General features: G+C 68.3%; 47 protein-coding genes (1 of these 47 running past the window's edge). 22 read left to right on the forward strand and 25 right to left on the reverse strand.

Annotated features, from left to right (window positions below):
- Positions 1–871, forward strand: partial view of a fused (3R)-hydroxyacyl-ACP dehydratase subunits HadA/HadB gene (locus AU194_RS11835; protein ID WP_059089434.1) — the 3' portion only. The gene continues 161 nt to the left of window position 1, outside the view; only the last 871 of its 1,032 coding nucleotides appear in the window; its start codon lies off the left edge, out of view; its stop codon occupies positions 869–871.
- 4 nt (positions 872–875) lie between these two features.
- Positions 876–1,772, forward strand: a complete 897-nt coding sequence (locus tag AU194_RS11840) for an ATP-grasp fold amidoligase family protein (protein WP_082698608.1) — start codon at positions 876–878, stop codon at positions 1,770–1,772.
- 4 nt (positions 1,773–1,776) lie between these two features.
- On the opposite strand, the gene AU194_RS11845 is transcribed toward AU194_RS11840, so the two are convergent.
- Both AU194_RS11845 and AU194_RS11850 read right to left on the reverse strand, forming a co-directional pair.
- A complete protein-coding gene (locus AU194_RS11845) occupies positions 1,777–2,910 on the reverse strand; it encodes a cellulase family glycosylhydrolase (protein WP_059089435.1) in 1,134 nt (377 codons plus the stop codon).
- Between the two features lie 87 nt (positions 2,911–2,997).
- Entirely contained in the window at positions 2,998–3,705 is a 708-nt protein-coding gene (locus AU194_RS11850; RefSeq protein WP_059089436.1) for a FadR/GntR family transcriptional regulator, read from the reverse strand.
- 123 nt (positions 3,706–3,828) lie between these two features.
- On the opposite strand from AU194_RS11850, the gene AU194_RS11855 reads away from it, so the two are divergent.
- A complete protein-coding gene (locus AU194_RS11855; RefSeq protein WP_059089437.1) occupies positions 3,829–4,371 on the forward strand; it encodes a gluconokinase in 543 nt (180 codons plus the stop codon).
- Positions 4,358–5,788: a GntP family permease gene (locus AU194_RS11860; protein WP_059089438.1), complete on the forward strand. Its 1,431-nt coding sequence runs from the start codon at positions 4,358–4,360 to the stop codon at positions 5,786–5,788. The genes AU194_RS11855 and AU194_RS11860 overlap by 14 nt, the downstream gene beginning before the upstream one ends.
- 45 nt (positions 5,789–5,833) lie before the next feature.
- Here AU194_RS11860 and AU194_RS11865 read toward each other — a convergent pair whose 3' ends face one another.
- From AU194_RS11865 to AU194_RS11885, 5 genes are read right to left on the reverse strand one after another with little or no spacing between them, the layout of a single operon-like run.
- Positions 5,834–7,198 carry a TRAP transporter large permease gene (locus AU194_RS11865; protein ID WP_059089439.1) on the reverse strand — a complete coding sequence of 455 codons (1,365 nt, stop codon included), beginning with the start codon at positions 7,196–7,198 and terminating at the stop codon, positions 5,834–5,836.
- On the reverse strand, positions 7,195–7,740 hold the full coding sequence (locus tag AU194_RS11870; protein ID WP_059089440.1) for a TRAP transporter small permease subunit: 546 nt from the start codon (positions 7,738–7,740) through the stop codon (positions 7,195–7,197). Before AU194_RS11870 ends, AU194_RS11865 begins: the two co-directional genes overlap by 4 nt.
- Entirely contained in the window at positions 7,737–8,834 is a 1,098-nt protein-coding gene (locus tag AU194_RS11875; protein WP_059089441.1) for a C4-dicarboxylate TRAP transporter substrate-binding protein, read from the reverse strand. The genes AU194_RS11870 and AU194_RS11875 overlap by 4 nt, the downstream gene beginning before the upstream one ends.
- A 1-nt stretch (position 8,835) precedes the next feature.
- Complete coding sequence (locus AU194_RS11880; protein ID WP_059089442.1) at positions 8,836–9,633, reverse strand: carbon-nitrogen hydrolase family protein; 798 nt, start codon at positions 9,631–9,633, stop codon at positions 8,836–8,838.
- On the reverse strand, positions 9,630–10,397 hold the full coding sequence (locus AU194_RS11885) for an HpcH/HpaI aldolase/citrate lyase family protein (protein ID WP_082698610.1): 768 nt from the start codon (positions 10,395–10,397) through the stop codon (positions 9,630–9,632). The genes AU194_RS11880 and AU194_RS11885 overlap by 4 nt, the downstream gene beginning before the upstream one ends.
- Before the next feature lie 82 nt (positions 10,398–10,479).
- Here AU194_RS11885 and AU194_RS11890 point away from each other — a divergent pair, with 82 nt between their 5' ends.
- The gene (locus AU194_RS11890) at positions 10,480–11,199 is read left to right on the forward strand and encodes a GntR family transcriptional regulator (protein WP_059089443.1); all 720 of its coding nucleotides are present in this window, start codon (positions 10,480–10,482) and stop codon (positions 11,197–11,199) included.
- Here AU194_RS11890 and AU194_RS11895 read toward each other — a convergent pair.
- The gene (locus AU194_RS11895) at positions 11,149–11,733 is read right to left on the reverse strand and encodes a DUF308 domain-containing protein (protein WP_059089444.1); all 585 of its coding nucleotides are present in this window, start codon (positions 11,731–11,733) and stop codon (positions 11,149–11,151) included. The genes AU194_RS11890 and AU194_RS11895 overlap by 51 nt on opposite strands.
- Before the next feature lie 59 nt (positions 11,734–11,792).
- On the opposite strand from AU194_RS11895, the gene AU194_RS11900 reads away from it, so the two are divergent.
- A complete protein-coding gene (locus tag AU194_RS11900; RefSeq protein ID WP_059089445.1) occupies positions 11,793–12,353 on the forward strand; it encodes a TetR/AcrR family transcriptional regulator in 561 nt (186 codons plus the stop codon).
- A gap of 6 nt (positions 12,354–12,359) precedes the next feature.
- Here AU194_RS11900 and AU194_RS11905 read toward each other — a convergent pair whose 3' ends face one another.
- Positions 12,360–12,962 carry a TetR/AcrR family transcriptional regulator gene (locus tag AU194_RS11905; protein ID WP_082698609.1) on the reverse strand — a complete coding sequence of 201 codons (603 nt, stop codon included), beginning with the start codon at positions 12,960–12,962 and terminating at the stop codon, positions 12,360–12,362.
- Between the two features lie 116 nt (positions 12,963–13,078).
- Here AU194_RS11905 and AU194_RS11910 point away from each other — a divergent pair, with 116 nt between their 5' ends.
- The gene (locus AU194_RS11910) at positions 13,079–13,927 is read left to right on the forward strand and encodes an oxidoreductase (protein WP_059089446.1); all 849 of its coding nucleotides are present in this window, start codon (positions 13,079–13,081) and stop codon (positions 13,925–13,927) included.
- 239 nt (positions 13,928–14,166) lie between these two features.
- Positions 14,167–14,817, forward strand: coding sequence for a cutinase family protein (locus AU194_RS11915; RefSeq protein ID WP_059089488.1), 651 nt, complete (start codon positions 14,167–14,169; stop codon positions 14,815–14,817).
- On the opposite strand, the gene AU194_RS11920 is transcribed toward AU194_RS11915, so the two are convergent.
- The 6 genes from AU194_RS11920 to AU194_RS11945 all read right to left on the reverse strand — a co-directional run bounded on the left by AU194_RS11920 (position 14,807) and on the right by AU194_RS11945 (position 20,508).
- A complete protein-coding gene (locus tag AU194_RS11920; protein WP_059089447.1) occupies positions 14,807–15,244 on the reverse strand; it encodes a hypothetical protein in 438 nt (145 codons plus the stop codon). The genes AU194_RS11915 and AU194_RS11920 overlap by 11 nt on opposite strands.
- Before the next feature lie 38 nt (positions 15,245–15,282).
- Positions 15,283–16,308, reverse strand: coding sequence for a D-2-hydroxyacid dehydrogenase (locus AU194_RS11925; RefSeq protein ID WP_059089448.1), 1,026 nt, complete (start codon positions 16,306–16,308; stop codon positions 15,283–15,285).
- Positions 16,309–16,341: 33 nt separating this feature from the next.
- The gene (locus tag AU194_RS11930) at positions 16,342–16,959 is read right to left on the reverse strand and encodes a YigZ family protein (protein WP_059089449.1); all 618 of its coding nucleotides are present in this window, start codon (positions 16,957–16,959) and stop codon (positions 16,342–16,344) included.
- A 47-nt stretch (positions 16,960–17,006) separates the two neighbouring features.
- A complete protein-coding gene (locus AU194_RS11935) occupies positions 17,007–17,942 on the reverse strand; it encodes a lysophospholipid acyltransferase family protein (protein WP_059089450.1) in 936 nt (311 codons plus the stop codon).
- Between the two features lie 68 nt (positions 17,943–18,010).
- Positions 18,011–19,792: a hypothetical protein gene (locus tag AU194_RS11940; RefSeq protein ID WP_059089451.1), complete on the reverse strand. Its 1,782-nt coding sequence runs from the start codon at positions 19,790–19,792 to the stop codon at positions 18,011–18,013.
- Between the two features lie 92 nt (positions 19,793–19,884).
- Entirely contained in the window at positions 19,885–20,508 is a 624-nt protein-coding gene (locus AU194_RS11945) for a flavin reductase family protein (protein ID WP_059089452.1), read from the reverse strand.
- Between the two features lie 119 nt (positions 20,509–20,627).
- Here AU194_RS11945 and AU194_RS11950 point away from each other — a divergent pair, with 119 nt between their 5' ends.
- Positions 20,628–21,761 (forward strand): AI-2E family transporter, encoded by a 1,134-nt coding sequence (locus AU194_RS11950; RefSeq protein WP_059089489.1) that lies wholly within the window; start codon positions 20,628–20,630, stop codon positions 21,759–21,761.
- 35 nt (positions 21,762–21,796) lie between these two features.
- On the opposite strand, the gene AU194_RS11955 is transcribed toward AU194_RS11950, so the two are convergent.
- Genes AU194_RS11955 through AU194_RS11970 form a run of 4 tightly spaced genes read right to left on the reverse strand, consistent with a single transcriptional unit; the run spans position 21,797 to position 24,281 of the window.
- Positions 21,797–22,225 (reverse strand): PPOX class F420-dependent oxidoreductase, encoded by a 429-nt coding sequence (locus AU194_RS11955; RefSeq protein WP_059089453.1) that lies wholly within the window; start codon positions 22,223–22,225, stop codon positions 21,797–21,799.
- Positions 22,226–22,232: 7 nt separating this feature from the next.
- A complete protein-coding gene (locus tag AU194_RS11960) occupies positions 22,233–23,423 on the reverse strand; it encodes a lycopene cyclase family protein (RefSeq protein WP_231743312.1) in 1,191 nt (396 codons plus the stop codon).
- Positions 23,424–23,463: 40 nt separating this feature from the next.
- The gene (locus tag AU194_RS11965) at positions 23,464–23,952 is read right to left on the reverse strand and encodes an SRPBCC domain-containing protein (RefSeq protein WP_059089490.1); all 489 of its coding nucleotides are present in this window, start codon (positions 23,950–23,952) and stop codon (positions 23,464–23,466) included.
- A gap of 2 nt (positions 23,953–23,954) precedes the next feature.
- Positions 23,955–24,281 carry a helix-turn-helix transcriptional regulator gene (locus tag AU194_RS11970; protein WP_059089491.1) on the reverse strand — a complete coding sequence of 109 codons (327 nt, stop codon included), beginning with the start codon at positions 24,279–24,281 and terminating at the stop codon, positions 23,955–23,957.
- 144 nt (positions 24,282–24,425) lie between these two features.
- Here AU194_RS11970 and AU194_RS11975 point away from each other — a divergent pair, with 144 nt between their 5' ends.
- The 7 genes from AU194_RS11975 to surE all read left to right on the forward strand — a co-directional run bounded on the left by AU194_RS11975 (position 24,426) and on the right by surE (position 35,005).
- Positions 24,426–26,459, forward strand: coding sequence for a toprim domain-containing protein (locus AU194_RS11975; protein WP_059089455.1), 2,034 nt, complete (start codon positions 24,426–24,428; stop codon positions 26,457–26,459).
- Positions 26,460–26,468: 9 nt separating this feature from the next.
- Entirely contained in the window at positions 26,469–28,607 is a 2,139-nt protein-coding gene (locus tag AU194_RS11980; RefSeq protein ID WP_059089456.1) for a DNA gyrase subunit A, read from the forward strand.
- Between the two features lie 152 nt (positions 28,608–28,759).
- On the forward strand, positions 28,760–29,479 hold the full coding sequence (locus AU194_RS11985; RefSeq protein ID WP_082698612.1) for a DUF1906 domain-containing protein: 720 nt from the start codon (positions 28,760–28,762) through the stop codon (positions 29,477–29,479).
- A 559-nt stretch (positions 29,480–30,038) separates the two neighbouring features.
- Positions 30,039–32,489: a hypothetical protein gene (locus AU194_RS11990; protein ID WP_157576045.1), complete on the forward strand. Its 2,451-nt coding sequence runs from the start codon at positions 30,039–30,041 to the stop codon at positions 32,487–32,489.
- 373 nt (positions 32,490–32,862) lie between these two features.
- Positions 32,863–33,174 carry a type II CAAX prenyl endopeptidase Rce1 family protein gene (locus AU194_RS11995; protein WP_059089459.1) on the forward strand — a complete coding sequence of 104 codons (312 nt, stop codon included), beginning with the start codon at positions 32,863–32,865 and terminating at the stop codon, positions 33,172–33,174.
- Between the two features lie 45 nt (positions 33,175–33,219).
- Positions 33,220–34,191, forward strand: coding sequence for a PfkB family carbohydrate kinase (locus AU194_RS12000; protein ID WP_059089460.1), 972 nt, complete (start codon positions 33,220–33,222; stop codon positions 34,189–34,191).
- A gap of 28 nt (positions 34,192–34,219) precedes the next feature.
- The gene (surE, locus tag AU194_RS12005) at positions 34,220–35,005 is read left to right on the forward strand and encodes a 5'/3'-nucleotidase SurE (protein ID WP_059089461.1); all 786 of its coding nucleotides are present in this window, start codon (positions 34,220–34,222) and stop codon (positions 35,003–35,005) included.
- Here surE and AU194_RS12010 read toward each other — a convergent pair whose 3' ends face one another.
- A complete protein-coding gene (locus tag AU194_RS12010) occupies positions 35,006–36,394 on the reverse strand; it encodes an oxygenase MpaB family protein (protein WP_059089462.1) in 1,389 nt (462 codons plus the stop codon).
- 135 nt (positions 36,395–36,529) lie between these two features.
- Between AU194_RS12010 and AU194_RS12015 the strand changes: the two genes are divergently transcribed.
- Positions 36,530–37,801, forward strand: coding sequence for a glutaminase (locus AU194_RS12015; protein WP_059089463.1), 1,272 nt, complete (start codon positions 36,530–36,532; stop codon positions 37,799–37,801).
- A 4-nt stretch (positions 37,802–37,805) separates the two neighbouring features.
- Here the strand turns inward: AU194_RS12015 and lerI are convergent, their stop codons facing one another.
- From lerI to AU194_RS12035, 4 genes are all read right to left on the reverse strand, one after another.
- Complete coding sequence (gene lerI, locus AU194_RS12020) at positions 37,806–38,597, reverse strand: L-erythrulose 1-phosphate isomerase (protein ID WP_059089464.1); 792 nt, start codon at positions 38,595–38,597, stop codon at positions 37,806–37,808.
- Positions 38,590–39,048, reverse strand: coding sequence for a D-erythrulose 4-phosphate isomerase DerI2 (derI2, locus tag AU194_RS12025; protein WP_059089465.1), 459 nt, complete (start codon positions 39,046–39,048; stop codon positions 38,590–38,592). The genes lerI and derI2 overlap by 8 nt, the downstream gene beginning before the upstream one ends.
- A gap of 24 nt (positions 39,049–39,072) precedes the next feature.
- Positions 39,073–40,788, reverse strand: coding sequence for an L-erythrulose 1-kinase (gene lerK, locus AU194_RS12030; protein WP_059089466.1), 1,716 nt, complete (start codon positions 40,786–40,788; stop codon positions 39,073–39,075).
- Positions 40,789–40,875: 87 nt separating this feature from the next.
- Positions 40,876–41,580 (reverse strand): GntR family transcriptional regulator, encoded by a 705-nt coding sequence (locus tag AU194_RS12035; protein WP_059089467.1) that lies wholly within the window; start codon positions 41,578–41,580, stop codon positions 40,876–40,878.
- Positions 41,581–41,732: 152 nt separating this feature from the next.
- Here AU194_RS12035 and AU194_RS12040 point away from each other — a divergent pair, with 152 nt between their 5' ends.
- The 3 genes from AU194_RS12040 to AU194_RS12050 all read left to right on the forward strand — a co-directional run bounded on the left by AU194_RS12040 (position 41,733) and on the right by AU194_RS12050 (position 45,102).
- Positions 41,733–42,653, forward strand: coding sequence for a sugar phosphate isomerase/epimerase (locus AU194_RS12040; protein ID WP_059089468.1), 921 nt, complete (start codon positions 41,733–41,735; stop codon positions 42,651–42,653).
- A gap of 20 nt (positions 42,654–42,673) precedes the next feature.
- Positions 42,674–43,636, forward strand: a complete 963-nt coding sequence (locus AU194_RS12045) for a 3-hydroxyacyl-CoA dehydrogenase family protein (RefSeq protein ID WP_059089469.1) — start codon at positions 42,674–42,676, stop codon at positions 43,634–43,636.
- A gap of 65 nt (positions 43,637–43,701) precedes the next feature.
- Entirely contained in the window at positions 43,702–45,102 is a 1,401-nt protein-coding gene (locus tag AU194_RS12050) for a GntP family permease (RefSeq protein WP_059089470.1), read from the forward strand.
- Here the strand turns inward: AU194_RS12050 and AU194_RS12055 are convergent.
- Positions 45,056–45,679: a TetR/AcrR family transcriptional regulator gene (locus AU194_RS12055; RefSeq protein ID WP_059089471.1), complete on the reverse strand. Its 624-nt coding sequence runs from the start codon at positions 45,677–45,679 to the stop codon at positions 45,056–45,058. The genes AU194_RS12050 and AU194_RS12055 overlap by 47 nt on opposite strands.
- A gap of 85 nt (positions 45,680–45,764) precedes the next feature.
- On the opposite strand from AU194_RS12055, the gene AU194_RS12060 reads away from it, so the two are divergent.
- Positions 45,765–46,973, forward strand: a complete 1,209-nt coding sequence (locus AU194_RS12060; protein WP_059089472.1) for an FAD-dependent monooxygenase — start codon at positions 45,765–45,767, stop codon at positions 46,971–46,973.
- A partial coding sequence (locus AU194_RS12065; RefSeq protein ID WP_059089473.1) for an MFS transporter occupies positions 46,970–48,259 on the forward strand: 1,290 nt, incomplete at its 3' end. The genes AU194_RS12060 and AU194_RS12065, both read left to right, overlap by 4 nt.

Raw genomic sequence — 48,259 nt, forward strand, 5'->3', positions numbered from 1 at the left:
CGGCTACTCCGGGCTGGTGGCGCCGCTGACGTTCACCTCCGCACCCGGTATGCAGTGCAACCGCCGGATGTTCGAGGAGATCGTCGTCGGCTACGACACCTACCTGCAGACCGAGGAGGTCTTCGAACAGCACCGCCCGATCGTCGACGGCGACGAACTGGTCATCGACGTCGAGCTGACGTCAGTGCGCAGGATCGCCGGCCGGGACATGATCACCGTCACCAACACGTTCACCGACACCCAGGGCGAGCGGGTGCACACCCTGCACACCACGGTCGTGGGCGTCACCGCCGACGACATCGACGCCGGGGTCAAGGCCGCCGTGCAGAACGCGATGATGCACGACGTCGACTTCTCCGGGGTCGGCAGCCTCGACGGCCACTACGAGAAGGAAGTACGCCCCGAGGGGGAGATCCGCATCGCCCAGGGCGGGGTGACCCGCACCCCGGGCACACCGTCGTTCGACGACGTGAAGGTCGGCGACGAGCTCCCGGTGCGACACACCCGCCTGTCGCGCGGCGACCTGGTGAACTACGCCGGTGTCGCCGGTGACGCCAACCCGATCCACTGGGACGAGGACATCGCCAAGCTGGCCGGGCTGCCCGACGTGATCGCCCACGGCATGCTCACCATGGGCCTCGGCGCCGGGTTCGTGTCGTCCTGGACCGGCGACCCCGGTGCGGTCACCCGCTACGCGGTGCGGTTGTCGGCCCCGGCGATCGTGTCCGCGAAGGAGGGCGCCGACATCGAGTTCAGCGGCAGGATCAAGTCGCTGGACCCGGAGACGCGCTCGGGGATCGTCGTCGTCGCGGCGAAGTCGGAGGGCAAGAAGATCTTCGGCCTGGCGACGATGCACGTCCGCTTCAGCTGACCGGGTGCAACCTTCCGAGGTCCGATGGCGCGAGCGCAGCCGCATCGTGCGCGCGGTCCGGCTCTGGCGGACCCGCGATCCGCGGACGTTCCGCGACAAGGTGCGGTACAAGATGCTGCGCGACCACCGGGCGCTGGTGGTGACGTTCGCCGACAAGGCCGCGGTCCGCGACTACGTCGCGACAACGGTTGGCGGACACATTCTCCCGCATGTTTTCGCGATCCTCGACGACCCCGCCGACCTGCTCGCGGTAGACCTGCCGGACGCCTACGTCGTCAAGCCGACCCACGGCAGCGGGGCCGCGATCGTGGTCTCCGACCGGGCGCCGCGCGAGGCCCGGCTGCCGACCACGCCGGGTGACTGGACCTACCGACACGTCCGGCCGGAGTGCGCACCCCGCGAGGAGATCGTCCGCATCGCCCGCGGCTGGGTCGCGCAGCTGTACGGCCAGGGTCCGAACCGCGAATGGGTGTACGGGCAGATGCCGCGCCGCGTCATCGTCGAGGAACTCCTGACCGGCGACGACGGCGCGATCCCGGACGACTACAAACTGTTCGTCTTCCACGGCAAGTGTGCCTACATCCAGGTCGACACCGGCCGCTTCGACAGGCGCACGCGGGACTTCTTCCGCCCGAACTGGGAACACGTACCGCTGCGCGGCGGGCTGCCGTGGGCGGACCCCGTGCCGCCACCACCCGCGCGGCTGGGCGAGATGATCGAGCTGGCCGAGAAGCTGGGCGCGGAAACCGATTTCGTGCGTGTTGATCTGTACCACCTCGACGGCCGCATCGTGTTCGGCGAGCTCACCAGCTTCCCCGCCGGTGGGGACAGCCCGTTCGACCCCGAGCACTTCAACGACGAGTTCGGCGCGCACTGGACGGTGCCGCGGTGCTACCGCTGAGCGGTCAGCCGTCCGCCACCCCGGCGAGCTTCTGGATCACGCGGATCTCTTTGTCCGCGTATGGCGTTCCGTCCGGGCGCAGCAGGTCGCTGAACCAGGGGTCGGGCGCTTCGGTGTAGGGCTTCTTCCACGAGTCCCACGGCAGATACGTCTGCGTCCGGCCTGCGACGAAACCCCAGTTGTAGGCGCCGACGTTGCGTCGTTTCGCCACCGGCAGAACGCCTTCGACGGTGCTGCCCAGGCCCCGCGCCAGGTACTCGGTGCAGATGATCGGACGGCCCAGCGGGGTGAGTTCGTCGATGCGGTTTTCGAACTCGGACGGATTCCCGTAGCTGTGGAAGGTGACGATGTCGGAGTGGTCGAGCTGCACACTGGCGACCTTGCTGCGGCGCTTCGGATCCCGCCAGTGGCCCTGCCACACACCGCTGGTCACCGGTTGGGCCGGGTTGACGGCGCGGGTCCACTGGAAGACGTGTGGGAGGAACGCGGCGACGAGTTCCTGTTTGTCCTCGTGTTCGGTCTTGCGATAGTCCTTCGCCGGATTGTCCGGCTCGTTCCATACGTCCCACGCCAGTACGCGTGGGTCGTTGCGGAACAGTCCGACCACGCCCGTGACGTAGCTCTGCAGCACCCGGGTGTACGCGGGATCCTGCAGGCGGGCGGCGCCGGGGCTCTGCACCCACCCGGAGTTGTGCACGCCCGCGACCGGAGCGCGCTGACGGCCCGCCTTCGGCTGTGGATCCCAGCAGGAGTCGAACAGGACAAACATCGGTTTGATCTGGTGGCTGGCCGCGATGCCGACGAACTGCGCGAGCCGCTGGCTGAAGCCGGCCCGGTCGGTGGCCCACAACAGGTCGTGCAGGAACACCCGGACGGTGTTGAAGCCGACCTGGCGGGCCAGGCGGAGTTCGGCGTCGATGCGGCGCGGATCGTAAGTGCCGGCCTGGAACATCTCGATCTGGTTCGCCGCCGTCGAGGTGACGTAGTTGGCGCCGATCAGCCAGCCCTGCTGCGCGTACCAGGCGTTGGCGCGGTCCGCCGGCCAGCGGCTCGGCTCCGCGGAGGCCACCGGTAGCTCGGTCAGCGCCGCGGCCGCTGTCAAGAGCAGCGAGAGCTTGAGGGCCGTTCGCCGGTGCACCTCGTGACCATAGTGGTTCTCAGCGACTGTTCAGCGTCAAGGTGTCATCCTGCAACACAACGGGTTTCGAATCGTTACCGAAGCGGCCTAGGTCGTCTCGTCGACCACCGCGGCGGCGGCCTCGTCGATGATCGCACGCATCGCGTCCTCGGCCTGCTTCGCCTCGCCCATCCGGATCGCCCGCGCCACCTCGTCGTGGAGTGCGATCGCGTCGATGTTGGGTTTGGTGGGCATCATCCCGTGCTGGGTGCGGCCGGTGAGCACCTCGGCGACCACGCCGGTCAGCGCGCGGAACATCTCGTTCCCGCTGGCCTCCAGCAGGGTCTGGTGAAACAGCTTGTCCGCCAGCAGGTATGCGTCGAGGTCGCCGGACCGTCCGTGCACGACCATGTCGGACACCGCCGACGCCATCACACGGCACTGATGCGGGGTGGCGCGCCGCGCGGCGAGTGCCGCCGCCGCCGGTTCGAAGCCCAGCCGCAACTCCGACAGCGAGACCAGCAGGCCGGTGCGATCACCGACGTCCAACCGCCAGCGGATCAGCATCGGGTCGAACACGTTCCACTGCTCGGCGGGTTGCACCGTGATCCCGACGCGGCGACGGGATTCGACCATCCCCATGGACTCGAGGACCCGGATCGCCTCACGGGCGACACTGCGCGACACCGCGTGTTCGGCGCTCACCCCGTCGAGGGTGAGGATGGCCCCGGGCAGGTACCGACCGGACACGATCGCCGTCCCCAACGCAGTCACCAGACTGCCGTGGAGTGCGCCTGCGACGTGCCGATCGAGCATGCACAAATCATGTCAGACGCCTGCGCCCAGTGGTAGCACCTGATGTTTTCGATCCGCCTCTTGCAATAGTATGCCTATTGCGGCACGCTATGTGATGTCGAGCACAGGGAGTAGGTGGAGGGTATGGCATCACCGATCGTCGTCATGGGCGTATCGGGGTCGGGTAAATCGACGGTCGGCGCGGCGCTCGCACAGCGGTTGCGGGTCCCCTTCGCCGACGCCGACGACTTCCACCCGCCGCAGAACATCGCGAAGATGACCGCGGGCCAGCCGCTCGACGACGACGACCGGACGCCGTGGCTGGAGTCGATCGGTGAGTGGCTGGCGCGCCACCACGGCGGGGGCGTGATGAGTTGTTCGGCGCTCAAACGCCGGTACCGCGACCAACTGCGCAGCCATTGCCCCGACGTCGAGTTCCTGCACCTGGCCGGAACGGTCGAGACCATCGGCAGACGCCAGGCGAGCAGGCCCGGACACTTCATGCCCGCGACGCTGCTGGCGTCGCAGTTCCAGACCCTCGAGCCGCTCGAACCCGACGAGGGGGGCGTCGTCATCGACGTCGCCCAGAGCATCGACTCGATCATCGAGAGTTACGTCCACACAACGGATTCGCGAGGAGTAGCGATGGAGAGCACCCTGGTCGGAGGTTCGCATGGAGGCCATTGATCCCGCATACGGGACCGGCACGCTCCTGTTGATCGCGGCGGCCGCCGTCGCGCTGCTGCTGTTCCTGATCATCAAGGTGAAATTGCACGCCTTCCTGGCGCTGGTACTGGTGAGCGCACTGACCGCACTGGCCGCGGGAATCCCCGTCGGCGACGTCCCCAGCGCGCTGTCCTACGGCTTCTCCAACACCCTCGGCTCGGTCGCCCTACTCGTCGGGTTCGGCGTGATGATCGGCCGGCTCCTCGAGATCACCGGCGGCGCACAGGTTCTCGCCGACACCCTGATCGGCCGGTTCGGGGAGAAGCGGGCGCCGCTGGCCCTCGGCGTGGCCGCCCTGCTGTTCGGTTTCCCGATCTTCTTCGACGCCGGGCTCGTCGTCTTCCTGCCCATCATCATGACCGTCGCGCGGCGTTTCGGCGGCTCGCTGCTGCTGTACGCGTTCCCGGCCGCGGGTGCGTTCGCGGCCATGCACGCCCTGGTCCCACCGCATCCCGGTCCCGTCGCGGCCGCCGAACTGCTCGGCGCCAACATCGGTCTCACGCTCCTGATCGGCGTCCCGGTCGCGGTCCTGTCCTGGTACGTCGGCGCGTTCCTGGTCTCCCAGATCATCGGCCGCCGGGTGTACATCGACATCCCCACCTCGCTGTTCGGTGAGATCAACGGCGGCCGCACCGATGAGCCCGCCGACGCGCCGGGCGCCGCGGGTGGCACTGCCCGCACCGCCACCCGCACACCGCCTGCGTTCATGACCGTGCTCGGTGTGCTGCTGCTGCCGTTCGTGCTGATCTCGTGCAACACCGTGGTCGACACCCTGCAGACCGCGGGCGTGATCTCCGAGGACGCCACCTGGGCGGAGTACCTCAAACTGGTCGGCACCACGTCGATCGCACTGCTGATCACCGTGATCGTGGCGACGCTGGTGCTCGGACTGCGCAACCGGTCGATGGCCGACGTGAGCGACATCCTCGACAAGGCGCTGGGACCGATCTGCGCGATCATCCTCATCACCGGTGCGGGCGGCATGTTCGGTGGCGTCTTGCGGCTCAGCGGTATCGGCGACGCGCTGAGCAGTTCGCTGTCGAACCTCGGCATCTCGCTGATCCTGCAGGCGTTCGTCATCTCCACACTGCTGCGCGTCGCCCAAGGTTCGGCCACCGTCGCGCTGACGACGACGGCCGGCCTGCTCAGCGCGGCCGTCGCGACCGCGGACCTGAGCAGTGTGCAACTCACCGCGCTGGTGATGGCGATCGCGGCGGGGGCGACGGTGCTCTCCCACGTCAACGACTCCGGGTTCTGGTTGGTCAGCCGGTTCTTCGGGATGGACGTGAAGACGACGCTCAAGACGTGGACGGTCCTGGAGACGACGCTGGGGCTCAGCGCCTTCGTGCTCAGCCTCGTGCTGTGGATGATCGCCTAGGCACATGGCGCCTCACCGGCAAGATCGTCATCGTGCCCTGACGGGTCACTGCGCACCCGACATCGACGGCAGGAACGTGATGATCGCGGGGAAGGCGATCAGCAACGCGACCACCACGAGGTCGGCCACGATGAACGGGACGATGCCGCGGAAGATGCGGCCCAGCCCGGCCTCACGCACGGCCCCGGAGTACACGAACGCGTTCATCCCGACCGGCGGTGTGATCAGCGCCATCTCGGCGACCTTCACCACCAGCACCCCGAGCCAGATGCCGTCGAATCCGTAACCGGTCAGGATCGGATGCAGCAGCGGTGCGGCGATGAGGATCATCGAGATGCCGTCGAGGAACATGCCCAGCGGCAACAGGATCGCCAGGCACAGCACCAGGACCAGATACGGCGGCAGGTCCGCCGCGGTGACCGCGTTCACCAGCGAGCTGCTCGCCCCGCTCAGCGCGAGGACATAGGTGAACACGCCGGCGCCGACCATCAGCAGGAAGGTCATCGCCGTCAGGCCGACGGCCTCGCGCAGCGCCTCGCCGACCTCACGGATCCACGCCGGCGGTCGCGTCCGCAGCAAGAGCACGACCAGGGCGGCGAGCGCACCGAAGGACGCGGCCTCGGTCGGCGTGGCCAGCCCCAGGTAGATGGTGCCGATCGACACGGCGAAAATCACTGCCAGGTAAAGGAATCCGATGATGTCGAGGCGGCCCGGCTCGTCGTTCGCGGCGGCGGTTCCGTCGTCGGCGGGGGCCTGCTCGGTGGTCGGCTCACCGGAGCGGACACCGGCGCGCCGCCGTTGCCACATCACCAGACCGACGATGGTGACCGCGTAGACCGCGATGGTGAGCAGCCCGGGCCCGATGCCCGCGATCAGCAGCTGGCCGATGCTCTCCTCGGTCACGACGCCGTAGAGCACGAGCACGATCGACGGTGGGATCAGCACTCCCAGTGTGCCGCCGGCGCAGACCACACCCGCGGCCAGGCGGATGCTGTAGCCCGCGCGCACGATCGCGTCGGTGGACACCCGGGCCATGGTCGCGACCGTCGCGACGCTCGATCCGGTGACCGCGGCGAACATCCCGGAGCCGGCCAGCGAGGCCAGCGCGGGCCCACCCGGAAGGCGCCGGAGGACCGCCGAGGCGAGGTCGAAACCGGCCTGCGCCAACCCGGCTCGCACCGCGAAGATCCCCATCACGATGAACAGCGGGATGATGGTCAGCGAGTAACTGGCCGCCGTGCTGAACGGTTGGTTGGCCACGGTGCTGACGCCGGCGCCGGTACCGCGCAACAGCAGCACCCCGACGAACGCGGACGCCATCAGCGACAGGCCAACGTGCAGCCGGATCGCCAGGAGCGCGAAGAACAGAACGAGGACGACGATCAGCACGACGCCGGTGGTGGCGGTCATCGGGCCGCCTCACTGTGCTCGGTCCGCAGTGCTGGATTCCGTCGGCCCGCCGACAACGCGGCGACGGTGAGCACTTCCTTCCATACGGCGACCACGAAGAACATCGCGAACGACGCCAACAGAACGAGTTTCGCCGGCCAGGTCGGCAGCCGGAGGATGTCGTTGGTCGTCTCCCCCCGCTCGGTCGCGCTGATCAGGACCTCGGTCAAGCCCCACGTCATCAGCAGCGCGAGCCCGATGAGCAGCAGGGTCCGCACGACCGACAGCACCAGCCGCATCCGTGCCCCGAACCTGTTCTCGAACAACTCGACCACCACGTGGCGCCCGTCGGCCTCCGCCGATGCCAACCCGAGGAACGCGATCGCGACCAGCAGCATGGTGGCGATGTCGACGGTCCCGACGATCGAGCGGTCCCTGGCGTTGCGGCTCACCACGTCGGCGATGGTCAACAGGATGACCCCGAGCAGCAGGACCCCCGCGACGACGCTCATGGCGCGGGCGACCACGGTCACCGCCCGCGGCAGGGTGACGTTCTCGGTCATCGGCCCTCTCCTTCGAGGCAGGCGTAGAACTGATCGGCGTACCGCGATCGGGCGGACTCTTCGCGGATGATCCGGCGGTAGTCGTCCAGTACGCCCTGTGCGTCGTAGCCGCGTTCGGCGTAGCGGTCGACCCAGTCCTGCGCGATGCCGGCGCGGTCCTTCCATGCGGCGACGTCGGCGGCGGGCATGGTGGCCAGCTGCGTACCGGTGCTGCGGAGATCGGTGCACGCCCTGGCGCCGAGTTCATCCATCTCCTCGAGCCCGTTGGCGATCGCCCGGCCGGACGCCTCACCGATCGCGTCCTGGTACTCGGGCGGCATCTTCTCGAACAGTTCGGAGTTGATCACCACGATCGACGACGCGTAGGCGCCGATACCGGGATCGACGAGATACGGGGTGTTGGTGGACAACCCGAACGTGGGCAGGTTGGCGATCGCGAGCGAGGTGTACCCGTCGATGACGCCGCGCTCCATGGATTCGTAGACGTCGGTGGCGGTCATCGAGACCGGGTTGGCGCCGACGGCGAGCAACGCCTCCGAGGTCAGCCCACCCGAGCGAATGCTCCTGCCTGCCAAGTCTTTCGGCGTGGCCGCCGGTTCCTTCAACCCGATCAGGTTGATGCCCAGCGGCAGCGGGAACAGCAGTTGCACGCCCTGGCGGTCGAAGTCGTCGCGGTAGGTCTCGTTCTCCTCGTAGAGCCGCTCGATGGCCGTCATCTGGACCTGGGGGTTGTTCGTCTCGAACGGCAACTCGATGACCGTGAACATCGACAAGTCCGACGCCGAGTACAGCGAACCGACCTGGGCGAGATCGGCGCGGCCGTCGAGGGTCGCCTGCAGTGATTCGTCCGCCCCGACGAGGCTCTCCGAGTAGTGGAAGGTGATCGTGACGCCGCCGCCGGTGCGCTCCTCGACCTCGTCGGCCCAGCGTTGCATGGTGATCGACTGGTCGGAGGTCGGCGACGAGTACGTCGTGTAGTGCAGGACGTACTTCCCGTCCTGCACAGCGCAACTCGACAGGGCGGCCGCACTGGCCACCGCCGTGACGACGGCCGCCGCGCGGCGCAGTCGGCGGACGATCCGGACGGGGCTCATCTCACGCCTCCGGCTGGACGCGGTACCGGCGCAGTGTGAGCGCCGGGTTGACGGTGCGGACGCGCTCGAGCCGGTCGCGCTCGAGGCGGGCCACGCCGATCCCGGCGGCCTCGCCGAGCGCGGCGAGCGGGATGCCCATCGGGTCGAGGATGACGCTGTTACCCGAACCGGCGGGGGCGATCTGGTCGGCGGCCAGCACATAGACGGTGTTCTCGATGGCGCGGGCCCGCAGCAGGGTGTTCCAGTGGTACTCCTTGAGCGGCCCGGGCACCCATTCGGCGGGCAGCGCGATCACGTCGACGCCCGCATCCACGAGAGCACGGGACGTCTCCGGGAACCGGAGGTCGTAACAGGTCTGCATGCCGACGGTGAACCCGTTGACGCGCAACAACTCCGGTGGTGCCGGGTCAGCGGCGACGACCCGGTCGGACTCCTTGTAACCGAACGCGTCGTAGAGGTGCACCTTGCGGTAGACGGCCGCGATCCTGCCGTCCTGGATGCCGACGAGCGTGTTGTGGATCCTGCCGTCGCCGGCCACCTCGTTGACCCCGGCGATGACGGTCAACCCGAGGTCCGCGGCCGCCTCGGTCAGCCTGCTCACCGATGGCCCGTCCAGCGTCTCGGCGGCGTGGACGAAACGATCGTCCATGGCGGGCACGGTGAACACCGCGTACTCGGGCAGCACGACCAGTTCGGCGCCCTGAGCGGCGGCCTGCCGGAGCAGATCGACGATCGTGTCGACGTTCGCCGCCTTGTCCTCCCCGGGGGCGAACTGGGCGATCGCGGCGGTCAGGGTCATCGCGCGCTCCTCACGTCGTGGCTGATCGTCTGCAGGTTCTGCATGGTCGCGGTGAACCCGGCCAGCATCGCGCCGTACTGCATCGACGCGACGATCGTGTGGGCACCCTCCTCGAGAGCCAGGCGCTGTTCGGCGGCGCTCCACGCGGGCAGCACCCACGGCTTGCCCGCCGCGTTGGCGGCCCGGGCGAGGTGGCGGATGTCGGCGAGGTCGGCCTCGGTGACGCCGTAGGCGCCGCGCTCACGGCGCAGGGACAGATCGGACGGTCCGATGAAGATGCCGTCGACGACGGGAAGCGCCAGGATGGCCTCGATGTCGTCGAACGCGGAGGCGTCCTCGATCATGGGGTAGCAGTGGGTGTTCCGGTCCTGGGCGGTCACCCAGTCGTCGGTGAACCCGCGGTAGTCCGAGGTCCGGCCGCCGGCGAAGGACCGGTCACCCAGCGGCGGGAACTTCGCGTACCCGCAGATCTCCGCGGCGTGCTCGGCGGAGGTGATGTGCGGGATGGCGACCGCGTCGGCGCCGAAGTCGAGCGCCTGCTGGATCGGGCCCCGTTCGGGCCCGAGCACCTTGGCGATCACCCGCATCCCCTTCGCGCGGATGAGCGGGATGAGCCAGTCCAGGGCGCGCAGGTCGAACAGGCCGTGCTCGATGTCGAGCACCACGGTGTCGTACCCGGCGAGCGCGCCCATCTCGACGGCCGCCGCCGACGGTTCGGTGAGCCAGATCGACACCGCGGGGCGGTGCTCGGGAGGAACGGTCATCGCCTGCCTCTTCTCGGTCCGCATCTGTAGACACGTTGTATACACGAAGAATGCACGGCGTGTAAATGGTTCAATGGTCGTTATGTCCACCCCTGGGGGCCGCGCCCGCGCGGCAGCGGTCAAGACGTCCGCGGGCCAACGCGCCTACGAGTGGATTCGCGACGCGATCCTCAACGGCGAGTACGCCGAGGGTGAGTTCATCGACGAGGTCGCGCTCGCGGCGAAGGTGAACACCTCCCGCACCCCCGTGCGGGAAGCCCTGCAGCGGCTGCAGGTGGAGCGGTACGTCGACCTGCTACCCCGCCGCGGCGCGCAGGTACGCGTCGTCACGGCTGGCGAGATGCGGGAGATCTACCAGGCCCGGTTCGTCCTCGAATCTGATGCGCTACGCACGATCTGCCAGCGCCGGGCGGGCGTACCCGACAGCGCCCGGGCGCTCATCGAGGACATGGAACAGGCTGGGCGAGAACATGATTGGAACCGGTTCGCACAGCTGGACCAGGTGTTCCATTCCGAGATCGTGCGCCACCAACGCAATGCGGTGATCGCCGAACTGTACGACGCGCTGCAGCCCCGTCAGGTCCGGCTCGGCACCCGCACCCTGGCCGAGGCGCCCGCCCGCCTGGCCATCATCGAACAGGAGCACCGCGAGCTGATCGCCGCCCTGGACCGCCATGACGCCGAGGCCAGTGTCGACGTGCTCCGCAGGCACCTGCGGGAAGTGCCCGAGCTCGTGGACGCGTTCTCCGCGTCACGCGGACCGAACGCGGCGGCGCACCACCACGAACAGCCAGGCCGCTGACACCAGGAAGTAGAAGGCGCCGAACGCGGCATAGGGCGCGATGTCGGCCACGCTCGGCGTCTCGGGCCCGCCGGCCTGCTTGAGGAACAGCGCGCCCGCGCCCGCGGACTGCACGCCGCTGACCACCATCAACCACTGCGCGCCAACGGTTTTCCACCGACGGACGGCCGTCGCCAGCTGCAGCAGGCCGGACAGGGCCGCCCACAGTCCGAAGACGCCGAGGACCGCGTTCAGGCTCGCGGGCAGCGCGATGGCGACGGCCACCGTGGTCACGCAGGACACGGCGGTGTTGACCGCCTGAGTGGGATTGCGTCGCAGGCCGCCGTTCTGGTGTGCGTCGACGGTGTTGGCGAGCGCATCCCACGCCGGGTAGATCAGCAGGAGCACGGCCGCCACGGGTGTGGACATCGTCCCGATGGTGACCGCGGCGGCGACCCAGACGAGCGAAACCGCCCCGCGCAGTGCGTAATACCTCGTCAACCAGCGGTCGGTGCCGGTGACGGCGGAGCGGTCGTTGAGCGTCTTGTCGGTCATGGTCTTCCTCAGGGGTGTGCCGGCTTTGTAGTCGATTGACTACAGACTAGTGTAGCCATATGACTACAGCCGGCGCCGAACAGCGGGGCGCGGCGGCCCGGATCCGGCCGACGGTGCTGGCGCACGCCGCCGATCTGTTCGCCGAACGCGGGCCCGCGGCCACCTCGCTGCGCGACATCGCGGACCGCTCAGGAGTCAACGCGGGCCTCATCTTTCGGCACATCGGCAACAAGGAGGCCGTGGTGGCCGCCGTGCTGGACTTCATCGCCGAGGATCTGGTGGCCGCCCGAGACGCGGACTCACCGCGCGACGAGGTCGAGACCCGTATCGAACGCAGTTGGAAGGTGATCGCCCGGGCACTGCTGGACGGCTTCGACGTCGGCAGGCTTCAGCACGGCTTCCCCAATGTCGATCAGTTGGTGGCGGCCGCGCACGACCGCCACGGCGACGAGCACGCGGCGCGGGTCGCCATCGCGGACGCCCTGGCGTTCCAACTCGGCTGGCGGCTGTTCGGGCCGTTCGTCAGGACGGCAACGGGTCTCGACCCCGACAGCCCCGACCCGGTGGGCGATCCTTCCGAGGCGGCCACCACCGAGTTGGGTGACCCGCGCGGACTCTGACCGGACTCAGTGCGAGCCCGCCGCGCGCCGGCAGATCTCGGCGCAGGTCTTGCTCGCCCGCGCCAGTTCGGCGTTCGAGATCCGCGACGCCTGATAGAAGTTCCGCTCGATCATCCAGCACAGTGCCGTCGCGATCGCCGACGACTCGTCGACGCCCCGCCCCGCGGGTACACCCATGTTCTCCAGGATCGTCCTGATGGCGTCGATGAACAGGTCGGCGGTACCGGCCCACAGTGCGTCGAGTTCGTCGATGGACGCCGCGAGGTCGATCGCGGTGCGCATCACGACGCCGTGTTCACGCCAGACCGCCTCCGTCCGTTTCATCGCGGCGTCGATCGCCGCCGCCCCCCGGGCCGCGTCCTGGATTGCGGCGCGGGACTTCTCGTGGAGGACCTCGACGTAGCGGGCGAACAGCGCGGTGATGACCTCCTGCTTCGAACCGAAGTAGAAGTACAGGGCACCGCGCGTGATGCCGGCGCCGTCGGCGATGTCCGCGATCGTCATCGCGTCATAACCCACCGCCGCCAGGAGGAGTTCGGCCGCGTCGAGGATGGCCTCCCGGCGCAGATCACCCTTGCGCGGTGCGGTCGAGCGCCGTCGGGTCGTCACGCGGCCAAAGCTAGCACGAATCGACACCGTGTTGATTTTCCGGCTTCACGTACTTGACGTCGCGTCGCATTTTTTCGACACTGTGTAGAGAATCTGAACCAATCGGGAGATGACCCATGCGAACCTTTTTCATCACTGGAGTGAGCACCGGACTGGGCCGGGCGTTCGCGACCGCGGCACTCGACGCCGGGGACCGGGTGGTCGGCACCGTGCGCCGATCCGATGACGCCACCGCCTTCGAGGCGCTGGCACCGGGGCGGGCGCATGCGCGACTGCTCGACGTCACCGATGACGCGGCGGTATTCCGCACCGTCGACGACGTCGAGTCGGCGCTCGGCCCGATCGACGTCGTGATCGCCAATGCCGGCTACGGCGTCGAGGGCGTCTTCGAGGAGACACCGCTGGTGGACGTGCGAGCGCAGTTCGCCGCCAACGTCTTCGGCGTGGCCGCGACACTGCAGGCAGCCCTGCCCCACATGCGGCAGCGGCGCGCGGGCCACCTGATGGCTGTCACGTCGATGGCCGGGTTGATGGCGGTGCCAGGGATGTCCGCCTACTGCGCAAGCAAGTTCGCGGTGGAGGGTCTACTCGAGAGCATCCGCAAGGAGGTCGCCGGGTTCGGCATCCACGTCACCGCGATCGAACCGGGCTCTTTCCGCACCGACTGGGCCGGCCGCTCGATGACCCGCGCCGCACACACCATCGCCGACTACGACGAGTTGTTCGCGCCCATCCGCGCGGCCCGCATCGCCGCCAGCGGCAACCAGTTGGGCGATCCGGCCAAGGCCGGGGAGGCCGTGCTGGCGATCCTCGACGTGCCGTCGCCGCCCGCGCACCTCGTACTGGGCTCGGATGCGCTCCGCCTCATCGCCGCCGCCCGCAGCGCCGTCGATGCCGACATCCGGGAGTGGGAGAACCTCTCGCGGACTACCGATTTCGCCGACGGCGCCCAACTCGCGGGTTGACGGCCGGTTCGCTTCCGGTGGCGCGGGGGCGGTTCGCGGCGCGACACTGAACGTGGGAATGCTTCGGCGAGCGACGACGTTTTCACCGAGGGCGCTGCACGCTTCCCTCGCGGACACCGATGTCGGCACGGGTGGTATGACGGATTGGTCGCCGCGTTACTCAATTGGTCGGAAGCTATCAGGGGAGGGTGAGCGTGGTTCTCAACAAGATCCGAGTGGTGTTCGGGTCGGTGTCGCTGATGATGGTGGCGGCACCGGCCGCTCTGATGCCGTCTGCCGCGGCGCAACCGTCGTGTCCGGATGTCGAGGTGATCTTCGCTCGCGGCACCAACGAGCCTCCCGGCGTGGGGCCGACGGGTCAGGCGTTTATCGACGCGCTGAGCCCGCAGCTCGGGGACCGCACGCTGAACGTGTACCCGGTCGACTACCCGGCCACCGATCAGTGGGCCACCGGCATCGACGGTGTGCGCGACGCGGGCGCGCGGGTGCTGTCGACGGCGGACACCTGCCCGGACACCCAGATCGTGCTCGGCGGCTACTCCCAGGGCGCGGCGGTGGCGGGCTTCGTGACGTCCGCGGACGTCCCGGCCGGTGTCGACCCCGCGACGGTGCCCAAACCGCTGCAGCCCGAGGTCGCCGACCACGTCGCGGCCGTCGTGCTGTTCGGCACCCCCAACGTCCGGGCCATGAACTTCCTCGGCGAACCGCCGGTCACCATCGGCCCCTTGTACGAGTTGAAGACCCGGAAGTTCTGCGCGACGGACGACTTCGTCTGCTCCGACGGCCTGAACTTCGCCGCGCACACGCCGACCAGTTACGACGGCGACCTGACCAAACAGGGTGCCGACTTCGCCGCTAGCCGCCTTACCGCCGACCCGGCTACGAGCTGACGCGCATCTCCTCACCGGGATGTGAGCTGACTGTGACGACCACGGTGCCGCTGCCCGTGTCGAAGGTGGCGTTGGCGTACCCGATGAAACCGTAGTGTCCGTCGATCGTGGAGACCGCGGTGATGTCGTCGCTTCCCGAGGCGCCGGTGTCGAGGTTGGCCCAGTCGGCGGTCACGGTCAGCGCGCACGAGCCGTCGTAGACGCCCGCGTCGTAGTTGATCGCGACGCGCACACCGTCGTCGAGCCGGTTGTCGATCTGGACGGGCACCACCTGGACCTCCGCGCGGACCGTTCCGCCGCAGCCCGGCGACGCCGTCACCGGGACCGGCTCGAGGTACGCGGCGGGCGCGGCGCCAGCCGGGGCCGCCAGCAGGTACGGCGCGGTCATCGCGACGGCGAGCACACCGGCGGTGCGGAACGGGGTCATGCCCGGATATCGGCGCCGACGGGCGCCGCGTTAGCGGGTCAGTACCCGGCGTCGTGGTCGTAGAGGTTGCGCAGCGGCTGCCCGTCGAGGTACCGGCGGAGGTTGTCGACGAAGATGTCGACGATCTTGGCGTTCTCGGACGGTGTGTTCGCCGCGGTGTGCGGGCTGAGCACCACGCCGTCGAGCGTCCACAGCGGTGACTCCTCGGGCAGCGGCTCGGTGCGGGTGACATCGAGGACCGCGCCGCCGAGCCGCCCGGCCCGCAGCGCATCGACCAGAGCGTCCTCGTCGACCGTGCCGCCGCGCCCGACGTTGACGACGATCGCCCCGTCCGGCAGCGCGGCGAGCTCGCGGGCACCGATCATGGCCTGCGTCTCGTCGGTCATCGGCGCGGCGATCACCAGGATGTCGGCGGCGGCGAGGTGGTCGGACAACTCTTCGCGCGTCGCCGCGGTCGTGAACGGCGGGCCGAGTTCACGGGGTGTGCGCGTCATCCCGGTGGACGTGACGCCGAATACCGCCAGCACCTCGGCGATCCGGGTGCCGATCCGCCCGGCCCCCACGATGAGCGCGTGCCGGCCTGCCAGCTCGGAGGTGGCGTTCGCGCGCCATCGGCGCGCGGCGCGGTCGGCGGCGAGTCGCGGCAACCCGCGTGCGAAGTAGAGGATGCCGGCCAGCGCGAATTCCGCGAGGGGGTCGGCGTGCACACCCGACGCGGTGGTCACGGTGAGCGGTCGGTGCCGCAGTCCGAGGTCGGCCATCTTCGCCCCGACACCCGCCGAGGTCGCCTGAACCCAGCGCAGCTTCGGGGACTGCGCCATCGTCTCCCCGGGGCGGCGCCAGTCGAAGTCGAACATCACCTCGGCGTCTCCCAGCAACGCCGTCCACCGCTGATCCTGTTCGGGGGTCAGCTCCCTGGGCGTGCCGATGTGATCGCTCGGCCAGCGTGGCTGCGGTAGCAGGTCCGGGTGGTAGTGCACCCGCACGCGGGGGTCCGCGGCCGCGATCCGCTCGACCAGGTCGGGTTCGAGGTAGGACGCGATCACCACGTCTGGTCGGCTCATCGGTACCGTCTCCTGATTCTTCAGCGCAGTGATTCAGCGCCACACCCGGCGCACATGGTGCAGTTCGCCCGCACCGGAGGTCAATTCGTCGACCACCGTGTGCAGCCGGGTCTCGTCGGTGCACATGACCGTGAGGGTGGCGCGCTCGCCGTATGCCACATCCGCGACCTCGAAGCCACGGGCGCGCAGCTCGGCCTCCACTCTGCCCGCGTCGGCATGGTCGGCGGCGAGGTCGAACACCTGCCACGAGATGCGCGGCCGCAGGGTGGCGGTCTCGATCACGGCGGTCACCGCTCCCCCATACGCCCGGGACAGTCCACCCGCACCGAGTTTGATGCCGCCGAAGTACCGCGAGACGACGGCGACGACGTTGACGAGGTCGTGCGCCTTCAACGCGTTCAGCATCGGCATGCCCGCGGTCCCACCCGGTTCCCCGTCGTCGCTGCTGCGCTCGATCCGCGACTCCTTGTCGTCGCCGATGACGTAGGCGAAGCAGTGATGCCGGGCACCGCGGTCGGCCGTCCGCGTGGACGCGATGAAGTCGACCGCCGCCTCCTCGGATTCGGCCATCCGCAGGCGGGCGATGAAGCGGGACTTCTTGATCATATGCTCGACGCCGGGCCGGTCGTCGGGACCCAGCGAGAACGGCATACCGGGATTGTGGCACAGGGGCTTTGGGCGTCCCGGGCGTCGGTAGGTCAGCCGAAGAGCGGAAGCGACCGTTTACGCGCCAGCGCGTCCATCCCGCGCTGGATGCTGTCCTGCACCTCGCGATACTTCTGCTCGACGTAGTCGTCGTCGTCCGCGCGGGCCGGATCGTGGTCGATCTCGACGGCTGGCATCAACCGGGTGCGGATCTTCGCCGGCAGCGGGAACTGCGGCAGCGCCGCGGGTGCGATCCCCCACGGCAATGACAGCGCGATCGGAAACACCTTGAGCCGCAGCAGCTTGTCGAGCCGCAACGCCCGCGACAGCCCGTCGCCGCGGATCAGCACCGGCATCGCGTCGGCCCCGCCGACGGTCGCGATCGGTACGATCGGCACCCCCGCCTTGATCGCCATCCGGACGAATCCGGCGCGGCCCGCCAGATTCGCGACGTCCCGTTCGGTCCACGGCCGCAGCGAGTCCACCTCACCACCCGGCCACACTGCCACGTCGCGGCCCTCAGCCAAGGCCGTGGCCATCGAGTCCGGCGCGGCGGGCAGCACGCCCATCGCCCGGAAGTAGCGGCCGATCCCCGGCAGCGCCATCAGCGCGTCGTGCGCGGTGCCGTGCAGCGGACGGTCCTGCCCGAAGCGGCGCCACCACTGCACCCCGACGGTCCAGGCATCCCAGACGAACGGCGCCCCGGAGTGGATCCCGACCAGCAGCACGGGTGCGTCGGGCAGGTTCTCCCACCCGTCGAACTCCATCCGGAACCAGTGGTCCACCAGGAAGTTCCACAGGTACTTCTGACGTTGCATGGTGGCCTCGTCCTGACCACCGAGGTCCCACCGGCCCGCGCGCTCGCCGAGTCGTCCGCCGATGCCGCCGTCGTGGTCGGCGCGCCGCTCGGCCATCTTCTCGCGGGCCTGCTCGGCATGTCGCTTCGCTTGCTGACGGACGGCGTGGGGGCGTGGATCGGCGTTGACCATACCTGTCGGGTACCCCGGCTATGCGCCAGGTCACACCCCTGGGGCCTGTGAGGTGGCTGTGCGCGGCGTCAGGGCAGGAACAGGATGCCGTCGTCGGAGGCGGCCTGCATCAGCTCGGGGATCGTCAGCGCCCCGTAGCCGGTGTGGACGGGTCCGCGCGCGGTACCCAGCCACAGGACGATGCCGGGGTCGGGGGTGACGTCGAGGTGGTAGGCCTGCACACCGGGCAGGTGGTACTGGAAGAAGTTCATGAGGAAGTCGACGAGGAAGACCGCGCTGCCGATCGGGCCCCTCCCCCACAGCTGCGAGGCGTTGTAGAGCGGCGTCATGTTGGCGGGATCGCCGATCATCACGATCGGACCGTAGTGCGGTTTGACACCGCCGCCGGGCACGAAGGGCGGCATGAACGGTTGCAGCCCGAACAGATCCGTGGCCATGTACGGCGCCGTGCTGCCGTAGGTGCCGACGTTGACGAACATCGAGTCGGCCCCGTTGCCGGGGACGACGGTATTGATGCCGGGGGCCTCGAATCCGATACCGGCGAAGCCCATCTGTTGGGAGACGTACTGCGCCTCCCACCCGCCGAGGGAGTGGCCCGTCACGAAGATGTCGTCGTCGCTGTAGCCCTGCAGCGCGGCCTCGGCCTGCACGCGTTCGGCGAAGTCGAGCGCGTCGTGGAACGCCATAGGCGTGGTGCCGGTGAACACCACCTGCAGGTCGGCGACGATCTGGCTGATCGTGATGAGCGGGTTGAACAGTAGGTTCGACCCACCCGTCGTGCCCTGGTAGGCGATGATGACCTGCCCCTCGGGCGTGACCCAGGCCTTGCCGACCATGCCGGAGAAGACGTTGGTCGACTGCATCTGGAAACCATTGACAGTCAACGGTTTCAGGCCACCGGGTGTCGAACCCAGCACGTAGCCCGCCGCGGACGCGTTGAGGAGTTGCGCCACGGTCGGCGTCGGACGGTCCGTGTCGCCGGTGTAGGTCATGGTGGGCACCGCCGGTAACGGGCCGGGGTCCTGCCAGAGCCCCAGGTGCCGCTCGATCTCGCGGAAGGCGCCGAACACCAGATCGTTCAACGGGGCCAAGGTGATAGGACTGACGGGCACGTTGGCCGCGGTGGTGAAGCCGAGGACCTGCAGCACGGCGTTGACCATCCGGCCGGGGAGTTCGAGGAGTTCGGCGACGGGCGACAGCGGCTGTGGCGGGGTCGGCGTCGTCTTCTCGACCGGCGACGGGGTCTCGACGGTCGCGAGCGCGGTCGCGACGGTCGCCGGTGGGGCGGCCGACGGCGGCGTGAGCTCCCGGGTCTTCGTGGGCCTGAGAGTGAGAACCGCGGCGGTGTCCTCGCTGGTCTCCTCGGCGGCGACCAGCGGTTCGTGCCGCGTCGACTCCCGCTCGTCGGTCGGGACCGGTTGCTCGACAACGATTTCCGGGGTGGCCGGCTCCTCGGTGGGCTGCGGGTTGCCGGACTCGACGGGGTCGACGGGTTCGACGGGTTCGTCGGCCACCGGCTCGGGCTCGGGGGCGACCTCTTCCTCGCCCGGCTCGATTTCCTCCGGCTCTCCGGTGGCTTCGCCCTCTGCAGGCGGCTCGCTGTCGGTCGCGCCGTCGTCCGACGTCGACGTCTCGGCGTTGGCCTTGTCGGGCTCCTCAGCCTTCTCCGCGGCATCGGCCTTGGGGCCGGCGTCCCTGGTCTCGGAGGTCGACGCGGAGTCCGGGGTATCGGCCCATGCCGTGGCCTGCACCGGTGCGTAGGTCACCCACGCGCCGAGCGCGATCGCCGCGATGCCGTACCGCAGCAGCCTGCCGTCGTGACGGTCCCTGACCCGAATGTCATCACCCACGCGGCCGACTCCCCCCAGGCACCCCCGGCGGCTGCCCGCTGACAACTTACATTGTCAGGTGATCGGGGTCACAGGAATCAGCAAACACGTCGTCACTTCGGTCGGACCATCTGAAAGACGCTCTCGGGTGTCACCTCGGAGTAGTTCGCCGGGCCGCCTCCGCGCAGCACGGGACGCGGCCCCGCGGTGTCGTACACGCCGTCGACCAGCCAGCGCCGGTCGATGTGCACGGCGACCACCTGCCCGAGCACCAGCCAGGTGTCGACGGCCGCCCCATCGACATCGCGCAGCTGCACCAGTTGCGTCAGGCGGCACTCGAAGTTGACCGGGCTCTCGAGCACCCGCGGGGCCTTCACCTCCACCGCGTCGACGGGCGTCACCCCACCACGGACGAACTCGTCCTCGTCGGCGGGCAGCGAAGCGGACGTCTCATTCATCCGCTCGGCCAGCTCACGCGTCGCGAGGTTCCACACGAACTCACCGGTCGCCTCGATGTTGGCAACACTGTCCTTCCAGCCGACCGAGGCGAACCCGATGATCGGCGGGATGTAGTTGAAGCCGTTGAAGAAGCTGTAGGGGGCGAGGTTGCGCACCCCGTCGGCGGCGTAGGTGGAGATCCAACCGATCGGCCGGGGCCCGACGATCGCGTTGAACGGATCGTGCGGCAGGCCGGTGCCGTCGGCCGTGCGATAGAAGTGCGCGTCGGCGCCCGCCATTGATGTCTCCAGTCCGATCGGTGTCCCGGGGAACGCTACGGCCCCGCAGGAAGGTCTCCCGTCCGGGTGATCGTCAAACCTGCTCGTGGAATGTCCCGGCGGTGGGGTAGAGAAGGATGATGAGCGACGACAAGCCGGCGGTGCGTGGCCGCGGTTCGGTGTACGGGGCACATCTTCGGTCGACCGCGGTCGTGGCCGTGCAATTCCTCGCGGTGGCCGCCGCACTGTGGGTGCTGGCGTGGGTGGTGGGCAAGACGTGGGTGATCCTGCTGCCGTTGGCGCTGGGCTTGATCCTGTGCACGGTGCTGTGGCCGCCGGTGCGCTGGCTGCGCCGCAGAGGTGTGCCCCCGGCCGCGGCGGCGCTCTCGGCGCTGCTGTTCGCCGTCGTGGTGATCGCGGGCATCCTCGCCGCGGTGGCGCCCGCGATCGTGGAGCAGTCCACCGAACTCGCCCAGCAGGCGTCGGCGGGTGTGGTGCAGGTGCGGGACTGGCTGGGCGGCCCGCCGCTGGACATCAGTGAGGCGCAACTCAACTCCGCGGTCGACGCGATCACCGACCGGTTGAACTCGAGCAGCGCACAGATCGCGGCTGGCGTGTTCACCGGGGTGGGGGCCGCGACGTCGGCGTTGGTCACGGTCTTCACCACCATCGTGGTCACGTTCTTCTTCCTCAAGGACGGCCCGCGGTTCCTCCCGTGGTTGCGCCGCGTGGTCGGCACCCCCGGCGCCGTGCACGTGGCCGAGGTCCTCCAGCGCGTGTGGTCGACCCTCGGCGGGTTCATCCGCACCCAGGCGTTGGTCAGCCTCGTCGACGCGGTGCTGATCGGGATCGGTCTGTTGATCCTCGGGGTGCCGCTGGCGTACGCGCTGGCGATCATCACGTTCATCGGCGGGTTCATCCCGATCGTCGGCGCCTTCGTCGCGGGCGGTCTCGCGGTGCTGATCGCGCTGGTGTCGAACGGTCCGGTCGACGCGCTCATCGTGCTCGGCATCATCCTGGCGGTGCAGCAGCTCGAGGGGAACGTGCTGCAGCCGTGGCTGCAGGCGAAGTCGATGAAGCTGCATGCGGTGATCGTGCTGCTGGCCGTCACCCTCGGGGCGTCGACGTTCGGGGTCATCGGCGCGTTCCTCGCGGTCCCGGTGGCGGCTGCGCTCGCGGTGATCGTCCGCTACTACGACGAGCAGGTCGGTGCGCGGGCGGGCGAGGGCATGCCCCCGGATGCTGACGACGAATCTGCCGAGCCGGCGCCGTGATCCACTCCCCTCGGCAGGTCAGTCGGCTCTGTAGGTCAATCGGTGACGTCGAACGCGGCGATCACCTTGGTCGGTGTCAGCCGGACGACCAGTTCGCCGGGAACGCCGTTGCGCCGGCCGAACTCCTCGGCGCGTTCGTCGCCCATGTACCGAGCGGCGATCCTCGTCGCCGTCGCGAGTAGGTCGTCAGGATCCTGGCTGATCGACACGGTGCCCTGGACCTGGACGAAGGCGAACGGTGGCCGCTCGTCGTCGACGACTACACAGGTGCGCGGATCCCGCTGCAGCGCACGTCCTTTCGCCGTGTCTGCCCCGGTGTTGAACACCAGCACACCGTTGTCGACGATGAACCAGATCGGGGCCACCAGCGGTCGGCCGTCGGCGGCCACGAACGCGACCTTGCCCGTGCGGGCGCCCTCGCAGAGGAAGGCGACGACGTCGTCGGTGAGCGCTTCGGCAGCCATGGGTCCATCATGCCCCCGGCGTCGCGTCGTTCGTGCGCACGTGTGGAACGAGGGCGGAGGTGACCAGGTGGCGGCGCAACCGGCCATTTGACGCGCCGAACAGGTGATTCATCGCGGCGATGTTGCCGCGGACGTCATCTCGACCGGTGAGGTACGTCCAGCGGTGGCGCTCCGGGAGGGCGAAGAACTGCTCGAAGAAACCGGGCACATCCTGCGGCGGCATCCGCAGCAGCGATTCCAAGCCGATACGGCGAAGGCGGTGAACCGCTTTCGCCGAGACAGGCCACACCGTCCGGTGCGCAGCCGTCAACGCCTTCCCCGGACCGTGTGGCAGCTGTGCGGCCAGCGCCTCGGCCACCCGTGGAGCGAGAGCAAGGGAGGCGGCGAGGCTGAAGCCGGTCGCCGGGTGGATCAGTGGCGCGGCGGCACCGAATCCGAGCACACCCGCGCCGCGATGTCGCGGATGATCCACCGGAAACGAAACCCGCTCGATGCGAACGTCTTTCGGCGGATCGATGCCATGCCGCGCCAGCCGAGTGTGGAGACGCCTGCGCAAGGTCGGCAGGGACAGCCCCGGTCGGCGCGCCAACGACGTCTCCTCCACCAGCACATCGCCGCGGCCGAGTGGGACGACATAGAGGAATGTCGGCCAGCCGGTCTCGCCGTGATCGGCGCGCCAGTCCATGAACAACGCCTCACCGGGGGAGATCAGCGGCGCGGCCGCCTCGGCGTCCAGCACGACGCCGTACGCGGTTTGGGCCGCCGCCGCCGCGCGACGCGACGAACTGCGGTCCAGGGGCCGCGCCCAACCCCCCGCGTCCACGACGACCGCGGCCTCGAGGGTCGATCCGTCGGCGAGCGCGACGACACCGCGGTCAGGAGAGCCGACCGCGCGCCCGGTGTGGATGCGTACGCCGGCGAGCGCATCCGCGAGATGCGCCTGCAGGGCGGGCACATCGAGTACGGCGTACTCCCATCCCAACTGATGCTCGGTGAGCGCGATCGCACGCCCGTGCGCGCGCGCCGCGATCACCGAATCGGGCAGAGCGGTGGGCAGCTCCGGACTCCACATGCCGTAGGTCGCCGTCCACGGCCGGTCCGGGGCCGGATCGAGCAGACCGGTCCGCAGGCCGAGGCGTTCGCACGCCCCGGCCAAGGCCGTCCCTGCGGGTCCGCCGCCCACCACCAGCACATCCATCCGCCCCATGGTGCCAGCGCTCAGCGTTGGCGCAGAGACGTCAGCTCGCGAGCAGCCCGTCGATCTGATCGATCGCCTGCCGCGAACCCTCTTCGACGCCCATCTCGAGCACTTTCTGCAGGCCTTCGGCCGACTGGTACGTGCTGACGTAGGTGACCCTGGTGACGGTGTCGCCCAGCCGCTCGAAGGTGTAGACACTGTGCGCGACCGGCATATCGCTCGACGGTGTGAGGTCATCATTGGCGAAGCCGTCCTCGAAACTGAAGCTGCGCAACTCGTCCACGGAGGTGACCTTCCAATAGCCCGGATACTTCTCGCCGTCGGGGCCTGTCATGTAGTACGTGACGGTGCCGCCCTCGGTGAGCTCATGCTCGACCACGGTGGCCGGGTAGCCGGGCGGTCCCCAGATCTTCTCCAGCTGCCGCGGGTCGGCGTAGATCTGCCAGACCCTTTCGACGGGCGCGGCGAACTCCGCGGTGATCGTCAGGGTGAGGTCGTCGAGGTTCTTGTTGATATCGGTGACAGGCATGGTCATTCCTTTCCGAGTAGGTCGTCGATGCGAGCGATGCGCCCGCGCCACACGTCTTCGAGCTCGGTGAGCATGGAGGCGACTGATCGCACCGCCTCCACATCCCCGCTCGCCAGCTGCTCTCGCCCCTGACGACGCTTGGAGATCAGGCCTGCCTTCTCCAGCACGGCGACGTGCTTCTGCACTGCGGCGAAGCTCATGTCGTATTTCTCCGCGAGTGCCGTGACCGAATGTTCCCCGGCCAGCACCCGACGAAGAATGTCTCGCCGCGTCCGGTCGGCCAGGGCGTGGAAGAACGCGTCCGCTCTGTCCTCGTCCCGGTCGGTCACCACACCAATGTACAACCATTCGGTTGTACGTTGTCAACCCTCGATTCCTTCAGGGTCGGGGCATCAGCGCGGTGGGCCGGAGATGTCGGTCCCGGCGTCTACGATTCCTGCGGCACCCCCCAGGATCGACACAAAGGACCAGCAGTGAGCTACACCGCCGCCGACATCACCGAGCTCGATGATGTCCAGCACACACGCCTGCGGCCGGCGGTGAACCTGGGGCTGGATGTGCTCAACACCGCGCTGCGCGAGCTGGTGGACAACGCGGTCGAAGAGGTCGCCGACCCGAGCCACGGCGGTTCCACGGTCACCATCACCCTGCACACCGACGGCTCGGTCAGCGTCGCCGACGACGGCCGCGGCCTGCCCGTCGACTCCGACCCCGTCAACGGCAAGAACGGCATCGTCAAGACGCTCGGCACCGCGCGGGCGGGCGGCAAGTTCTCCGCACACACCGACGCGACCAGCACGGGCGCCGGGCTCAACGGCATCGGCGCCGCGGCGGCGGTGTTCATCTCCAAGCGGACCGACGTGACCGTGCACCGGGCCGGCAAGACGTACCTGCAGAGCTTCGGCGGCGGCTACCCCGGGGTGTTCGACGGTAAGGGTTTCGATCCCGACGCCCCGTTCACCCGCGCCGACACCCAGAAGCTGCGCGGGTCGGGCAACCGCAAGCCCGATCTGCACGGCACCACCGTCCGCATCCTGTTCGACCCGGCCGTCGTGCCCGACAACAGCATCGACATCAACGAGGTGCTGCTGCGGGCGCACGCCGCGGCCCGGATGTCGCCGGGTGTGCATCTGACCGTCGTCGACCAAGGGTGGCCGGGCGAGGACGTCCGGCCCGAGCTGACCGAACCGTTCGACGGCCCGTGGGGCACCGACACCCTGCTCGACCTCATGTGCACCGCGGCGGGCACCCCGGTGCCCGGCGTGCGCGCCGTGGTGGAGGGCCGCGGCGAGTACACCACCGGTCGCGGCCCCACCCCGTTCCGGTGGTCGTTGACCGCCGGGCCCGCCGAACCCGCCACCGTCGCCGCGTTCTGCAACACCGTGCGCACCCCCGGCGGCGGGTCCCACCTGACCGCGGCGGTCAAGGGGCTCTCCGAGGCGCTGGCCGACCGCGCGTCCCGCATGCGCGATCTCGGGCTGGCCAAGGGCGAGGACGGCCCGGAGGCACAGGATTTCGCCGCGGTGACCGCACTCGCCGTCGACACCCGCGCCCCCGACGTGTCGTGGGATTCCCAGGCCAAGACCGCCGTCTCGTCACGGTCGCTCAACGTGGCGATGGCCCCGGATGTGGCTCGCAGCGTGACCATCTGGGCGGCGAACCCCGCCAACGCCGACACGGTCGGCTTGTGGACCAAGCTGGCGTTGGAGTCGGCCCGGGCGCGGCGCAGCGCCGAGGGCGCGAAAGCGCGGTCCCGCGCGGCGTCGAAGGCCAAGGGTCTGGGCACCAACCTGTCGCTGCCCCCGAAGCTTTTGCCCAGCCGTGAGACCGGACGCGGGTCCGGGGCCGAACTGTTCCTGTGTGAGGGCGATTCGGCGCTGGGCACCATCAAGGCCGCGCGCGACGCCACCTTCCAGGCCGCGTTCCCGCTGAAAGGCAAGCCGCCCAACGTCTATGGGTTCACCGTCAGCAAGGCCAGGGTCAAGGACGAGTTCGACTCGATCGAACGCATCCTGGGCTGCGGGGTGCGGGACAACTGCGATCCGGAGTCGTGCCGCTACGACCGGATCCTGTTCGCCTCCGACGCCGACCCCGACGGCGGCAACATCAACTCCAGCCTCATCTCGATGTTCCTGGACTTCTACCGGCCACTCGTCAAGGCCGGGATGGTGTACGTGACCCTGCCGCCGCTGTTCGTGGTGAAGAACGGTGACGAGCGGATCTACTGTCAGGACGAGTCCGAACGCGACGCGGCCGTCGCGCAGTTGAAGGCGACCTCCAAACGCAAGGTGGAGGTGCAGCGCAACAAGGGCCTCGGCGAGATGGACGCCGACGACTTCTGGAACACCGTGCTGGATCCGCAGCGGCGCACCGTCATTCGCGTGACCCTCGACGACGGCGACCCGAAACTGCACCACACCCTGTTCGGCGGGCCACCGGAGGGCCGGCGTACGTGGATGGCCGATGTCGCCTCCCGCGTCGACACCGCCGCTCTGGACCTGACGTAGGAGACCGCTGTGACCGCCACGCTCGATGTTCCGGAGCAGAACCCCGATCTGGTGCTCGACCAGAGCGCCGACGACTACTGGAACCACTACCAGCTGACCTTCGCGCTCTACAGCGTCAGCGACCGCGCGATCCCGTCGGCGTTCGACGGGCTCAAACCCGGGCAGCGCCGCCTGCTGTATCAGATGTACGACTCGCGGCTGTTGCCCGGCAACAAACCGCAGAAGTCCTCGAAGGTCTGTTCCGCCGTCACCGGCAACCTGCATCCGCACGGGGGCGCCTCGATGTACGGCGCGGCGGCACTGATGGCCGCCGACTTCCAGCGGGTGAAAGTCATTGACGGACAGGGCGCGTTCCCGCGCATCCAGGGTGACATCCCCGCCGCCGACCGGTACACCGAGATGCGGCTGTCGGCACCCGGTGCGGCGCTGACCGCCGAACTCGCCGACCACGCGGTGCCGATGGTCTCGACGTTCGACGGTGAGTGGATCGAGCCGACCGTCCTGCCCGCCCAGTGGCCGATGCTGCTGTGCAACGGCGCGGTGGGCATCGCCGAAGGCTGGGCCACCAAGGTCCCGGCGCACAACCCGCGCGAGGTGATGGCCGCCTGCCGCGCGCTGCTGAAGACCCCGAACATGACCGACGACCGATTGGTCAAACTCATCCCCGGCCCCGACTGGGGATCCGGGGCCAGCGTGGTCGGCACCGCAGGCCTGCGGGAGTACATCACCACGGGCCGTGGCCACTTCACCGTGCGCGGGACGGTGTCCGTCGACGGTAAGAACGTGATCGTCACCGAACTACCGCCCGGCGTCGCGAGCAACACTGTGCAGGATCGGATTCGCGCGCTGGTCGAGTCCGGGGAACTGTCGGGTGTGGCGGACATGTCGGATCTGACCGACCGGCGCAACGGGCTGCGGATCGTCGTCACCGCGAAACGCGGCCACAGCGCCGAGACCATCCGCGAGCAGCTGCTCGCCCTGACCCCGCTGGAGTCGACGTTCGCGGCCAGCCTGGTCGCACTCGACGAGGACCGGGTGCCGCGCTGGTGGTCGGTGCGGGAGCTGATCTCGGCGTTCCTGCACCTGCGCGACTCGGTGGTGCTGCGTCGCAGCGAGTACCGCCTGGAGAAGGTGGCCGCGCGGCGCCATCTGGTGGGGGGCCTGATGACCATCCACCTCGACATCGACGCGGCGGTGGCGGTCATCCGTGGATCCGACACCGTCGACGACGCTCGCCAGGGCCTGCAGGAGCGGTTCGCGATCGACGCCGAGCAGGCCGACTACGTTCTGGGACTGCAACTTCGGCGGCTCACGAAACTCGATGTCATCGAGCTGCAGGCCGAGGCCGAGAAGCTCGATGCCGAGTTCACCGAGCTCACCGAACTGGTGGGCAACCCCGATGCGCGCCGGGTGGTGATCGACAAGGAGTTGGCCGAGACCGCGAAACTGTTCAAAGGTCCCGAATTCGACCGCCGCACCGTGCTGGACTTCGACGCGACGCCGACGGTGTCCGGCTCCGACGAGGACGGCCCCCGTGAGCGCAAGGTCAACACCTCCTGGCGGCTCGACGACCGGGGCGTGTTCTCCGACAGCCACGGCGACCTGCTCACCTCCGGACTCGGCTGGGCGGTGTGGACCGACGGCCGCGTCAAGTTCACCACCGGCGGCGGTCTGCCGTACAAGATCCGCGACATCCCGGTGGCGCCGGACATCACCAAGCTGCTGTGCTCCGGCGTGCTGGCGCCCGGTCACCATCTGGCGCTGGTGACCCGGCGCGGGAAGGTGCTGCGAATCGACCCGGCGGCGGTGAATCCGCAAGGTGTGGCCGGCAACGGCGTGGCGGGGGTCAAACTGGCCGCCGACGACGATCAGGTCATCGCCGCGCTGCCGCTCACGTGCGGAAACGGCGAGGCGATCCTGTCGATCTCCAACAGAGGCTGGAAGGTCACCGAAGTCGCCGACATCCCGGTGAAGGGACGAGGGGGCGGCGGTGTCGGATTCCATCCGTTCGTCAACGGTGAGAGTGCCCTGGTGTCGGCGACGGTCTCGGCGACCGGGTTCGTGCGGGGCACCAGGGCGGTGCGCGCCGAGAAGCGCGCCAAGGCCTCGATCAAGGGTTCCGGCGGTGACGTGACCCCTGCGGGGTGATCCTCGAGACCACTCCGGCGAGGCATCACCGGTAACAGCAGTCTCATCGTTAACATCGGGCCGTGCATCGCTCGCCGGACGAACTCGGCTCCCGGCCGTCGCGCCCGGTCACCCGGCGCGACGCGCTGCGCTATGCGGCGGCCGCCTCGGCGATGGCCGGGTTGGGAGCGGCCGCAGCAGGCGCGGGCAGTCCGACCGCAGCGGCGGCCGCGCCGATGCTGATCGACTACGCCGCGCACCAGATCCCCGCCGAGCACATCCGGGCCGCGGGCTACGCCGGCGTGGTGAACTACGTGTCGATGTCACGGCCGGGCACGAACTTCGGCGCCAAGCCGATCACCCGGCCCTACGCCGAGTCGTTGGTTCGCGCGGGGCTGGTCATCATCAGCAACTATCAGTACGGGAAGCCGGGCGGGAGTGCACCGTCGGACTTCACCCGCGGATTCGCAGGCGGTGTCGCCGACGCCAAACTCGCCTGGCAGCTGCACACCGCGGCGGGTGGCGGCCGAAGCGCGCCGGTCTACTTCTCGATCGACGAGGACATCAGCCGCCAAACCTGGGACACGGTGGCGCTGCAATGGTTTCGAGGCATCAACTCGGTGCTCGGCGTACAGCGCACCGGCGTGTACGGCGGTATCGACGTGTGCCATTGGGCCGCCACTGCCGGGGTGATCGGCAACTCGCGCACGCCCGGAAAGGTGTGGGCGTGGCAGACCAAGGCGTGGTCCGGCAACCGGGTCCACCCCAACGCTGTGCTGTACCAGCGCATCGTGGCCACCAAGGCGAATCCGGGTCCGCTCGTCGGCGGGTACGAGGTCGACGTCAACGACGCGCTGGCTCAGGACTGCGGCCAGTGGAATCTGCACCCGTGACGGTGTTCCCGGCGGCGGCAGCCTGTACGGCCCAGCGATCGGATGGCCTGGGAGAGCGAAGCTCATGTATCTCGTGAGTAGAAAGGCTGAGGTCACTTCTCGCTTCTCGACAGATGCCGCGTCTCAGCGTCCGCACCAGTACGGTGTTTCGGTGCCGCGATGAGGCAGCGTGCACATTTCATGGCGTTGGCTAGCAACCGCTAAGTGGACGAGTTCGTTGCTCGGCAGAGGTCAACTTGCGTCCGTGCGGTTGTTCTAGAGATAACGCCTACTGTTGGACTCGCCACAAAGTCCATTACTTCCATTCACTGATGCGAACGAGGCACCACTCCGGACACGACATCAGGTTGCTCATGCCGCGGCACGCAATGAGGATGTCTCGACCACCTCGCCGCATAGAATTACCGTCTCGAGCACCTTGCGCACCGCTCCCGAATCCCTCGACCACAGAGGCTCCGCCTGTCTGGGCGATGCGCAGAAAGTCCATGGTTAGTGGCCCCTACGTCTCGATAATCGCAACTTTGTCCAGAGGCGCTTGGCTGACGGTAGCGTCCACCTGATGAAATGGCGGATTCCAGCAACCCGGCCGCGCTGGAATGCGCTCGGCGCCAGCACACTGGCGCTCCTTACCGCAGTTCTCGGCGTGCTAAATGTCGCCTTCGATCCGAAACCGCTTACTCTAATCGTGAGTTTGGCCAGTCTGATGGCCTTGGTCGCTTTCGGGCTCCTCGTCCATAACTTGTCCGTCGTCATGCGCGAGCGCGCAGGGGAGCAGCAAGCCGCGGTTATGCGGTTGAGAGCGCGTCCCGATTTAGTCGAGTCAATTGATGTCACCATGTTGGGGGCTGCCGTTGCGCATCAGCCGCGGTTATCGAGCCGATACCTCCCGCGAACTGTCGACGCCGAACTCGATTCCGCCTTGGGGCAGTCTTTTCGAAGTAGAGACCGATGGCTGCTAACCCTCAACGGGTCCTCCCGGGTAGGTAAGACACGCACGCTGTATGAGGCCTTGGCACGCTATTCACGGCATCACGACCCAATCACTATCGTTGCGCCCCGCAATGCCTCAAGCCTCATGTCGCTGCTCGATCCCAGTAGACCATCACCCAAAATCAGCGGATCCGCAGTACTTTGGCTCGACGCAATCGAACCTTTCATCGACGGTCAGGTTGTCCTGGAAGACCTTCAGCAGTGGGTCGCGATTGCGCCTCGGAGAAGGGCCGTCGCAGCGACAATGGGGGGCCGAACCGCCGCTAATCTGCAGGAGCTCCAACGGCTATCGTCCGTCATGCAAACGGTAAGGCTTGAGCCAACGACGGCGGACGAGTTGCAGCCGTTGAAGAAACAGCTCAACGGCCACGAGTTCGCCGCCGCGACGGCACACGGTTTGGCGGCTCATCTGACAGCTGCGCCGCTGTTCATCGAGAAGTTGCGCGCGCGTACCCATCCCGGCGACGCCCAGCCATGTGACGAAGGAGGCGCCGTTATTCAGGCCGTTATGGATTGGATGCGTTGTGGGCGGGGCGACGCTATTGAGAGGGATGTCCTTCGGTTGCTTTGGGCTTACTACCTCCCGCAGCGCACGGCTCCGACGGACGAGTGCTTTGAGGCCGGTCTTGAATGGGCGCTTCGGCCCGTCATAGGAACCGCATCTCTGCTCCGCGTGGTATCCGATACACACTACGAGATTCAACAGGACGTCTGCTCACTGGCTCTATCTGGGCACGACGCCGAGCTCCCACCCCCGCGGGAAGCCGCCTGGATCGCTGCGCTAGACGCGCTGCCTGACACCGAACGAATCTCGGTGGCCAATGCGGCTATGGGATATGAGAACTGGGACACTGCTGGCCGCGCGATAGAAGGCGCCGTCGAGCCCGCGGACATGGTGGCCAAGGTCTGGCTCACTTTGGGCCAACGAAGGCTCAACGATGGTCAGCCTGAGCAAGCCCGAATCGCGTTCCAACAAGCGTTGGCCGCAGCCGCCCACGAAACGCACCAATCGATGCAGAGGATTGCCGCAGCCGCCGCCTTCGGACGAGCTACCTCGCTTCTTGTGACGGGCTCGGAACACGTCGGTGAAGCCACCCGCGACTTGCAACAGGTCTACGACGCCTACCACGGTTCTGACGACCCTTTCACGAAGACGGCCGGACTAACCGCGCTACTGCTACAAGCTCAGACGATCAGCGGCCTCGGCGCCAACCATATCGCCGCGCCGACCAGACCTCTTGTGCCAATAAACCCGAGCCCGAGAGAAGAGTCATCCGCCGCGCAGGCGGTCGATCTACTGACCAAGTTGCTGGCCGAGCTGCGGACCACATCCCGTTCTCCAGCGCTACAACGACGTGTCCACGCAACGGCGCTGTGGTATCGCGCGATCTTGGCGCAAGTGGTCAAAGCACCGCTTATTGGGAGACCGGCACTGCGATCGGCGGCGCCCGTGGCGGATTTACGTCGCATAATCGACGCCTTCTCGAGCGATTCTGACCCCGCTATCAGGACCTTGGTGCTCGAGACCACTATGTGGCTGGGTCGACTCTATTCCACGGAGGACGTGTACGCCGTCTGCGTCGGCGACGACAAGGATGCGCAAGCTGCCGCACGTGCGGTCCAGCTCGCCGCCTTGCGGGAGGTCGACCGGCGCCTCCTACTTCCGTCAACGATGTCCGAGTACCAGTTCGCGCAGACGCTAATGACCAAAACCCGGTTGCTGGGCTCCTTGGGCACAAATAAGGAAATATTGGATACAGAGATCAGCCGCATTACGCGCGATTTCGGCGACAGCGAGAATGTCCTGGTGCAGAATGCGGTGGCAGTCTGCCGTCTACTCGGCGCCGCGGCCGCCCGGAAGGCCGGGTTCGCGAACGACGCTATCAAACAGTATCGGAGTATAGCCCGAGCCTACGGTGGTAGCTCGGACGACGGACTGCGCAGTAAGGTATGCACCGCAGAAGCCGCAATTTCTGAATTGGTCGCAAGCAGTGATCATCCAACTTGTCCTCAACCATGATGCATGTTGCGGAACTACGCCAGCGCGTGTCCTGCGGACGACGCTGCCGACGCCGAAATCTCCTACTCCCTGACAACGATCTGTTTCGAGGGTGTTGGTGTTGATCGCAGGCTCTTGCCCCTAGCGCAACTGCGTCGGCAGAGTGTCGATGGGCTAGGAGATGATGCGTTGAACCTCACTTAGAACCGACCGCGTCACTGGCGAAGTCAGGCGTCACGCCGACAGTACATGGAGCGTTTATACGTCTGGGGAGACAGTCACAGCTGGGCGGTCCCGGCCGCGGTGGCCGGTTCGGCCGCCGTCGCGCTGGGGTGGGCCGAGCTCACCGCGACCGTACTTCTACGCCAACCTCGCCGAGCGCTTTCCGCCGACCGTGACCGTTCTGGCCCAGGCGACGCTGTTCACGCTGTGGGCCGCCGCGCGCAGCGCCGCCGCCACGATCGACCGGATCGTGTTGCTGTTCGCCTTCGCCTGCGCACTCGGCGTGCTGCGGACGGTTGCCGGAAATCTGTGGAGCGCCATTGGTTTTCACTGGGCGTTCCAGGTGGCCGCGCAGTTCCTCAGTCCGAGTTGGGACGCCGTCGCGCTCGCCGCCCCGGACCTCGCCCTCGGGGTGGCGATCAGCCTCATGCCCTTCGCGGCGACGCTGCCGGTCGCGGCGCTGATCGCCCGTCGTCGCGCTTGACATTCCCAGGGATGGGCGCCCGTCCCGGTGGGTATCCCGTGCCCCATGGCAGACAAGAAACCCCGCGACGACAACTCCGACGACTGCGCCCCGGTCGTCATCTTCGCACCATTGCCGGTGCTGACCGTGACGATCGAGGACCGTTCCGGGGCGGCCGACATCCACGTCCACGCCGGCGGCCAGGGCGTGTGGCAGTCACGGATGATGAGTTCACTCGGCGTGCCGGTCGTCCTGTGTGCGGCGCTCGGCGGGGAGACCGGCGATGTCCTCGGGAATCTGTTGCCCGTCAATGACGTCACCGTCCGGGCCGTCCCGGTCAGCGCCCGCAACGGCTCGTACGTCCACGACCGCCGCACGGGCAAGCGGGAGATCATCGCCGAGGCCGACGGCACCCCGCTGGACCGCCACGAGCTCGACTCCCTCTACGAGATGACCCTCACCGAGGGGCTGACCCACGGCCGGGTGCTGCTGTCCGGACCGCAGGAGGACAACGTCGTGCCCGCGGACCTCTACCGTCGGCTGTCCACCGACCTGGGCGCCAACGGCTGCCAGGTCGCCGCCGACCTCTCCGGTGATCGGCTCGAGGCGGTCCTCGCAGGCAAGCCGGCCCTGATCAAGGTCAGCCACGAAGAGCTGCTCGACGACGGCCGCGCGAAGTCCGAGGACGCGAAGGACCTCGTCGCGGCCATGCACTCGATGCGCGACGAGGGTGCGGGCACGATCGTGGTCTCGCGGTCCGGATCGGCGCCGGCGCTCGCCCTGCTCGACGACGATGACGACGAGGACGTCCTCGAGATCGCCATGCCGTCGCTCGAACCGGCCGATTCGGCGGGCGCCGGCGATTCGATGACCGCAGGCATCTTCTCCGCACTGGCGCTCGGGCGCCCGCTGCGCCGCGCGTTGCAGGTCGGTGCGGCCTGCGGGGCGCTCAACGTGGTGCGCCACGGGCTGGGCACCGGTGGCGCACGGGCGGTCGAGACACTCGCCGAACGGGTGGAGCTGCGCCCATGGAAATGACGCTCATCGAGACGGAGGAGGTCGGCGCGTGCCCCGCGCACTGGTGACCAACGACGACGGGATCGACTCCCCCGGTCTGCACGCCCTGGCGTCCGCGGCGCAGCGAGCCGGGTTGGAGGTGATCGTGGCGGCACCCGTCGAGCAGGCCAGCGGGGCGAGTGCCGCGCTGAGCGCCGTCCGGCGCGACGGCCGAACGGTCGTCGAACAGCGCGAGATCCCCGGCCTCGACGTCGAGGCATGGGCGGTGCACGCGCAGCCGGGACACATCGTCGCCGCCGCGCTCAACGGCTGGTTCGACCCCCGTCCGGACCTCGTGCTGTCGGGAATCAACCACGGCGCCAACGTCGGTCGGGCCATCCTGCACTCCGGCACCGTCGGCGCCGCGCTCACCGCGAAGATCAGCGACACCCGCGCGCTCGCGGTGTCACTGGACGTCGCCCTGCATCCCACCGGTGAGCGGCACTGGACAACGGCGGCCGGACTGGTGGCCCCGGTGTTGGAGTTGCTGTTCGACGCACCGGAGGGCACCGTGCTGTCCCTCAACGTCCCGGACCGGCCCGCGGGAGAGGTGGGTCCGCTTCGTCATGCGCGGTTGGCTCCCGGCGGCGCGGTGCAGACTCGGGTCGAGGAGGTTCGCGACGGCGGTGTGCGGTTGACCGAGGTCGAGGTGCCCGACAAGCCCGCCGAGGACACCGACAGCGCGTTGCTCGACGCCGGGCATCCGACGCTGACGGAGCTGCGGTCGGTCGAGGCGGATGAGGGCGAGCTGGTGCGAAAATGGTTGGCGGGGAACCGAAACGGGAACTCGGGCTAGCTAGCCGGTGAAACCCTCACCTGATGTCGAACGGTCGTGGTGGGTGTAGGTCAACGGGATGTGCCGCCCGCCGGCGATCTTGTTCAACATCGCTATCCTCTCGCGCGCGGCCGAGCCGTTCCTCTTCCTGCGCTCACGGATGGGGTTCGACCACGGCAGCTTGTCGGCGATGATCGCGATGCGGACGTTGAGCCGGGTGAGGTTCTCGAAGATCCGTACTCGACGTTCGAAGTCGTAGCCCAGCGGCTCGAACAAGGTGCCTGCGATCATCGCGTCGATCTGCCTGTGCCCGAACACGACTCCGGCCGGGGCCATGGCGATGGTCGCGGTGATCTGGTTGGCGTAGCGGGCGGCGAGGCCGCTGAGCCAGCGGGGCAGCGTCTCGGTCAACGTCGCCAGGTGTGTCGGGCCTGCGACGGCATCGACGAGCGCCGCACGCCACGGCGACGGGTTGCCGCCCCTGGCCAGCACGTAGTTCAACGATTTGATCAGCTCCAACCCGTTCGCGGAGTGGAGCCGCTCGGGAGCGCCCCACAACCGTCCGGAATACGACGAGTACTCGGCGAGATCCTCGAGCTGTTGCGGGGTCAGCGTGCGCCCGAAGGCATGGTCGACGAGGCGTCCGAGCAGCATCCCGCTGCCGAAACCCAGGAGCGACGTCACCGGGATGGGTTCGCCGAACTTGAGATAGACCTCGTCACCCCACTTCCGCCGTAGCCCGCGACTGGCCAGCGCGTGCATCAGTCGCACCCGGACGACATCCTGGAACGCCTCCGAGCGGCGGTCGAAGATCTCAGGCAGCGTGAATTCCGCGAAGACACGCGCGGTTTCGATGAAGCGGCGCGGACCGTCGTCCGCGAAGCGACCGGTGGCGCCTGTCGCCGCGGAGATGTCGCCCGTCATCGCGGTCTCGTACAACGCCCACCCGCGGATGATCGTCGTGGCCGCCATCGTGCTCGAGACCGCCAGCATCCGGCCGCGTTCGGCGGCGACGAGGTCGAACTGACCGAGCAACTGGTCCAGGTGCTCGAAGAGTTCGACGAACTCGCGCGGGGGATCCTCGAGTGTCTCGATGCCTTGTGTCAGGGCCTGCTCGAACAGCGCCCGCCCCTGCTCGTGGCCGAGGCGTTCGAACACGTCGACCGCACCGATCATGTGTTCGTCGGCCTGCCAGAAATAGTCGTCGCGCAGGCGCGTGAGCGTGTTGGGCCGGACCTCCTCGTCGATGTCGATCCAGTCGCCGAACATGAACTCCCGCATGTGACGCCACTGTGCGGCGAACTGGTCGCGGCCCGGCGGGATCGGCCGCAACGGCCGGTCGGGATCGTTGCGCCGATTGAAATCGACATCCTCGACGAGGATGTCCGGGTGCTCACCGGTCACTGTCATGGAGCCGTCCTAACTCAGGAATAGAGGACACTGATTAAGAGGATAGCGCACGCGGGCCTGGGGGAACCGCGGTCGCATGGCGGACTCGTGCGAAAGTGGTTGTCAACGCCGAACGGGCCCCGAGGTAGGAGGAATATGCGGTCACCGATTCCCGACTACCTGACCGAGGTGCTCGACGACATCGCCCCGGACACCTCCGGTGCGCTCGCGGACTACATTCCCGAACTGGCGGCCGCTGACCCCGATCGACTCGGCGCGGCCTTCGCCATGGTGGACGGTGCGGTCTACAGCGCCGGGGACGCCGACACCGAGTTCACGATCCAGTCGATCTCCAAACCGTTCACCTACGCACTGGCCCTCGCCGACCGCGGCTTCGACGCGGTTCTCGCCAAGGTCGGTGTCGAACCGTCCGGGGAGGCGTTCAACGAGCTCTCGCTCGAGGGCGGTTCCGGACGCCCCCTCAATCCCATGATCAATGCGGGCGCCATCACCGCGCACGCACTCGCCGGGCCCGAAGGACTCGACGCGGCAGAGCGGTTGGAGCGGGTGGTCGACGGCCTGTCGGCGTTCGCGGGTCGGCGGTTGGCGGCCGACGAATCGGCGTGCTCGTCGGAGATGGATCACGCGCACCGCAACCTGTCCATCGCGCACATGCTCCGCAGTTACGACATCCTCACCGAGGATCCCGGGACGGTCGTCGCCGGGTACACCCGCCAGTGCTCGCTGCTGGTGACGACCCGGGACCTGGCCATCATGGCCGCCACGTTGGCCAACCGCGGGGTCAACCCGCTCTCGGGCGAACGGGTGGTCTCGGGCGCCGTGGTCCGCCAGGTGCTCAGCGTGATGTCCACCTGCGGGATGTACGACGCCGCCGGGGACTGGGCCACGCAGGTCGGCATACCCGCGAAGAGCGGTGTGGCCGGCGGCGTGATCGGAGCCCTGCCCGGTCAGATCGGAATCGCCACGTTCTCACCGCGATTGGACGCCCAGGGCAACAGCGTTCGCGGAGTCTCTCTGTTCGAACGGTTCTCGTCCGACATGGGCCTGCATCTGATGGAGGTCCCCCCTGCCGCACGCGCAGTGGTCCGGTCCAACAAGGTCGTCGGCACCGGCCCTGACGCGATCCGGGTCTTCCGGCTCCAGGGCGGAATCCGCTTCGCCGGTGCCGAGAAGGTGGTCCGGGAAGCGGTGGAGACCGCCCCGCTCGAGTCCCGGGTGGCGCTCGACGTCACGATGGTCTACTCGATCGACGACGTGGCCCGCCGCACGCTGCTGGAGGTGGTCCGCCGGCTGACGCTCGACGGCCACGACGTCTACCTGATCGATCCGGAGGTGGTCATCCCGGACCCCGATCCCGGTGACGGCGGCCGGTTGACCGTCGTCAGCGGCATCGACCAGATCCGCTAGCCGGTCAGGCGGCCGCCTTGGGATGGCGTGCGGCCATCGCGAGGAGTCGCAGATACCCGGGCAGCTGCCAGGCCGCCCGGCCGACGAACAACCCTGTGACGTGGTCGATGCCGAGCAGCTCCTCGGCGTTGTCGAGATTCACGGAGCCGCCGTAGAGCAAACCCCTTGTGCGACCGCCATATTCACGATGCAAATCCGCGAACGGCGCGCGCAGCTCCTCGACGGTCGCGGGGCGCCCGTGCTCGCCGATCGCCCAGATGGGCTCGTAAGCGATGAGAACGCGGCCGAGTTGCCCGTCGGTGAGACCGTCCAACGCGCCGGCCGCCTGGTCCAGGATGAATCGGGAGGACTCGCCTGCGCTCTTGGTGTCGGCGCTCTCCCCGATGCACAGCAGGGGAGTGAGTCCGTGCGCCAGAGCCGCAGCGACCTTGAGGCGGGTGGTCTCCACGGTTTCCCCGAAATGCTCGCGACGTTCGGAGTGGCCGATCTCGACGAGTTGGGCACCGGCGTCCTTCGCCTGCGCGACCGACACCTCCCCCGTCCAGGCGCCTTCATCGTCCCAGTGCGCGTTCTGCACACCGAGCAGCACCGGCGAATCGGCGCCGAGTTCCTCGCGCACGGTGGTGAGTGCGGTGAAGGACGGGATGACGAAGGGCTGCACGCCCGGCAGTGCGGTAGCGGTCACATGATCGGCGAGTCCCCGGGCGTATCCGCGGGATTCGGCGAGGCCCTTGTTCATCTTCCAGCTGGTGCCGATCCACAACCGGGCCGCGTCCGGCGCCTGCGGGTCAGTCACCCTCGTACGCGCAGATGTCGTCGACCTTGGCCGCGGAGGAGGACTGGGGGTCGAATTCCAGTCCGAGCCATTCCTTCACCAGGACCCGCGCCAATTCCAGTCCCACGACACGTTCGCCCATGCACAGCACCTGCGCGTTGTTCGACAGCACGGACCGCTGCACGGAGTACAGATCGTGGGCGGTGACCGCCCGGATGCCCTTGACCTTGTTCGCGGCGATCGCGACGCCGAGGCCGGTACCGCAGATCAGCAGGGCACGGTCGGCCTCACCCTTGGCGATCTTCTCGGCCGCGGCGATCGCGACGTTCGGGTAAGAGGTGGTGTCGTCGACGTCGGCGACACCGACGTCCTCGATGGAGGCCACCCGATCGTCGGACTCGAGGTCCTTACGCAACGCCGCCTTGTAGTTGAATCCCGCGTTGTCGCCGCCGATCACTATCCGCAACGCCATTGTTCTCTCCTTCTCGATTTACGATCACCTGGTCAGGTGCTCGCCCAGTGCTTTCATCAGAAGCGCGAACGACAGCGCTCCGGGGTCGGGGGTGCCGACACTCTTCTCGCCGAGTACCCGCGCGCGTCCCAACCGCGCGGTGAAATCCGCTGTTTTTTCGGCCGCTTCGCTCGCCACCCGTGCCGCGGTGATGATCGCGGGGCCCGCCTGCGTGTCGAACGCCTCGACCAGCGCATCGCGGAACGGTACGGCGGCGTCCACCATCGTCTTGTCCCCCGGCTTGGCGCCACCGAGCCGCAGGATGGCGTCGATGCCGGCGTACACCGCGTCGACGACCGTTCGGTCATTGGAGCCGTCGGCGTCGGAGAAGACGCCACCGGCGCTGGTCAACGCCGCACCCCACAGCGCGCCTGAGGTTCCGCCCGCCGCGTCGGCCCACGCCTGACCGGCCAGCAGCAGCGTGGTCCGGGCGCCGGCCCCCTGTCCGGCTGCCGCACGCGCGGCCTGCGCTGCGCCGCGCGAACCGAACGCCATGCCCTGGCCGTGGTCGCCGTCGCCGGCGACGGCGTCGATGCGGCCCAGCTCGGCCTCGTTCTCGGCGCACACCTTTTGGAAAGTCTCAAGCGCGGCAACGACATTGCGCGCACAGGCCTGGGAGTCCTCGCTGGCCTGCGGGATGTCGGTCGCCGCCGCGTCCCACGTCTTGGTGCGCGCGGGGCGTTCCACCGCGGGCATCGCGCCGCGACGATAGGCCGGGGTCTCCACCGGCGCCGTCCACAGCCGTTCGAGTTCCTCGTCCAGGTAGACCAGGGTCAACGACACACCGGCCATGTCGAGGCTGGTGACGAATTCGCCGACCTCCGGGCGCACAGCGGTGAAGCCCTGCTGCTCGAGCCTTTCGGCGATCCGGCCGTACACGACGAACAACTCTTCGTACTTCACCGTGCCGAGCCCGTTCAGGATCACCGCGACCCGGCCGTCGTAGCCGTTCTCACCGCGGGCCGGCTCCTCCGCGGTGACCCCGTCGAACAGCAGGTCGGCGACCTCGGCCGCGGTCCCGAGTCGGTTGTCCCGCACCCCGGGTTCGCCGTGGATGCCGAGCCCGACGCCCATCCAGCCCTTCTCCACGTGGAACAGCGGTTCGGTGGCACCGGGCAGCGTGCATCCCTCGAAAGCCAGGCCGAACGAGCGGGTCGCGTCGTTGGCCTTCCATGCCACCCGCTCGGCCTCGTCGAGGTCGGCGCCGGCTTCGATTGCGGCACCGGCGATCTTGAACACCGGCAGGTCGCCCGCGACGCCGCGGCGGTCGCGATGGTTCTCCGGGCTGTTGGAGGCGATGTCGTCGCTGACGGTCACGATGCGTACGTCGATGCCCTCGTGACGCAACTTCTCCGCGGCGAGACCGAAGTGCAGGACGTCGCCGGCGTAGTTACCGAACCCGAGGATGACGCCACCGCCGTTCTCGGCATTGCGCACCACGGAGTAGACCTCGGAGGCCGACGGCGAGGCGAAGACGTTTCCGCACGGGGCGCCGTGGCCCATGCCGGGGCCCACCCACCCGGCGAAGGCCGGGTAGTGGCCGGACCCTCCCCCGATCACCAGGGCCGGCTGGCCCTGGGGTGTCTCGGTCGACCGGACGACACCGCCGGGTACCTCGATGAGGAGATCGGGATTCGCGGCGACGAGGCCACGAACCGCCTCGTCGGCGAACTTGTCCGGAGAGTTGAGGAGGTACGTCATTGTTCCGTCCTTCGGGATCGGCCGGTGCGACCGCAGTGCACGTTGGCGACGCGGTGCGTATCGCCCGATCCTATAGGATTTTGTCCGTCACGTCAGCGGCGCCGCCGCCCGTACGGCCTGGGCGTGCTCGCTCAGCGCGCGCTCCTTCACGCTCACGATGTGCGAGTGCATGATCCGGTACACCTCGGGTCCGTAACCGCGGCGCAGCGCCGCCAGCAGCTCCCGATGCTCGGCGATCGCATGTGCGGAGTCCCGGACACCGATCCCGATGAACAGTCGAAAGCGTTGCCCGTGGCCGCCCAGTGCGTCATAGGCGCGGAGCAGCGCGGCGTTGTCCGCATGTTCGGCGATGAGCCGATGGAACCGTTCATCCGCGCGGTGGTACTCGCGGATCGCCGCCGCATCGGAGGTGTGCGGTGCCCGCTCCTGTTCGTCGATCGCCTTCTCCAGAGCGTCGAGCCAGCCGTCATCGACACGCGCACAAGCCAATTCCGCGAGCCGCGGCTCGATGAGCAGGCGCGCGTCCATGATGTCGGCGATCTCCTTGGCGTCCGGCATCTCGGGCACGCGGTAGCCGCGCATGGCCACCCGGACGACGGTCCCGGTGGATTCGAGCCGAGCCAACGCCTCGCGCACCGGCGTCGGCGAGACGCCGAGGTGGCGCGCGGTTCCGTCGATGCTGACGGCATCGCCCGATTTCAGCGTGCCATCGAGAAGCAGCTCCATCAGGCGCTCGTAGACCTGATCGACGAGCGTGCTGCGTATCGGTTTGCGGTCCTCGTCGGCTTCCACTACAGACCTTTCCGCATCCGGGCCGTGCCACGGCCCGGAGAACGCCGCACTGAATCAGTGAGCGGATCCTACCGGCATTGACAACATCGCGCCGCCCTATATCCTATAGGAATTAGTCAGCCTTTGTGACTCAGACCACTTGGAGGTCCCGCTTGTACTCCGCTCACAACTGGCCGATCGCGGCGAACATGCTCGGTTTCGGCAACCGCGCCCCCGACGGCGGCCACATCAAGGACGCCCCGGCCGACGTGTGGGCCAAGCAGCTGCGTCAGGTCCGCGAGCTGGGGTTCGACCACATCGATCCCACCGACGCCTGGGTGCCGCTCGCCGCGCTGTCGGACAGCCGGGTCGAGGAGTTCCGCACCGTCCTGAGCGACGAGGGGCTGGCGATCTCGTCGATCTCGATGACGCGCAGCTCGGTCGTCGACGTGGAGAACGGTGAGCGCAACCTGGCCGACGCGCATCGCCTCATCGACCTGGCGCCGTCGTTCGGCGCCACCATCGTCAACACCGGCTTCATGCAGGCGATCACGCCCGAACAGGCCGAACAGATCTGGTTCTGGTTGACCGTGGGCCACGTCGACGACCCGGCGCTGCGCGATCTGGCGATCGAGCGTGTCCGCGAACTCGGCGACCACGCCCGCGCGAACGGCATCCAGCTCAGCCTCGAGATGTACGAGGACACCTACATCGGGACACCCGATGAGGCCGTCGGGTTCATCCGCGACGTCGACCACGACGCCGTCGGGCTCAACCCGGACCTCGGCAACCTGATCCGCCTGCACCGCCCGATGCCGCACTTCAGCGAGATGTACGCCAAAGTGCTGCCGTACTCGAACTTCTGGCACATCAAGAACTACTCGCGCGACTACGACCCGGCGACCGGGGCGTACAGCTCCGCACCGCTCCCGCTGAAGTACGGATACATCAACTACCGCCAGATGATCCGTCTCGCACTCGAACTCGGCTACACCGGCCCGTTCTGCTGCGAGCACTACGGCTCCGATTCCCTTGGCGTGTGCGCCGAGAACCGCGAGTACATCCAGCAAGTTCTCACCTCCGCACTCGCCTGACCCGACCTGAAGGACACCTCATGCGCAAGATCAACACCGCCACAGTCGTCGGCGCAGGTTACATGGGCGGCGGTATCGCCCAGGTACTGGCACTCAACGGATTCCAGGTCAAGATCGCCGACGTCAGCGCCGACGCCACCCGCGACGCCCTCAAGCGCCTGGAGAAGGAAGCCAGGGAGTTCGAGGAGCAGGGCCTGTTCCCCGAGGGCAGTGCGGACACCATCATGAGCAACCTCACCGCCGGTGAGAGCATCGACGACGCCGTCGCCGACGTCGACTTCGTGATGGAAGCCGTCTTCGAAGACCCCGACGTGAAAAAGGAAGTGCTGGCGCGGATCTGCGCGAGCGCCCGGCCGGACACGATCATCGGCACCAACACCTCCACCATCCCGGTCAAGGTGCTCGTCGAAGCGGTCACCAACCCCGAGCGTTTCCTCACCGTGCACTTCTCCAACCCGGCGCCGTTCATCCCCGGGGTGGAACTCGTCGCGGGCGAGGCCACCACGCAAGAGGTCATCGACGCCATCAAGGATCTGCTCGTCCGTGCCGGTTGTGAGGGCGCGCAGGTCGCCGACACCCCCGGGATGGCCCTCAACCGCCTGCAGTACGCACTGCTGAAAGAGGCGACGCTGATCGTCGAAGAGGGCGTGGCCACGAAGGAGGACGTCGACACGATCGTCCGGACGACCTTCGGCTTCCGGCTCGGGTTCTTCGGACCGTTCGCCATCGCCGATCAGGCCGGACTCGACGTGTACGTCAAGGGTTTCCGCACCCTGGAGAACGAGTTCGGGGAGCGCATGGCCACCCCGAAGCTCCTCACGGACAACGTCGACGCCGGCCGCCACGGCACCAAGAACGGCAAGGGCTGGACCGGCGATTTCGACGATGCCACCAAGGCCGCGGTCATCGCCTACCGCAACAAGGCGTACTCGCGCATGGGCGATCTGCTGCGCGAACTCGGACCGGCGCCGAAGGGCTCCTGACGACCACCCGACGACGGCTCGCCTGACGACGGCCGCCTCCCGCTCACCACTCCTGAAGGGTCTCCATGGACGAGATAACTCTTGCGGAGCGGCCTGCCGCCCTGCTGATCGTCATCGCGCTCGCCGCGATCGCCGTACTGCTCTTCCTGATCATCAAGGTCAGGCTGCATGCGTTCTTCTCGCTGATCGTGGTGAGCGTGATCACCGGTCTCGCCGCCGGAATCAGCATGGGCGACGTCATCAACGTCGTCATCGCCGGATTCAGTAACACCGTCGGCACGGTGGCGCTACTCGTCGGCTTCGGCGCCGTCCTCGGCCGAATAGTCGAGATGACCGGCGGCGCACAGGTTCTCGCTGACAAGATGTTGCACCGGTTCGGTGAGAAGAAGGCGCCGCTCGCGCTCGCCGTGGCGTCGTTGTTCTACGCGTTCCCGATCTTCCTCGACGCCGGCTTCATCGTCATGCTGCCGATCATCTACACGGTGGCCCGGCGCCTCGGCGGATCGTTCATGTTGTACGTGCTGCCGTCCATCGGTGCGTTCCTGATGATGCACGCGCTGACCCCGCCCCACCCAGGCCCGACGGCGGCGGCGACCGTGATGGGCGCCGACGTCGGCATGGTGGTGATCATCGCGCTGCTCGTCGGCCTGCCGACCTGGTACCTCGCCGGCTACCGGCTCAGCCTGATCATCGCCAAGCGCTACCCGAACATGCCGGTCCCCAACCTGCTCGGCGAACCGAAGGACTACCCGGAAGACGAACGGCCCGGGTTCTGGACCGTGATGTTCGTCCTGCTGCTGCCGCTCGCTCTGATCTTCTTCAACACCATCTTCTCGACCCTCGAGGCCGACGGCGCCGTGACGGAAGACAATGTCTTTTACCAGCTTTCGCGCCTGATCGGCACCACCTCGATCGCGCTGTTGATCAGCGTCCTGCTGGCCATGGTGCTGCTCTACATCCGGCCGCGCCGCGGCCGCGGGGAGCCGGTCGGCGGGGTGTTGGAGAACCTCGTCGACGACGCGCTGGCGCCGGTCTGTTCGATCATCCTGATCACCGGTGCGGGCGGTGCGTTCGGCCGGGTCCTCACCGAGACCGGGATCGGCAAGACCCTGGCCGACGGCCTCGACGCCCTCGGACTTCCGGTCATCCTCGCGGGCTTCCTGATCGCGATCGCCTTCCGTGTCGCGCAGGGCTCGGCGACGGTCGCGGCCACCACGGCGGGTTCGATCATGGCCCCGGCCGTGATGGAGATGAGCCTCGGCGGTGTCGCGCTGGCGGCGGTCGTCGTCGCGATCGCCGCGGGCTCGATCACCTTCTCGCACGTCAACGATTCGGGCTTCTGGCTGATCGGACGCTTCTGTGGCTTCGACACCGTGACCACATTGAAGACGTGGACGGTGATCGCGACCGCGATCGGCTTCATGTCGTTCGCGCTGGCGTCGGTGGTCTACCTGCTCGCCAGCTGACCAGAGGTAGGAACACGTCGTCGACGATCTCCTCGATCGTCTCCGGCGGTACGGCGGCCATGGTCATGAACAGCTCGTGCCGTAGCAGGTCGGCCGGTAGTTCCACGATGCGCGCCGACGGTGTGACCGAGAGTTCGCCGCGACGGACCGCCCGCTCGACGATCGTGTGCATCGCGCCCGGCCCGTCGCTCATGAACAGCGCGCGGAGCTGCTGTGGGGACTTGCCCGCCTCGTCGAAGTAGGCGCCGAACAGCGCGGCGAAGCCGCCGATGATCCCGGACCGCCGATCGTTGAAGTCGGTCAGCACCGCCAGCACGTCACCGCGCAGAGACCCGGTGTCCGGGATCTGAACCGCGTCGACCGCACCCCGGTGGCGGATGACCGCCTCGAGCAGATCGGTGCGCGTCGGCCAGCGCCGGTAGAGCACCGAGCGGGCCGTCTCAGACCTTGCTGCGACCGCATCGATGGTGAAGCCGGCGTACCCGGCCTCGATGAGCTGATCCCACCCCGCCTCCAGGATCGCCGACTCCAGGGCGGCGCCGCGACGGCGCTGACCGGTAGGGCGCTTAGGCGACACTTGCGTAGCTTATCTCACAGCATTACCGTCCGAGTAAGCAACAGTCGTGTATCTAATCGTCCGCCGCTGAGTTCGGAGGCTACCCATGACAACCCGCAGCGCCCTCATCTCCGGAGCGAGCATCGCCGGACCCGTGCTCGCCTACTGGCTCTCCGACGCAGGCTGGGATGTCACGGTCGTGGAACGGGCCGACCGACTCCGGACGAGCGGCTATCCCGTCGACGTCCGCGGCACGGCGGTCGACGTCATCCGCCGCATGGGCCTCTACGACCGGGTCGCCGCTCAGCGCTACCGCCACGTCCCCGTACGGTTGCTGTCCCCTGCCGGGCACCGGCTCTGCACACTCGACTACGGCAACCTGCTCGCCTCCTCGGACACCGCCGACGTCGAACTCCCCCGCGGCGCGCTCACGTCGATCCTGCACGGTGCCACCGCGGATCGCGTCGAGTACGTCTTCGGGGACACGATCACCGACCTGTCCTCCGATGACGACGGTGTGGACGTCACCTTCGCCCGCCGTCGCGCGGAGAGGTTCGACGTGGTGATCGGCGCCGACGGCATCCACTCCACCGCCCGCGAACTCGTCTTCGGCGACGAGGTTCGCTACCTGCACCACCTGGGGCCGTACGCAGCGGTGTGGGATCTCCCGACCGACATGTTCGACCCGGGTGCCGGGTTCTTCTACTCCCACCCCGGGCGCACCGTTCTGGTCGAGCGGCCGTCCGACGGGGGTGCCGCCCGGGCCTTCCTGACGTTCATCCACCCGGAACCGGGGACCGTGGATCCACGCGACCGCGCCGAGATCGTCGCGGCGCTGCATGATGCGTTCGCCGACGACCGTTGGCGCACAGCCGAAATCATCGACACGGCGACCGCCGTCGACGACGTCTACTTCGACACCGTCAGCCAGGTCCGCATGGACCGTTGGCATTGCGGTCGCGTGGCACTCGTTGGGGATGCCGCGTACGCGCCGTCGTTCCTGTCCGGCCAGGGTACGAGCATCGCGGTCAGCGGAGCCTATGTCCTGGCCAGTGAACTCGCCGCGCACGATCGGCCGCAGCAGGCGTTCGCGGCCTACCAGCAGCGGATGCGTGCCCACGTGGAGCGAAATCAGGCCCTGGCGCTGCGCACCGACGGCACCGTACTGGTCCGCACCCGGGCGCAGCTACTCCTGCGGAACATCAAACTCTGTGCGGTGCCGCTGCTGCAGCGCCTCGGCCTCGTCGGTCTGCTGCAGCGCGGACTACGGGGCGCCACAACGGATCTCACGCTCTGTGAGGCCGTCACCCGGTGAACGGGCGACTCGCTCTGTGGGTGGCCGTGCTCACGCTCGCCAATGTCCTGGCCGACGTCGTCATCGGCTCCCCGACCATGGTGCTGCCCCAGTTGCTGGACCACTTCGGCACCGACCAGGCCGCCTGGTTGACCGGCAGCGCGATGCTCGCCGGCGCCATCTGGTCGCCGCTGCTCGCCAAGAGCGCCGACGTCCACGGCAAGCGCCGGGTCCTCGTCGGCACGCTGCTACTGGCGTGCGCGGGTTCGGTGCTGTGCCTCGTTGCTCCGACATTGTGGATCTTCCTGCTGGGCCGGTTCTTTCAAGGCGCCGCGTTCGCCGCGGTCTTCCTGACGGTGGCCCTTGTGCTGCAGATCTGTGCGCGGCGGGTCGCGATGGGCGTGGTCGGGCTCGTGACGTCCAGCTCGTCGGTCGTCGGCATCGTCGAGCCGTTCCTCATGAAACCGATGATCGAGCAGTTCGGTCATCGAGGTGTGTTCGGGGTGGCGGCGCTGCTCGCCGCGGTCGCCGTGGTGGGTGTCCGCGCCGTCGTCCCGGAGTCGCCGGTCCGCACGGCCACTCGGATCGACGTGGGCGGCGCACTGCTGCTCGGGGCGGGAATGGCCGGGGTGCTCGGCTATTTCAGCCTCGGCAGCGAGGTGGGGTGGTTGGCAATGGGGACGACGGCGCTGTTGGCCGGATCTGTTCTTGCGTTGTGCGGGTGGGTGTTTCGGACACTGCGGGTCGACTCGCCGGTCATCGACATTCGGGCGCTGACCCGCCCGGTGCTGTTGACACTGTTGACGCTGGTTCTGGCGGCGGGGGCGTTCCGGAGCATGCTGCAGTTGGTCGGCCTGGTCGCCTACGTGCCCGTTGAGCTCGGTGTCGGCTACGGATTGGGCAGCGGGGAGGCGGTCGCTGTGCTGTTCGCCGCGGCCAATCTCGGTATCGCACTGGGCGGAATCGGTGCGGGCTGGCTGGGCGGCAGGATCGGTCCGGCCACGACTCTTCTCGGGGGGATCGCGGTGGGCACCGTCGCGGCGTTCGCGATGGTGCTCGGCGTGTCGGTGCTACCGCTGGCGATCGCGTGTAGTGGCATGCTCGGCGTGGCGGCCGGTGCGATCGGCGCATCCGGGTACAACCTGGCGACGGGCCTCGAAGTGCCCGAAAGGCAGGGTGTGACAGCGGGTTTGGTGTCAGTCGTCACGGCGCTGGGCTCCGTCGTCGTCACGGTCGTCGGTGCGGAGGTGTTGAAGGCGTCGTGGATTCCCGACGTGGTCGCCGACGGCGCTCCCGTCAGCACGGCG

This window comes from Mycobacterium sp. GA-2829 (assembly GCF_001499965.1).
Lineage (GTDB): Bacteria > Actinomycetota > Actinomycetes > Mycobacteriales > Mycobacteriaceae > Mycobacterium.

Excerpts from the sequence above, each read along its gene's own strand:
- AU194_RS11850 (WP_059089436.1), bottom strand. The coding sequence starts at position 3,705 with ATGCTCGATCGGCACGTCGCAGGCGCACTCCACGGCAGTCTGGTGACT.
- AU194_RS11855 (WP_059089437.1), top strand. The coding sequence starts at position 3,829 with ATGGCATCACCGATCGTCGTCATGGGCGTATCGGGGTCGGGTAAATCG.
- AU194_RS11860 (WP_059089438.1), top strand. The coding sequence starts at position 4,358 with ATGGAGGCCATTGATCCCGCATACGGGACCGGCACGCTCCTGTTGATC.
- AU194_RS11865 (WP_059089439.1), bottom strand. The coding sequence starts at position 7,198 with ATGACCGCCACCACCGGCGTCGTGCTGATCGTCGTCCTCGTTCTGTTC.
- AU194_RS11870 (WP_059089440.1), bottom strand. The coding sequence starts at position 7,740 with ATGACCGAGAACGTCACCCTGCCGCGGGCGGTGACCGTGGTCGCCCGC.
- AU194_RS11875 (WP_059089441.1), bottom strand. The coding sequence starts at position 8,834 with ATGAGCCCCGTCCGGATCGTCCGCCGACTGCGCCGCGCGGCGGCCGTC.
- AU194_RS11880 (WP_059089442.1), bottom strand. The coding sequence starts at position 9,633 with ATGACCCTGACCGCCGCGATCGCCCAGTTCGCCCCCGGGGAGGACAAG.
- AU194_RS11885 (WP_082698610.1), bottom strand. The coding sequence starts at position 10,397 with ATGACCGTTCCTCCCGAGCACCGCCCCGCGGTGTCGATCTGGCTCACC.
- AU194_RS11890 (WP_059089443.1), top strand. The coding sequence starts at position 10,480 with ATGTCCACCCCTGGGGGCCGCGCCCGCGCGGCAGCGGTCAAGACGTCC.
- AU194_RS11895 (WP_059089444.1), bottom strand. The coding sequence starts at position 11,733 with ATGACCGACAAGACGCTCAACGACCGCTCCGCCGTCACCGGCACCGAC.
- AU194_RS11900 (WP_059089445.1), top strand. The coding sequence starts at position 11,793 with ATGACTACAGCCGGCGCCGAACAGCGGGGCGCGGCGGCCCGGATCCGG.
- AU194_RS11910 (WP_059089446.1), top strand. The coding sequence starts at position 13,079 with ATGCGAACCTTTTTCATCACTGGAGTGAGCACCGGACTGGGCCGGGCG.
- AU194_RS11915 (WP_059089488.1), top strand. The coding sequence starts at position 14,167 with ATGATGGTGGCGGCACCGGCCGCTCTGATGCCGTCTGCCGCGGCGCAA.
- AU194_RS11920 (WP_059089447.1), bottom strand. The coding sequence starts at position 15,244 with ATGACCCCGTTCCGCACCGCCGGTGTGCTCGCCGTCGCGATGACCGCG.
- AU194_RS11925 (WP_059089448.1), bottom strand. The coding sequence starts at position 16,308 with ATGAGCCGACCAGACGTGGTGATCGCGTCCTACCTCGAACCCGACCTG.
- AU194_RS11930 (WP_059089449.1), bottom strand. The coding sequence starts at position 16,959 with ATGCCGTTCTCGCTGGGTCCCGACGACCGGCCCGGCGTCGAGCATATG.
- AU194_RS11935 (WP_059089450.1), bottom strand. The coding sequence starts at position 17,942 with ATGGTCAACGCCGATCCACGCCCCCACGCCGTCCGTCAGCAAGCGAAG.
- AU194_RS11945 (WP_059089452.1), bottom strand. The coding sequence starts at position 20,508 with ATGGCGGGCGCCGACGCGCACTTCTATCGCACGGCCGACGGCACCGGC.
- AU194_RS11950 (WP_059089489.1), top strand. The coding sequence starts at position 20,628 with ATGAGCGACGACAAGCCGGCGGTGCGTGGCCGCGGTTCGGTGTACGGG.
- AU194_RS11955 (WP_059089453.1), bottom strand. The coding sequence starts at position 22,225 with ATGGCTGCCGAAGCGCTCACCGACGACGTCGTCGCCTTCCTCTGCGAG.
- AU194_RS11960 (WP_231743312.1), bottom strand. The coding sequence starts at position 23,423 with ATGGATGTGCTGGTGGTGGGCGGCGGACCCGCAGGGACGGCCTTGGCC.
- AU194_RS11965 (WP_059089490.1), bottom strand. The coding sequence starts at position 23,952 with ATGCCTGTCACCGATATCAACAAGAACCTCGACGACCTCACCCTGACG.
- AU194_RS11985 (WP_082698612.1), top strand. The coding sequence starts at position 28,760 with ATGGCCGGGTTGGGAGCGGCCGCAGCAGGCGCGGGCAGTCCGACCGCA.
- AU194_RS11990 (WP_157576045.1), top strand. The coding sequence starts at position 30,039 with ATGAAATGGCGGATTCCAGCAACCCGGCCGCGCTGGAATGCGCTCGGC.
- AU194_RS12000 (WP_059089460.1), top strand. The coding sequence starts at position 33,220 with ATGGCAGACAAGAAACCCCGCGACGACAACTCCGACGACTGCGCCCCG.
- AU194_RS12010 (WP_059089462.1), bottom strand. The coding sequence starts at position 36,394 with ATGACAGTGACCGGTGAGCACCCGGACATCCTCGTCGAGGATGTCGAT.
- AU194_RS12015 (WP_059089463.1), top strand. The coding sequence starts at position 36,530 with ATGCGGTCACCGATTCCCGACTACCTGACCGAGGTGCTCGACGACATC.
- derI2 (WP_059089465.1), bottom strand. The coding sequence starts at position 39,048 with ATGGCGTTGCGGATAGTGATCGGCGGCGACAACGCGGGATTCAACTAC.
- lerK (WP_059089466.1), bottom strand. The coding sequence starts at position 40,788 with ATGACGTACCTCCTCAACTCTCCGGACAAGTTCGCCGACGAGGCGGTT.
- AU194_RS12045 (WP_059089469.1), top strand. The coding sequence starts at position 42,674 with ATGCGCAAGATCAACACCGCCACAGTCGTCGGCGCAGGTTACATGGGC.
- AU194_RS12050 (WP_059089470.1), top strand. The coding sequence starts at position 43,702 with ATGGACGAGATAACTCTTGCGGAGCGGCCTGCCGCCCTGCTGATCGTC.
- AU194_RS12060 (WP_059089472.1), top strand. The coding sequence starts at position 45,765 with ATGACAACCCGCAGCGCCCTCATCTCCGGAGCGAGCATCGCCGGACCC.